General features: G+C 62.6%; 49 protein-coding genes and 1 tRNA gene (1 of these 50 only partly in view). 21 read left to right on the forward strand and 29 right to left on the reverse strand.

Annotated elements, in window-relative coordinates:
• The 13 genes from SFU85_09765 to SFU85_09825 form a co-directional block, all read right to left on the reverse strand.
• On the reverse strand, nucleotides 1-1,568 hold the 5' portion of the coding sequence (locus tag SFU85_09765) for a type I restriction endonuclease (protein MDX6767066.1). The gene continues 1,471 nt to the left of window position 1, outside the view; the window shows 1,568 of its 3,039 coding nt (coding positions 1-1,568); its start codon is at nucleotides 1,566-1,568; its stop codon lies beyond the left edge, outside the window.
• A gap of 3 nt (nucleotides 1,569-1,571) precedes the next feature.
• Nucleotides 1,572-2,507 carry a phospholipase D family protein gene (locus tag SFU85_09770; GenBank protein ID MDX6767067.1) on the reverse strand — a complete coding sequence of 312 codons (936 nt, stop codon included), beginning with the start codon at nucleotides 2,505-2,507 and terminating at the stop codon, nucleotides 1,572-1,574.
• Complete coding sequence (locus tag SFU85_09775) at nucleotides 2,504-3,454, reverse strand: DUF4268 domain-containing protein (protein MDX6767068.1); 951 nt, start codon at nucleotides 3,452-3,454, stop codon at nucleotides 2,504-2,506. The genes SFU85_09770 and SFU85_09775 overlap by 4 nt, the downstream gene beginning before the upstream one ends.
• Nucleotides 3,451-3,648, reverse strand: a complete 198-nt coding sequence (locus SFU85_09780; GenBank protein ID MDX6767069.1) for a hypothetical protein — start codon at nucleotides 3,646-3,648, stop codon at nucleotides 3,451-3,453. Before SFU85_09780 ends, SFU85_09775 begins: the two co-directional genes overlap by 4 nt.
• Complete coding sequence (locus SFU85_09785; protein ID MDX6767070.1) at nucleotides 3,645-4,430, reverse strand: hypothetical protein; 786 nt, start codon at nucleotides 4,428-4,430, stop codon at nucleotides 3,645-3,647. The genes SFU85_09780 and SFU85_09785 overlap by 4 nt, the downstream gene beginning before the upstream one ends.
• Complete coding sequence (locus SFU85_09790; GenBank protein MDX6767071.1) at nucleotides 4,427-5,830, reverse strand: restriction endonuclease subunit S; 1,404 nt, start codon at nucleotides 5,828-5,830, stop codon at nucleotides 4,427-4,429. The genes SFU85_09785 and SFU85_09790 overlap by 4 nt, the downstream gene beginning before the upstream one ends.
• Nucleotides 5,827-7,626, reverse strand: a complete 1,800-nt coding sequence (locus SFU85_09795) for a DUF262 domain-containing protein (GenBank protein MDX6767072.1) — start codon at nucleotides 7,624-7,626, stop codon at nucleotides 5,827-5,829. The genes SFU85_09790 and SFU85_09795 overlap by 4 nt, the downstream gene beginning before the upstream one ends.
• Nucleotides 7,627-7,629: 3 nt before the next feature.
• Nucleotides 7,630-8,475 (reverse strand): hypothetical protein, encoded by an 846-nt coding sequence (locus tag SFU85_09800; protein MDX6767073.1) that lies wholly within the window; start codon nucleotides 8,473-8,475, stop codon nucleotides 7,630-7,632.
• Nucleotides 8,476-8,523: 48 nt separating this feature from the next.
• Complete coding sequence (locus SFU85_09805) at nucleotides 8,524-9,957, reverse strand: class I SAM-dependent DNA methyltransferase (protein ID MDX6767074.1); 1,434 nt, start codon at nucleotides 9,955-9,957, stop codon at nucleotides 8,524-8,526.
• 492 nt (nucleotides 9,958-10,449) lie between these two features.
• Entirely contained in the window at nucleotides 10,450-11,544 is a 1,095-nt protein-coding gene (gene dnaN, locus SFU85_09810) for a DNA polymerase III subunit beta (GenBank protein ID MDX6767075.1), read from the reverse strand.
• 284 nt (nucleotides 11,545-11,828) lie between these two features.
• Nucleotides 11,829-13,193, reverse strand: coding sequence for a chromosomal replication initiator protein DnaA (dnaA, locus tag SFU85_09815; protein ID MDX6767076.1), 1,365 nt, complete (start codon nucleotides 13,191-13,193; stop codon nucleotides 11,829-11,831).
• A gap of 280 nt (nucleotides 13,194-13,473) precedes the next feature.
• Nucleotides 13,474-14,316, reverse strand: coding sequence for a protein phosphatase 2C domain-containing protein (locus tag SFU85_09820; GenBank protein MDX6767077.1), 843 nt, complete (start codon nucleotides 14,314-14,316; stop codon nucleotides 13,474-13,476).
• A 4-nt stretch (nucleotides 14,317-14,320) separates the two neighbouring features.
• Complete coding sequence (locus SFU85_09825; protein ID MDX6767078.1) at nucleotides 14,321-14,740, reverse strand: hypothetical protein; 420 nt, start codon at nucleotides 14,738-14,740, stop codon at nucleotides 14,321-14,323.
• A gap of 224 nt (nucleotides 14,741-14,964) precedes the next feature.
• On the opposite strand from SFU85_09825, the gene SFU85_09830 reads away from it, so the two are divergent.
• The gene (locus SFU85_09830) at nucleotides 14,965-15,987 is read left to right on the forward strand and encodes a glutamine synthetase beta-grasp domain-containing protein (GenBank protein ID MDX6767079.1); all 1,023 of its coding nucleotides are present in this window, start codon (nucleotides 14,965-14,967) and stop codon (nucleotides 15,985-15,987) included.
• 117 nt (nucleotides 15,988-16,104) lie between these two features.
• Nucleotides 16,105-18,378, forward strand: coding sequence for an SUMF1/EgtB/PvdO family nonheme iron enzyme (locus SFU85_09835; GenBank protein ID MDX6767080.1), 2,274 nt, complete (start codon nucleotides 16,105-16,107; stop codon nucleotides 18,376-18,378).
• Nucleotides 18,379-18,387: 9 nt separating this feature from the next.
• Here SFU85_09835 and SFU85_09840 read toward each other — a convergent pair whose 3' ends face one another.
• From SFU85_09840 to SFU85_09860, 5 genes are all read right to left on the reverse strand, one after another.
• Nucleotides 18,388-18,726, reverse strand: a complete 339-nt coding sequence (locus SFU85_09840; GenBank protein ID MDX6767081.1) for a P-II family nitrogen regulator — start codon at nucleotides 18,724-18,726, stop codon at nucleotides 18,388-18,390.
• Between the two features lie 8 nt (nucleotides 18,727-18,734).
• A complete protein-coding gene (locus tag SFU85_09845; GenBank protein ID MDX6767082.1) occupies nucleotides 18,735-20,552 on the reverse strand; it encodes an ABC transporter ATP-binding protein in 1,818 nt (605 codons plus the stop codon).
• Between the two features lie 156 nt (nucleotides 20,553-20,708).
• Nucleotides 20,709-21,047: a P-II family nitrogen regulator gene (locus tag SFU85_09850; GenBank protein ID MDX6767083.1), complete on the reverse strand. Its 339-nt coding sequence runs from the start codon at nucleotides 21,045-21,047 to the stop codon at nucleotides 20,709-20,711.
• A 69-nt stretch (nucleotides 21,048-21,116) separates the two neighbouring features.
• Nucleotides 21,117-22,568, reverse strand: coding sequence for an ammonium transporter (locus SFU85_09855; protein MDX6767084.1), 1,452 nt, complete (start codon nucleotides 22,566-22,568; stop codon nucleotides 21,117-21,119).
• Nucleotides 22,569-22,594: 26 nt separating this feature from the next.
• Nucleotides 22,595-22,933 carry a P-II family nitrogen regulator gene (locus SFU85_09860; protein ID MDX6767085.1) on the reverse strand — a complete coding sequence of 113 codons (339 nt, stop codon included), beginning with the start codon at nucleotides 22,931-22,933 and terminating at the stop codon, nucleotides 22,595-22,597.
• A gap of 305 nt (nucleotides 22,934-23,238) precedes the next feature.
• Between SFU85_09860 and SFU85_09865 the strand changes: the two genes are divergently transcribed.
• The gene (locus SFU85_09865) at nucleotides 23,239-24,459 is read left to right on the forward strand and encodes an FAD-dependent monooxygenase (protein MDX6767086.1); all 1,221 of its coding nucleotides are present in this window, start codon (nucleotides 23,239-23,241) and stop codon (nucleotides 24,457-24,459) included.
• A gap of 190 nt (nucleotides 24,460-24,649) precedes the next feature.
• Here the strand turns inward: SFU85_09865 and SFU85_09870 are convergent, their stop codons facing one another.
• The 3 genes from SFU85_09870 to SFU85_09880 are packed head-to-tail and all read right to left on the reverse strand — an operon-like array spanning nucleotide 24,650 to nucleotide 26,518.
• Nucleotides 24,650-24,901: a Trm112 family protein gene (locus SFU85_09870; GenBank protein MDX6767087.1), complete on the reverse strand. Its 252-nt coding sequence runs from the start codon at nucleotides 24,899-24,901 to the stop codon at nucleotides 24,650-24,652.
• Nucleotides 24,898-25,563: an LON peptidase substrate-binding domain-containing protein gene (locus SFU85_09875; GenBank protein ID MDX6767088.1), complete on the reverse strand. Its 666-nt coding sequence runs from the start codon at nucleotides 25,561-25,563 to the stop codon at nucleotides 24,898-24,900. Before SFU85_09875 ends, SFU85_09870 begins: the two co-directional genes overlap by 4 nt.
• 10 nt (nucleotides 25,564-25,573) lie before the next feature.
• Nucleotides 25,574-26,518 carry a co-chaperone YbbN gene (locus tag SFU85_09880; GenBank protein MDX6767089.1) on the reverse strand — a complete coding sequence of 315 codons (945 nt, stop codon included), beginning with the start codon at nucleotides 26,516-26,518 and terminating at the stop codon, nucleotides 25,574-25,576.
• 131 nt (nucleotides 26,519-26,649) lie between these two features.
• On the opposite strand from SFU85_09880, the gene SFU85_09885 reads away from it, so the two are divergent.
• From SFU85_09885 to SFU85_09895, 3 genes are all read left to right on the forward strand, one after another.
• Nucleotides 26,650-26,724: transfer RNA gene (locus SFU85_09885), tRNA-Gly, on the forward strand.
• A gap of 212 nt (nucleotides 26,725-26,936) precedes the next feature.
• Nucleotides 26,937-27,800, forward strand: a complete 864-nt coding sequence (gene motA, locus SFU85_09890; GenBank protein ID MDX6767090.1) for a flagellar motor stator protein MotA — start codon at nucleotides 26,937-26,939, stop codon at nucleotides 27,798-27,800.
• A 20-nt stretch (nucleotides 27,801-27,820) separates the two neighbouring features.
• Nucleotides 27,821-28,735 carry a flagellar motor protein MotB gene (locus tag SFU85_09895; GenBank protein MDX6767091.1) on the forward strand — a complete coding sequence of 305 codons (915 nt, stop codon included), beginning with the start codon at nucleotides 27,821-27,823 and terminating at the stop codon, nucleotides 28,733-28,735.
• 84 nt (nucleotides 28,736-28,819) lie between these two features.
• Here SFU85_09895 and SFU85_09900 read toward each other — a convergent pair whose 3' ends face one another.
• Nucleotides 28,820-29,212 carry a hypothetical protein gene (locus SFU85_09900; GenBank protein ID MDX6767092.1) on the reverse strand — a complete coding sequence of 131 codons (393 nt, stop codon included), beginning with the start codon at nucleotides 29,210-29,212 and terminating at the stop codon, nucleotides 28,820-28,822.
• Between the two features lie 209 nt (nucleotides 29,213-29,421).
• Between SFU85_09900 and SFU85_09905 the strand changes: the two genes are divergently transcribed.
• From SFU85_09905 to SFU85_09945, 9 genes are all read left to right on the forward strand, one after another.
• Nucleotides 29,422-30,084: a hypothetical protein gene (locus SFU85_09905; protein MDX6767093.1), complete on the forward strand. Its 663-nt coding sequence runs from the start codon at nucleotides 29,422-29,424 to the stop codon at nucleotides 30,082-30,084.
• The gene (locus SFU85_09910) at nucleotides 30,081-31,481 is read left to right on the forward strand and encodes an O-antigen ligase family protein (protein ID MDX6767094.1); all 1,401 of its coding nucleotides are present in this window, start codon (nucleotides 30,081-30,083) and stop codon (nucleotides 31,479-31,481) included. The genes SFU85_09905 and SFU85_09910 overlap by 4 nt, the downstream gene beginning before the upstream one ends.
• A 3-nt stretch (nucleotides 31,482-31,484) precedes the next feature.
• Complete coding sequence (locus SFU85_09915) at nucleotides 31,485-32,264, forward strand: metallophosphoesterase family protein (GenBank protein ID MDX6767095.1); 780 nt, start codon at nucleotides 31,485-31,487, stop codon at nucleotides 32,262-32,264.
• A 62-nt stretch (nucleotides 32,265-32,326) separates the two neighbouring features.
• Nucleotides 32,327-33,568, forward strand: coding sequence for a WcaI family glycosyltransferase (locus SFU85_09920; protein MDX6767096.1), 1,242 nt, complete (start codon nucleotides 32,327-32,329; stop codon nucleotides 33,566-33,568).
• The gene (locus SFU85_09925; GenBank protein MDX6767097.1) at nucleotides 33,565-34,842 is read left to right on the forward strand and encodes a hypothetical protein; all 1,278 of its coding nucleotides are present in this window, start codon (nucleotides 33,565-33,567) and stop codon (nucleotides 34,840-34,842) included. The genes SFU85_09920 and SFU85_09925 overlap by 4 nt, the downstream gene beginning before the upstream one ends.
• Nucleotides 34,800-36,137, forward strand: coding sequence for a hypothetical protein (locus SFU85_09930; protein MDX6767098.1), 1,338 nt, complete (start codon nucleotides 34,800-34,802; stop codon nucleotides 36,135-36,137). Before SFU85_09925 ends, SFU85_09930 begins: the two co-directional genes overlap by 43 nt.
• A complete protein-coding gene (locus SFU85_09935; GenBank protein ID MDX6767099.1) occupies nucleotides 36,134-36,874 on the forward strand; it encodes a hypothetical protein in 741 nt (246 codons plus the stop codon). The genes SFU85_09930 and SFU85_09935 overlap by 4 nt, the downstream gene beginning before the upstream one ends.
• Nucleotides 36,875-36,901: 27 nt before the next feature.
• A complete protein-coding gene (locus SFU85_09940) occupies nucleotides 36,902-37,627 on the forward strand; it encodes an FkbM family methyltransferase (protein MDX6767100.1) in 726 nt (241 codons plus the stop codon).
• Entirely contained in the window at nucleotides 37,624-38,658 is a 1,035-nt protein-coding gene (locus tag SFU85_09945; GenBank protein ID MDX6767101.1) for a glycosyltransferase family 4 protein, read from the forward strand. The genes SFU85_09940 and SFU85_09945 overlap by 4 nt, the downstream gene beginning before the upstream one ends.
• On the opposite strand, the gene SFU85_09950 is transcribed toward SFU85_09945, so the two are convergent.
• Both SFU85_09950 and SFU85_09955 read right to left on the reverse strand, forming a co-directional pair.
• On the reverse strand, nucleotides 38,655-39,374 hold the full coding sequence (locus SFU85_09950; GenBank protein ID MDX6767102.1) for a sugar transferase: 720 nt from the start codon (nucleotides 39,372-39,374) through the stop codon (nucleotides 38,655-38,657). The genes SFU85_09945 and SFU85_09950 overlap by 4 nt on opposite strands.
• A gap of 116 nt (nucleotides 39,375-39,490) precedes the next feature.
• Complete coding sequence (locus SFU85_09955) at nucleotides 39,491-41,662, reverse strand: Wzz/FepE/Etk N-terminal domain-containing protein (protein ID MDX6767103.1); 2,172 nt, start codon at nucleotides 41,660-41,662, stop codon at nucleotides 39,491-39,493.
• A gap of 236 nt (nucleotides 41,663-41,898) precedes the next feature.
• On the opposite strand from SFU85_09955, the gene SFU85_09960 reads away from it, so the two are divergent.
• Entirely contained in the window at nucleotides 41,899-42,300 is a 402-nt protein-coding gene (locus tag SFU85_09960; GenBank protein MDX6767104.1) for a DUF2934 domain-containing protein, read from the forward strand.
• A gap of 3 nt (nucleotides 42,301-42,303) precedes the next feature.
• Here the strand turns inward: SFU85_09960 and SFU85_09965 are convergent, their stop codons facing one another.
• The gene (locus SFU85_09965; GenBank protein ID MDX6767105.1) at nucleotides 42,304-42,654 is read right to left on the reverse strand and encodes a RidA family protein; all 351 of its coding nucleotides are present in this window, start codon (nucleotides 42,652-42,654) and stop codon (nucleotides 42,304-42,306) included.
• A 195-nt stretch (nucleotides 42,655-42,849) separates the two neighbouring features.
• Here SFU85_09965 and SFU85_09970 point away from each other — a divergent pair, with 195 nt between their 5' ends.
• A complete protein-coding gene (locus SFU85_09970) occupies nucleotides 42,850-44,055 on the forward strand; it encodes a mandelate racemase/muconate lactonizing enzyme family protein (GenBank protein MDX6767106.1) in 1,206 nt (401 codons plus the stop codon).
• Nucleotides 44,056-44,121: 66 nt separating this feature from the next.
• Nucleotides 44,122-44,895, forward strand: a complete 774-nt coding sequence (locus SFU85_09975; protein ID MDX6767107.1) for a hypothetical protein — start codon at nucleotides 44,122-44,124, stop codon at nucleotides 44,893-44,895.
• Between the two features lie 170 nt (nucleotides 44,896-45,065).
• Here the strand turns inward: SFU85_09975 and SFU85_09980 are convergent, their stop codons facing one another.
• The 4 genes from SFU85_09980 to SFU85_09995 all read right to left on the reverse strand — a co-directional run bounded on the left by SFU85_09980 (nucleotide 45,066) and on the right by SFU85_09995 (nucleotide 48,408).
• Entirely contained in the window at nucleotides 45,066-45,821 is a 756-nt protein-coding gene (locus SFU85_09980; GenBank protein ID MDX6767108.1) for an amino acid ABC transporter ATP-binding protein, read from the reverse strand.
• A complete protein-coding gene (locus tag SFU85_09985; GenBank protein ID MDX6767109.1) occupies nucleotides 45,818-46,501 on the reverse strand; it encodes an ABC transporter permease subunit in 684 nt (227 codons plus the stop codon). Before SFU85_09985 ends, SFU85_09980 begins: the two co-directional genes overlap by 4 nt.
• 87 nt (nucleotides 46,502-46,588) lie before the next feature.
• Nucleotides 46,589-47,359: an amino acid ABC transporter substrate-binding protein gene (locus SFU85_09990; GenBank protein MDX6767110.1), complete on the reverse strand. Its 771-nt coding sequence runs from the start codon at nucleotides 47,357-47,359 to the stop codon at nucleotides 46,589-46,591.
• A 296-nt stretch (nucleotides 47,360-47,655) separates the two neighbouring features.
• Nucleotides 47,656-48,408, reverse strand: coding sequence for an SDR family oxidoreductase (locus tag SFU85_09995; GenBank protein ID MDX6767111.1), 753 nt, complete (start codon nucleotides 48,406-48,408; stop codon nucleotides 47,656-47,658).
• 147 nt (nucleotides 48,409-48,555) lie between these two features.
• On the opposite strand from SFU85_09995, the gene SFU85_10000 reads away from it, so the two are divergent.
• From SFU85_10000 to SFU85_10010, 3 genes are all read left to right on the forward strand, one after another.
• Complete coding sequence (locus tag SFU85_10000; protein MDX6767112.1) at nucleotides 48,556-49,575, forward strand: phosphotransferase; 1,020 nt, start codon at nucleotides 48,556-48,558, stop codon at nucleotides 49,573-49,575.
• Nucleotides 49,572-50,843: a phosphopyruvate hydratase gene (eno, locus tag SFU85_10005; protein MDX6767113.1), complete on the forward strand. Its 1,272-nt coding sequence runs from the start codon at nucleotides 49,572-49,574 to the stop codon at nucleotides 50,841-50,843. Before SFU85_10000 ends, eno begins: the two co-directional genes overlap by 4 nt.
• 74 nt (nucleotides 50,844-50,917) lie before the next feature.
• A partial coding sequence (locus SFU85_10010; protein ID MDX6767114.1) for a LacI family DNA-binding transcriptional regulator occupies nucleotides 50,918-51,663 on the forward strand: 746 nt, incomplete at its 3' end.

Below are 51,663 nucleotides of genomic sequence, written 5' to 3' on the forward strand. Positions count from 1 at the left end.
CCGTGGAAGGGGCGGTGCTTGATCTCGCCGCCTTCGGGATACGGGATGCCGAACATTTCCAGCGTCTTATTCTTCGGCGTAGCGGTGAAGGCAAAGTAACTGGCGTTGCGCAAAAGCTTCTTGGACTTGATGCGCTTCTCCAGCTCGGCGTTGATCCAATCTTCGTTGTCCGATTCGATATCGTCCGCAAGCGCCGCGCTAATCGCCGCAGCGGTCCGCCCGCCCTGACTGCTGTGTGCTTCGTCGATGATGATGGCGAACTTCCCGCCGCGATGCTCGCCGCCGATGGCATCGAGCACGAACGGGAAGGTCTGGACGGTGGAAATGATGAGCTTCTTGCCGTCCTTGAGAAATTTGGAAAGCTGCTGGGTCTTTGAAGTGCCCCCGCCATCCGTCACGGCACCGATGATGCTGCTGACTTGGGCGAAGCCCTTGATCGTCTCCCGAATCTGCTTGTCGAGGATACGGCGGTCCGTGACGACGATGACGGAATCGAACGCTTCCTTGCCGTCCTTGCGCGTGCTGATGAGCTGATGCGCCAGCCATGCAATGGAGTTGGACTTGCCACTGCCGGCCGAGTGCTGGATGAGATACTTCTGGCCCGCGCCCTTGGCGCGCACGTCGGCGAGGAGTTTACGCACGACGTCGAGCTGATGGTAGCGCGGGAAAATTTGAACCTTCTTCTTTTTGCCGGTCTTGAGGTTCTCCTCCTCCACGATCTGCGCATAGTTCTCCAGAATCTCCGTTAGCCCTGCCGGCGTGAGGATACGTTTCCAGAGGTAATCCGTCTTCAGGCCATCCGGGTTTGGCTTATTGCCTGCGCCGTCGTTCCAGCCCTGGTCGAATGGCAGAAACCACGAATCCTTGGCTGAGCCTTTGGCGCCCTTGAGGTGGGTGCAGAACGCCACCCGTGCATCATCCACCGCGAAATGCACCACGCAGCGACCGAATTCGAAGAGTGTCTCGCGCGGGTCGCGGTCCCGCTTGTATTGCTCGATGGCGTCTTCGACCGTCTGCTTGGTCAGGCTGTTCTTCAACTCGAACGTCATCACCGGCAGGCCATTGATGAACGCGCACAGGTCCAGCGCCCGTTTGGTTTCCTCGCGGCTGTAGGCCAGCTGGCGGGTGATGCTAAAACGGTTCTGAGCGTGGCGCTCCACCGCTTTCTGGTTCTCCGGCGAGGGCGTGCCGTAGAACAGTTCGAAGCTCAATGCATTGTGTTTGATGCCGTGGCGCAGCACATCAATTGTGCCTCGACGGGAAATCTCTCCTTGCAGGCGGGCGAGAAACTTCTGCCGGGCGATGTTCTTCTTGTCCTTGTAATCACCGATGCCGAGCTTGGCAAACTCATCAGGTTGGGTGGATTGAAGAAAGGTGAAAAGCTGCTCCACATCCACGGCGAACTCGCGGTCATAGGAGGTAGCCTTGCCGGCGAACCAACCGCTGCCGCCCTTGAGCGGCTTGGCTTCTGCCAACACTCCCGACGCTTCTGATGGCAAACCATCCGAGCCAGTCATGTGGCGCATGATCAGCGTTTCAAGGCCTTTTTCGGAGGTGTCAGTTCTCATGGCTTAATCGCTCCAAATTCGCAGCAACGCTTCCCGGAATGTATAGTCCCGAAGCAAACCTTCGGTCAGTAGTTTTTTCTTTGAGCCATGCCCTAGCTTCTTTACCAGTGTTTCAAGCATTCTGCCCTTTTGCGGCGGGGTCTCAAGGTAGATTGCTGTGGCTCTACCCCCTTCCCTGATTGCCGGCATAAGCTTCAAGACCCGCGCTGGCGGCACAAAAAGAACTTTTCCTGATTCATGATGCACCGCTTGGATGATCAAGTCGCCAAAGCGGTAAACGCTCCTTGCATCGTCCATGAACCACTGAAGTCTGCTACTTCGGGGATGCCGCATTTGTTTTTTAACCGCTCTGCGACCTTTCAAAATTGGCTGAAGCTCCTTGTTCGGAAGTGATATTCGTTCCAACTGGGCCAGAAAGCACCGGGAAACACTGCGGCGCAAGGATCGATGTGTCGGAGCTGCAACCTTTTTGCTGCTGAGAAAAGGCGGGCGGTAAAGAGCCTGGAGTTGCCGCAGGTAATCGCGTGACAATGGGTCACTGCAGCTCTGCTGGATAAACTGCTTTGCGGAAGACAACACTTCAGCATCCATAGTGCGGATTACAGCTTCAAAAAGTTGCTGAGCCGAGTGCCTCGACACATTCGCCGAGCCGACATAGACAACCCGGCCCAAAACAAAGACTTTGGCATGCAAGTTGGCCACGCTGTAAACGCGCACACCCCGTTTGCTCATTGCTAACAGGTCTGCCGGGCAGGTCTGTCCCGATTTCACGGCTGATTCACTGGCGTTCACCACGAGAATGCTGCCTTTCGGGAGTGGGAGCAGGCGGCTTGCGCCCTTGCCAAAATAGGCCACAGCCACAGCGCAGCGTTGCTGAGTGGAACGTGCAGCTTTTGTGAGTTGTGGCCACACATCCCCGGCTATGAAATTCGCACTCATCCTTTTAATTTCAGCTGGCTCAAGTATGGACGAAGAGATTTCTCCAGGCGGTCCATTGCCTTGATGATTTCATCTTGCAATGCTGGCCACTTTTCCTCCGCAGTTCGGTAGCCGCCGTCAGATAATCCGATGCGGATGCGGCAGGCGCGCTTGCCATCCAGTCGCTCCCAGCTCAGTTCGCCTCCGAAAGCGTCCTCGATCTCCGATTTGTGCGCAGCAAGTTGGTCAAAGATAAACTTATTCTCGTCCTCGGAATCTTTGCCACGATCAATGTATAGCTCCGCTCCGCGCCAATCCTGCGTCACCACGTAGTTGAGATTCAGACCGCGCAAGCCGGAACTCGCGCCGATCCAGGCATACTCGCCGGGCGTGATATGTGCATGGAGCTTGTTCACCTTGCCGGAGCGTTCGATCAATGTGGACCACCATCGCTTGCGGATGCCGTAGCGTTCCGCGATTTCCTTTTTCGCCTGCCCGACGCTTTGAGTTTCCTCGGACGGGCCGACAATCAGCGTGAACAGGGGCGCTGGCGGCGAATCACCAATGCGCACGGCTTCCACTTTGACCATGTAGAACGCGGCACTGCTGGATTCATTGAGCCAGGTGATGGCGGCCACGTGTTCCGGACGCGGGTCAGAAACAATCCAGATGGCCGCCTTGGCGCTCATGGCCGTGAGGTAGGTGATGAGCTTTCCGAGATGATCGTGATTACTCTTTTCGAGCTGGTTTTCGATGATGACCGTGCCGCCGCCTTCGTCCTCCGCCACAAGGTCAATACTGAATGAGCCGGCGGCCTGCTCACGGTCCACATTCACAAGGTTGAGATCGAGTGCGTCGTTGAGGACGCCGATGTTGTTCTCCAGCCATTGGGTGAAGTTATGCGCCTCATGCTTCCAGACTTCCCGCAAGTCCACACGTTCAAGCTTTCCAATAGGGGTCTTTGTCATGCTTCGATCTCCTCGGGTTCGTCTAGCGGATCTTCACCAGCAGGTTCGGGGGTGGAGGGGGTGAGGTCGGGGAGTTTGGCTGCGGCGGGGCGGACGTCCAGCTTGCCCGTCACCACGTCCGCCGTCAGCCGCGTTCGGTATTCCTGCATCAGCGCGATTTCTCGCTCCGTCCGGGTGACATCAGTCGTTCTCATTTCAGGCTCTCCCGTCGGCGATTCAAGATGCCATTCATGAAGGCGCGGATCGCAAATGCTTCCAACGGCCTTATCGATTGAAGGTCCGGCACTTCATAGGCACTCATTCGGCACACTACTTGGCCTTGGCACACATTTGTCTTTGGCTGCAAACCATCCACGTAGTGCTTGCCCCGTAGCTTTGCCTGCTTCAGCCGCTGCTCAATCTCGGTAAAAAAATCCAATTTTTGCGCCATCCCTACGTATGTAGCTATCCCGCGGGAATCATAGAATACGTAGATGCCATGCTTTCCCGTCAGGAGATCCTGCAACTTTTTGCGCTTCGCAGGGTCTGCGTGAATCCGCCAGGTTGCGCCTGCTGAAACGGGTTTAATGGAAAACATCTCTGTCAAAATCCGGACCTTCAGTCTGGACCGCTGACGCAGAAGTTTGGCGATGTTGTTTTTGGTTGGGAAAGCTGCGCCGCTTTTCCAATTGCTGATGGTAGCCTGCTTGACGCCAGCCGCAGCCGCCAGCTTTGTTTGATTACTCGTGCCTTCGACGAATGATACAGCTCCTATCAGTTTGCCGACCTCCTTCTTCCTGCCTTGCTTGATGCCGAGATTCAGGAAGTAATGAAACGCCCGAATGAAGTTGCTTTCCCTTGGTGTTCCGCCCTTCTTCCAGTTGCTGATGGTTGGCTGAGTAACGCCGAGCGCCTTCGCCTGACTTGTTTGCGTTTGGAGATTACCCACTTGAGCAAAGGCGTCCAAAAACCGCGTTCCAACGTTCTTGGTGCTCATGGTTCGTTTTCTTCCCTTTCGTTTTCGTCTGGCGCTTCGGTGGCGGTTTCGGGGGTCGAATCGGGCAGGTGGGCGGCGGCGGGGCGGACGTCCAGCTTGCCCGTCACCACGTCCGCCGTCAGCCGCGTCCGGTATTCCTGCATCAGCGCGATTTCTCGCTCCGTCCGGGCGATTAGCTCGTTGGGTCTGCTCAACTCCGTATCCAACCAATCGCAGATTTCCGTTTGCTGTGCTGTGGATGGCAGCGCGAACGTGACCCTTCCGACATCGTTCGTGCTCACATTAAATTGCGCCGTTCCTGTGGTGTCCGCCAGCACTTGATCGTAGAAAACGGAGGTTTGGAGCATGAACACAAGAAACCGGACGAGCAGTTCACGCTCTTCTGGTCGAAATCGAGCTACACGCTGATTGAGCTGCGCGGGCATGTCGCCCGCCCGGACGACGGCGAAGTTTCCAAGGCTTCCCGTTTCGCCAATGCTGCCCGACAGCCCATAGAGCACATCGCCTTCCTTGAGTTCAAATCCAGCGACGCAATCTGCCGGCGCGATGCGAACCGCGTCGGCTAGATCGAGACGTCCCCGGCGCAGGTTGCTCATGCGAATGACGGGAACGCCTGCATCTCTGAACGAATCCGTCTTGAACGCATATCCCCCTCGAATGCGGCAGACGTTTTTCAGGCGCTGCGGAGTCCATTCTTGCGGGATGTCGCCGAGCCAGGGGATGCCGGAGGGTTTGAGTGTGGCGTGGGGATCGAGGCCGCGGGTGACGGCGCGGTGGATGATGGCCTGCTTCTGCTCGTTCAGCAGCCCGATCAGCTTCCGCTTCGCCCGGATGAACCCGTCGATCTTCTGGTTCGCATGCTCCAGAAACCGCACAATGGCCGCTTGTTCGTCGGGGGGAGGCTGAACGGAGTATATGACTTTGAAATGCTCCGGTCGGAGACTCCACATGTCGGACGTGATGCCGTAGGACCAACGCTCGGCTTCTTTGGCAAAAGAAGGTGTCCGGTAGAGGTGATGGTAATACCAAGGCGTGCAGTCCTTGCGGGGTCGCATCACAACGTAGGCTGGACTGATGATGCCGCGAAAGCTGGATGCGCCAACCGCTCCCTGCCAAGCGCGCATCTTGTTGTAGGCGATGTCGCCGGGTTGAACGAGTTTGTAAGCGCCCTTGTTGACGTTCGAGCTGTCCTTCTTGGACGTGTCGGTGAGCAGTGCTTTCTGCTGGATGATTCCTCGCGTGATGGTCACGGACAGCATCTCTTCGTTGGGATGATTGCGGTCTTTGACTTCCTCAAACAGCGCACGGTTCGGGAGCAGCGACCAATGGGCCGGAATCCGTCCGAGCCATTTCTGCTCCGACTCGTTGTATTCCGAATACGGCTGGAGTCCCTCGATCATAGCGTGCTGAACCAGGTCTTGAGTTTTTGCGCCATGAGGTGGCGACGGGTTTCGAGGAAGGCGTCGTATTCCGGAATGTCGCCATCCAGGAGGGTCTCGGGCAGGCAATTCTCGCGGAGGTTGGCGCGAAGCTCGGCCTCATCGGTGATCCCGCCGTATTTGACCGTTCCCCCCCGGACCTGCTCCGCCAGTTCGGCAAAGTAGATGTGCGGCGAGGTGTTGCTGATGGCGATGTTGATCTCGCTCTGGGCGAGGACGAAATTGGCGATCTGGTTGTAGCGCCCTTTGGAGAGGTCGTGTTCCCGTTTGAGCCAATCCTTGGGATAGACGTGGTGCACGTCGGTGCGGTTGAGCAGGAGGTCGCGCACAGTGATGTCGCGCGAGAGAAAGCCCTTGTCGCCGAGCTTGGCCTGGGCGGCGCGGAAGGCATGGAAGTAAGGGCTGGTCGAGGAGGAGGTCTCCATCTCCTGGGGCAGGAGGTTTTGCCAATAGCTGTCGCTGAGTTCCGCTTCGATGACGGCGTTGGCGTAGGAGGCGAGGCCGCGCGCCTCGATCTGGCGGATGTCGAAGTCGAAATTCGACTCGGGGTTGCCCGCGTAGCGTCCGGTCAGAACACTCATGACATACCAGCGGCGGACGAGCCGCTCAAGATCGGCGGCGGGCATGCCCTCGGCGCGACCGCGGAGGTAGATAATATAGGCGAAGTTCACGCCGTTCTGGCCCCCGATGAGGCTGCTGTTCACGAAGCCGGCGGAGCGGAGCGTCATGACAAGACGGTCGTAGTGCGTCTTGCTCATGAAATTGAGGATGCCGGTCTTGAGCTTGGCGAAGGATTGCTCGGCGATGGCGTCTTCGTATTGCTTGGTCTCGAAATTACGGCCGGAGAGGAGGGCGACGAGGTCCTGGAGCTTGCCCCGGCCGAATTCTGAGGTGAAGGCGACCCGAAGCATGTCGGTGTAGGCCGGGTCGTAGAGGTCGTCGTTCACCTCGGCCAGCCACGCGAGCTTTGGGTAAAACTCGGAGGCGGCGAAGGCGGCATCGCCATTTTTGATGCGGGCATGAAACTCGGGCGCGACGGCAAGATGGCAGAAGTAGTCGATAGCTTTGCGCAGGAGGTTGCCGCCGTAGGTTTCGTTCGCGGCGATCTTGGACATAGCGAAGTCGGCCTGGCTGAGAGACGCCCCGGCGGAGTTCACCCGGATGAAAATCTCGGTCACGGTCTCGATGTCGAGATCCTCGGCGAGATCGATGATGCCGACGTGGTTGTTGATGATCTTGCGCAGCTTTTCGAGAGTGGAGAACAGAACGTCGGCATCCACACCGGGGTTGGCCTCGCAGTATCTTTTGGTGAGTTGGAGAAGTTTGACCTCCGGAGAGAAAAGCTCGGCCACATCGGGAATCCACGCGGCGTTCTTGCTGATGGCGGGGTTGTTGACCTCGAACTTCTCCTCGACGGGATGGAAGGCGATGCGGATGCGGACGGTCTCATAGTCCTTCGTCAGCACTTCCTGGCCGAGGAGAGCCGCCATGAGCGCGGTGACTCGCTGCTGTCCGTCGATGAGGATGCGCTTGCCCGCCGAATGGCTGCCGTCCTTGAGCTTCACCGTCGGGTTGCGCCACGCAATGAGGTAGCCCACGGGATAGCCCTGGTAGAGCGAATCGAGGAGGTTACGGACCTTGGTCGGCTCCCAGACGAAGGGGCGCTGGATCTCGGGAATGGCAATCTCGCGGGATTTGACCCATGTGAGCAGCGTTTCGATGGGATGCGGGGTGACGGAGTAGCGCTGGGTGGACATGGCTTAGGCTTGCACTCCTTTCGTGATTTCGCTGAGCAGGCCCTCGGTTTCCTGTTCGAGCTTGAGGATATCGGCGCTGATCTCGGCAAGGGTGCGGAGTTGCGGCGGCTGGTAGAAGTGGCGGGTGAAGCTGACTTCGTAGCCGATCTTGGTGTCGGCCTCGACGATCCAGGCATCGGGCGTGTAGGGCAGGACTTCGCGGCGGATGAAGGCTTCGATGCCGCCTTCCTCCAGCAGCGGGATTTGTTCGAAGTCGCGCAGTTCGCTGTCGGGCTCGTATTCGACGAGGGCAGCCTTGCCCGCGACCTTGGCTTCATACAGGCCGCGCAGCGGATCGGGCTGGGCTTTGCCGGGTTTGTGGACTTTCTTGATGACGGGCGGGGCGGCTTCGTCGCGCCAGCTCACGGCGTTGATGATGGGCTTGAGGTCGGAGGCGGAGATTTTCATGCCGAGCTTCTTTAGGGCGGCATCCACCTGTTCGAGGAAGACGTTGTGGTCCTGGAAGAGTCCGTCGCCCAGCGCGGCGCGGAGTTTCTCCGCTGTCTCGACGAGCGCGGCGTCGCGTTTCCAAGTGTCGGGATCGAGGAGCTTCTTCTTGGTCTTCTCGGGCAGGCCTTTCTTGCCGCCGCCTTCGCCGTTTTCCTCGTCGTCGCCGGCGTCGTCCTGACCCCAGTTGTCCACGAGCTTGGCGAGTTCATCGCGGACGGCGGCCGGTTTCTCGAAGAGATCGTCGCCGAGCTGTTCGTAGAGCGCGGCGCGGATTTCCTCGTCGCCGGAGGCGAAGCGGAGGGCCTCGATGCGCTGGCGGGTGAGCTGGCTGCGGAGGCGGAGCGGGCGCTCGACCTTCACCTTCCAATAGCCGAAGGCGGCGTTGGGGAAGATTTTCGACTGCGGGGTTTACTGGAACGCGAGGAAGGTGTCGCAGATTTGCTGGATGTGTTCGGGGGCGAGTTCGCAGTTCTTCTTGCCCATGTTTTTGCGCAGCGGGCGAAACCATGGGGTGGCGTCGATGAGCTGGACCCGGCCGCGGCGGTGCTCGGGCTTACGGTTGGAGAGCACCCAGACATAGGTGGCGATGCCGGTGTTGTAGAAGAGGTTCAGCGGGAGGGCGACGATCGCTTCCAGCCAGTCGCTCTCGATGATCCAGCGGCGGATGTTGCTCTCGCCCTGGCCGGCGTCGCCGGTGAAGAGTGACGAGCCGTTGTGGACCTCGGCGATGCGGCTGCCGAGCGGGGTGTCGTGCTTCATCTTCGCCAGCATGTTGGCGAGGAAGAGCATCTGGCCGTCGCTGCTACGGGTGAGGAGGGAGTAGTCGGACTCGCCGGCGTGCTGGATGACGAAGCGCGGGTCTTTGAGGTCCTTCTTGCCACCCATGCGTTCGAGGTCGGCCTTCCAGCTTTTGCCATAGGGCGGATTGGCGAGCATGAAGTCGAACTCGCGTCCGCGGAAGGCGTCGTTGGACAGGGTGCTGTGCTCCGAGCCGCCGACGATGTTGTCCGCCGCGTCGCCGTCGCCCTTGAGGAGCATGTCGGCCTTGCAGATGGCGTAGGTCTCGTCGCTGATTTCCTGACCGTAGAGGTGGGTAGCGATCTGCTTGCCGCGCGACTTGGCGATCTGCTGGAGGGTTTCCTCGGCGACAGTCAACATGCCGCCCGTGCCGCAGGCGCAGTCGTAGAGGAGATACGTGCCGCTCTCGATACGGTCGGCCACGGGCAGGAACATGAGGTTGGCCATGAGCCGGACGGCGTCGCGGGGCGTCCAGTGTTCGCCTGCTTCCTCGTTGTTCTCCTCGTTGAAGCGGCGGACGAGTTCCTCAAACATCGTGCCCATGCTGTGGTTGTCGAGGCCAGGCATCTCGCCGACGGGGTGCGGGCTGAGGTTGATGTCCTTATCGAGGAACTTCTCGATGAGCATGCCGAGGGCGTCGGCCTTGGAGAGCTTCGGGATCTGGTTGCGGAAGGAGAAGTTGTTCAGGATGTCCTGCACGTTCGGCGAAAAGCCGTCGAGGTAGGCCTCGAAGTCGTCCTTGAGCTTCTGCTGGGTGGCGCGGGACTTGAGGTCGCGCAGGAGGAAGGGCGAGGTGTTGTAGAAGGCTTGGCCCGAGGCGGAGCGCAAGGCGTCGTCCTGGTTGGTGACGCCTTCCTTGTCGAGGGCAGCCTTCATTTCGAGCACGGCGGCCTTGGTCGGCTCCAGCACTGCATCGAGGCGACGCAGGACGGTCATGGGCAGGATGACGTCGCGGTATTTGCCGCGGACGTAAACGTCGCGGAGGACATCGTCGGCGATGTTCCAGATGAAGTTGGTGAGCCAGTTGAGTTGGGCGGAGTCCATGTGCTGTTTTCCTAGTAGAAAGCGGGTGAGTGAAGAAGTAGGCCGGAAATACTGGCAAGAAACGTCGCGCAGGGGCCGTGACTGCGACTGGGGCGAAAAGGAAAGCTTTCGGAAACAGTAATCGGCATGGGAAGAACTTAGTGAAACGGTAGGGACAGGGATGGACCCTGGCTAGTCTCCGTTTGGACCATCGACGCGGTTGATCCCGCTAGGAATGGCTCGCTTCTGCCCCGAATGGGGTCGCGCCGCTTGAACGGATGCGATCCGGCCTGTTTGGGATGTCCGGGGCAGGTTTCCGGAGCCCTCATGGACTTCGGTTGAGTCTGGATTTTCGGGAATTCTTCCTATCCCACTCGCCAGTAGTTACTTATAGAAAGTCCGGGGAAAAGCTGTCCTGCCATTCAACCAAATACTGTCACACCTGTATTTTCAACCAAATACGGTCCCTTGGGGACTGTATTTCTTGAGATGTGCAACGCGCCCGCCGGGGCCTCAGGCGGTGCGCATGGGCATGATGACGTAGAGGAAGGGCTTGTCGTGGCGGATGACGCCGGGACTGAGCTCGTCCGTGAAGTCAAAGTGCACTAGGTCGCTGTCCAGATTGCGGAGCGGATCACCGAGGTATTCCGGATTGAAAGCAATGCTGAACTCTTTTCCCTTGTAAGGAACGGAGATGGATTCACGGGCCTCGCCCACGTCGGGGGTGTTGGCGGTGATCTCGATGCCGTTCTTGGAGAAGTTGAGTTTGACCGAGTTTGACTTCTCACTGGAGAGCAGGGCCACGCGCTTGATCGAGGTCAGGAACAGTTCGCGCTCGAGGGTGATGCGTTCCTTGGTCTCGCTGGGGATGACCTGCTTGTAGTTCGGGTAATTGCCCTCGATCAGTTTCGAGATGAGGTAGGTGTTGCCGATGGAAAAGGCGATCTGGTTCTCGGCGATGGCGATTTCCACATCGCCCTCGGCACCGAGCGTGCGCAGGAGTTCGTTGACGGCCTTGGTCGGGAGGATGACGTCGATCTCATTCGCCTTGGGGAATTCCATTTCCTGTTCGACGAGGGCGAGGCGGCGTCCATCGGTGGCGACGACGATGAGCTTGCGGTCCTTGAGGCTGAGAAGAGCGCCATTGAGGACATAGCGGGATTCGTCCGTGGACATGGCGTAGTTGGTCTTGCGGAGCATTTCCCGGAAATCCTTCTGGGCCAATTTGAAGAGGCGGGCCCCTTCGGTTTTGGGGAAGGGGGGGAAGTCTTCCTCGGGGAGACCCATGATTTTGAAGAAGCTGGAACCGGCCTTGATGCTGGCGGCGTTCTTGTTGTCGATATCGAGGGTGATTTCCGTGGCGGGAAGTTCGCGGATGATGCTGAGGAGGCGGCGCGCCGGGAGCGTGGCGGCACCGGCTTTTTCCACTTCGGCTTCGACGCTGGTGCGGATGCCGGTGTCGAGATCGGTGGTGGAGAGCGTGAGGGTTCCGTTTTCGGCGCGGAGGAGGACGTTGCTGAGGACGGGAAGGGTGGTGCGGGAACTGACCACGCTCTGGACGATTTGCAGGCCTTCAAGGAACTTGTCGCGATGGATAACGATCTTCATGGGATACACTGTATTAAGTAATTAAGAGAGAAAGAAAATCAGTAGTAATAAGTGGGTAAATAATCCATGTGTCCAGCCGCAAGTCAAATGCTATCAATAGGTTGACCCGGAAAAAACCTTGTGAATGACCCTGCAGGTATCGGCACTTGTCGGCTCGTGGACAAAAGGGAGGGGAGATATCGGCGGATCTGCCCAAGTTATTGGCAGGATACTGGGCACAGGAAAAGTGCGGAAGCAGGAGGGGGCTTGGAAAGCCCGTGGCCAGAAGAAGATAGAAAACGCGGTCAAACCGGGTTGGATTCCAGCTTTTGGATGAGGAATTGCACCTGTTGTTTGAGGTGGGCGTCTTTTTCCATGCGGGCCTCGATGGTGCGGCAGGCATGGAGGACGGTGCCGTGGTCCCGACCACCGAAGCATTCGCCGATTTCCTGCAGGGATTTGCCGGTTTTTTTGCGGGCCAGATACATGGCGACCATGCGGGGGATGGCGATGTTGTTCGGGCGCCGCTTGCTGGTCATGTCATTCATGCGCAGATCGAAGTTTTCGGCCACGCGGCGCTGGATGAGCTCGATGGTGATCTGCTGGCGGGTTTCCTGTTGGATGAAGTCTTTGAGCAGGTCCTCGACCTGGGCTTGGGTGATCTTGCGTTCGTTCAGGGCGGCCCAGGCGGCCACGCGGTTGAGGGCGCCCTCCAGGCGGCGGATGTTGGCCTTGATGTTTTCGGCAATGAAAAGAAGGATGCTATCCCCGAGTTTGACTTCCAGCTTGGCGGCTTTGGAGCGGAGGATGGCCAGGCGGGTCTCGATGTCCGGGGGTTGGAGTTCGGCCGTCAGCCCCCATTCGAAACGCGAGACCAGGCGCTGCTCGAGGTTCTTGATATCGGAAGGCGGGGCATCGCTGGAAAGCACGATCTGCTTGTTGCCATCGAACAGGGCGTTGAAGGTGTGGAAGAACTCCTCCTGGGAGCGTTCCTTGCCGCCGAAGAATTGGATGTCGTCGATGAAGAGAACATCGGCCTGGCGGAAGCGGCGCCGGAATTTGACCAGTTCCCCGTGCTGGATGGCGGAAACAAACTCGTTGGTGAACTGCTCGGAAGTGACGTAGACGACGCGGGCCTTGGCGTTTTTTTCCAGAATGCGGTGGCCGATGGCGTGCATGAGGTGGGTCTTGCCCAGACCGACGGCGCCATGGATGAGGAGGGGGTTGTAGGTTCGGGCCGGGGACTCGGCCACGGCCGAAGCCGCGGCGCGGGCAAACTGGTTGCCGGCTCCTTCGACGAAAGAGGAAAAAAGATAACGCGGGATCAGTTCCGTGCGGACCGGAGCCTTGGTGGTGGGTTCATCCACTTCCTCGGTGGCCACCGGGGCGGTCGTCCGGCCCGGGGTGCCGACCAGTTCGAAGGCGACGCGGGTCTCGCGGCCGGTGATCAGGTGGAGGCAGTCCCGGAGTTGCGGGAGGTAGTTTTCCTCGATCCAGTATTGGTAAATGGTGTTCTCCACGCCCAAAGAAAGCAGGCCGGGCTCATAGTTGAGGGGGCGGACGGGCTGGAACCAGCGGCGGCAGGCGTCAGGCGAGATCAACTTCTGGAGTTCGGCAAACACCTTCTCCCAGAGGGCGGAGGGTTCATGGGTGCCGAGGTGTTCTTGCATAACGTGGGAGGTCAATTAGAGGCCAAGGAAAAAAGACGACAAGAGAAAAAAGACCCGCCCATGCATTCTTGTTTCAACGCGCTTGACGCTCGGGCCTTCTTCGCAATCTGCCCTGAAACCGCATGAATGCTGCTTCCACAAGGAGGGTGATTAGATTAAATAACAAGTTAGGTGAGACCCAAGGCACACCGGGAACGGAAAAATATTTATTTATTCGAGTGGAACCCTTTTTCCGGTCTCCCCCTTGATCGTGAAAGGAGGACGGGCCCATTTTCTTTGATCATCCGGCCGTGGCTTCGATGACCAGGGCGGTGATGTTGTCGCGGCCGGAATTGTCGAGGGCCCGTTGCTGAAGGCGGAGCGCCGGGGGAAGGAGGCGTTCCTGTTCATCGGGTTCGCGCAAAAGCCGTTCAATCTGGCGGTCCCAGAGTCCGTCGATCAATCCATCGGTGCAGAGCAGGAAGAGATCGCCCGCCTTCCAATCCAACGCGCCGGTCTGGGGTTCGATGAACTGGTGTCCGGCGCCGAGGGCCTTTTGGAGGGAGTTTTTCCCCGGGTGGGAGCGGGCCTCGCGCTCGGTGATTTTGTCGTTGCGGCGTTGCCAGCCGATGTGGGTGTGGTCGTGGGTGATCTGCTGGATACCCCCCTCCGCCGGCAGGAAGTAGATCCGGCTGTCTCCCAGGTGGCTGAAACGCATCCGCCTGGGCGAAAACCAGGCCAGGCTCAGGGTCGCCCCCATGCCGCGACATTCCTCGTATTGCGAACCCAGGTAATCCAACGCACGGTGGATCTCGCCGAACAATTCCTGGTAAAGGTCGGTGAAACCCACTTCCTGTCCGGCGGCGGCGGCGCGGAAGCCGCGGGGGAGGAGTCTGGTGACTTTTTCCACCGTGATGCGGCTGGCGAATTCCCCGGCACGGGCGCCCCCCATGCCATCACTCACGGCGAAGACATAATCCCTCAGGCCGAAGTTTCCTTGTCCCTCTTTTCCCAAGTAGGCCACGCCCTCAGCGTCCAGGGCCAGGCCAAGAAAGGAGTCCTCGTTGTTGGAACGGACTTTTCCCGTATGGGTGATGGCGGACCAAGTCAGGGAAAGGGGGGTTTCGGAGGCGCTGGGGTTCATCGTCTTAGGTCGGCATTGCCGGCATCGGTTTGGGGGAAACATGGGTAGGATCGTCGAGAATGGTCGCGAATTCGAAATCAATCAGGCAGAAGCGCCCGTCACTTTGGCGGTAGGTGACATTGCGGGTCTCCGGATCCTCATGGCGAACGCCGTAGGTCTCCAGTTCGGCAAAGAGCGCCGCCCGCTTGGTCTCGCTCAGGTGTTCGACCCGGCGGCCGCAATTGGTGGTGACCAGGAAAAGCTGGGCCGGATCGGAATCCAGGATACGAGGAACGAAGCCGCATCCACGGGATTCCAAGTGGCGGAGGACCCGGACTTCGTTGGCAAAGCGCTCGGCCGCCTGGTGGCCGCGGAAAGTTTTGCAGACCCGGCCATCGTAACCAATGCGCACCAGCGCGCGCCGGGTATCCTTGACCTGTTCCATTCCCCCATGCTCTTCAAGGAAGTGCCCTGCGGCAATCAAAAGTCCACCTGCCGGTAAACGGCGGGCCGGTGGGGAAGGAGACGACGCACAAATCGGCGGATAATGGCACCAGACCTGCTTCATTTGACGTCCAAGGGCGGGCGTGGTAACCCATGAGCCGCCAACGGGTGGGGGCGTGTGCACACGCCACCGTCCCAAACAATCCAACAACCCAACAAAGAAATATGGCCAAATACAAACTCGAATATGTCTGGCTGGACGGATACACGCCGGTCGCCAACTTGCGCAGCAAGACCCAAATCAAAGAATTCAGCAGCTTCCCCAAACTGGAAGAGCTCCCGATGTGGGGCTTCGATGGAAGCTCGACCCGCCAGGCCGAAGGCCGCAGCTCCGACTGCATGCTCAAGCCCGTGGCCGTCTTCCCTGACACCACCCGCAAGAACGGCGTGCTCGTCATGTGCGAAGTCATGATGCCCGATGGCAAGACCCCCCACCCGTCCAACACCCGCGCCGGCATTCTCGATGATCCCGATGCCTGGTTCGGTTTCGAGCAGGAATACTTCCTCTATGAAGATGGCGCCCCCCTCGGCTTCCCGGCCGGTGGTTACCCCGGCCCCCAAGGTCCCTATTACACCGGCGTTGGCTACAAGAACGTCGGCAGCATCGCCCGCCAGATCGTCGAGGAACACCTGGACCTCTGTCTGGACGCCGGCATCAACCACGAAGGCATCAACGCCGAAGTGGCCAAAGGCCAGTGGGAATTCCAGATCTTCGGCAAAGGTTCCAAGACCGCGGCCGACCAAGTCTGGATGGCCCGTTACCTCCTCCTCCGTCTTTGCGAAAAATACGGCATCGACATCGAATGGCATTGCAAACCCCTCGGCAAGGATCTCGACTGGAACGGTTCCGGCATGCACTCCAACTTCTCGACCAAATTCATGCGCGAAGTCGGCGGCAAGGAATACTTCGAGAAACTCATGGCCCAGTTTGCCAAGAACATGGATGAGCACGTCGCGGTTTACGGACCGGACAACCACCTGCGCCTGACCGGCCTCCACGAAACCCAATCCATCGACAAATTCACCTACGGCATCGCCGACCGTGGATCTTCGATCCGGGTGCCCCACAGCTTCGTCAACAACGGCTACAAGGGCTATCTGGAAGACCGCCGCCCGAATTCCCAGGGCGATCCCTACGCCATCGCCAGCCGGATTCTCAAGACGATCTCGGAAGTTCCGACCAAGTAAACATCCGCACAAGTCTGCATTCAGGGCGGCGTCCCCACCGGGACGCCGCTTTTTTTTCATCGTCCGCAAAAAGGCCTGTCTTGTCATTTCCCGGAAATTCGGGCATCGAGTGGGGCAATGGATCACAGCACCGGCTCTGAGTCGCCGGTCCCGCGGCTCTCCCTGAGAAACAAGATCGGCCCGGGCTTCCAGCCCGGCATGGTGCTTGTCGACCATATCGAGCTCAAGGAAGCACGGGGAAGCGCCGGGTATTGTGAACTCTGGTCGGCCTATGACCGGACCCGGCACCGTGCCGTGCTGCTGAAGGTATTGCCCAAGGCCCTGACCGCGCAGCCGGCATCCGATGCCCGCATTCATGCCGAAGTGCGGCGCACGATTCCCCTCCGCCACCGACACATCGTGGAAACGTTCGACGTCCACCACGACAACACCTGGACGGCGGTCGCCACGGAAGACGTGGAAGGGGAACCGCTATCCATCCGCTTGATCAAACAGGCCGCGGGCTATTTTGAGGTCGACCGCATCCGGCCGTGGGTCGGCCAATGCTGCGAGGCCCTGATTTACGCCCATGAGGCGGTGGGGGTGGTCCATGGAGACCTCAAGCTGCAGAATATCCTGATCGATGAGGAAAAGGGGGTCAAGGTCATCGACTTTCTCCTCGACCGCTCCCTGGCACTCTGGGCGGAAAAGGAACAGCAGACCATGGGGGCGAAGGACACCGATGCCTACCGCAGTCCGCAGATACTATCCGGACAGGTTCCCGGAGTGGCTGACGATGTTTATGCCTTCGGAGCCTGTTTGTATGCCCTCCTGACCGGCCATCCCCCCTTTTACCTCGGGGATATCCGCCAGCAGGTGAGGGAGAAGGTTCCGCCGTCACCCGGCCAAAGGCGCACGGAACTGGGCCGTCAGGGCAAGCCCATCCCGGCGGAATGGGAAGAAGTCATCACCGCCTGCCTGCAGAAAGATCCCGCCAAACGGCCCGAAAGCATGCGACGGGTCGCCCTCCGGCTGGGTTTCAAACCAGGTGCCACCAAGGTGAAAGGAAAACGCGGCCCGGGCATCGGGCGTTGGTTGACCCGTGATTTTCTCATCAACGCCATCATTGTTTTGGCGGTGTGCCTGCCGGTGGCCGGCGTCGGCTGGTGGTACACACAGTCCTATCTGCCGGCCGAAAAGGCACGCAAAGAGGCGGCGGTGCGGGCGGTGGAAGAAGCCCGCTTGAAGAAGGAAGAAGAAGCCCGGCTGAAAAAAGAAGCCGAGCAGGCCCTGGCGGCCGAGGCCGAGGCACGCAAGGCCCGTGAGGCCGAAGCCGAAGCGGCGGCACAACTTGCCCGCCAACGGGAAGCCGAAGAAGCGGACCGGAAGGCCCGGGCCCGGGGTTCCGTGCAAATCACCACGCAACCGGCCGGGGCCGAAATCACCCTCGGTTCGCTCCCCACCCTGAAAAGCCCGGCGGAGTTTCCGGCCGTTCCGGTGGGTGCGACCACGGCCCAGATCCGCCTCAAGGGTTACGACCCGGTCGATCTCGATCTGGAGGTGCGCGAAGGAGAACGAAGCGCACCCCCCACGGTTGTTCTGGTGCGGCAGTTGGGGAATGTGCAGATCACCAGCAAGCCAGACAAGGCCAAGGTCTACTCCGGAGGCAAGTCCATCGGGATCACCCCACTGGCCCTGACGGGTCTTCCCACCGGCCCGGTCACTTTCCGCATCGGATTCAAGGGATATGACACCGCGGAAGTCAGCGGCCAGATCCAGAAAGGGCGCGAGACGACCTTCAGCGTGACGCTTACCCCCTCACCCGGCCCCCCTTTTGGATCCGACTACGACAATTCCATCGGCATGAAGATGGTCTGGGTGCCTCCTTTGCAGGGCTGGGTCTCGCGCTATGAGACCACCCAGGACGATTTTCTCCGGGTCATGCGCGCGGACCCCAGCCAGTTCAAGGGACCCCGCAAGCCGGTGGAAAATGTCAGTTGGAAAGACGCCCAGGAGTTTTGCCGCCGTTTGACCACCGCGGAGGCCCGCTCGGGCCAGTTGCCGGCCACCCTCCGATACCGGCTGCCGACCGAGAAGGAGTGGGAGGCTTATGCCGCCAACACCGGGCTGGCCGATGCGGTCTCTGTCTTCAACGATCCCCAGACGCGTTCCCCGAGAGAAGTGGGAGCCGGTATGCCGAATGCCTTCGGCCTATACGATGTCCGGGGCAACGTCGCCGAATGGTGCCAGGATCTTTACGCCGGAAAAGCCGACCTTCGCGTGCTCCGGGGAGGCTCGTGGGTCAGCTCGCTCAAGGAAAGCCTGGCTTTGGACGCGCAGGACTACTCCGGGCTCAATGAGCGCAGCAACAGCCGGGGTTTCCGCTGTGTTTTGCTCTACGACGAACCCTGACGGGAATCGTCAGATCGCCTTGGCGCCGCGCTCTTCCGTGCGGATGCGGATCGCGTCATCAATCGGGATGATGAAGATTTTTCCGTCACCGATCTTGCCTGTTTTGGCCGAACGGATGATGGCCGCCGTGGCGGCTTCCAACAAAGCGTCATCCACCACCACTTCGATCTTCACCTTGGGAAGGAAGTCGACGGTGTATTCGGAGCCGCGGTAAATTTCGGTGTGCCCTTTCTGGCGCCCGAAGCCCTTGACCTCGGTCACGGTCAACCCTTCCACGCCCGTTTCGCTGAGGGCTTCTTTAACGTCTTCGAGCTTGAAAGGCTTGATGATGGCTTCGATTTTTTTCATAGGCACTTTCAGTAAAGCGGTTTTGGGTTGTCAGACAAGGAGGAAGTGGTGCCGGTTTGGCCGGGCACCAGTGTGCCGAGGCTCTGCAGGGCGTGAAGCCGGTGGAAGTAGCCCTGTTGATTCGCCAGCAGATTCCCCAATTTGCCGTCCTCCACGATGGTTCCGTCACGGAACACCAGAACCCGGTCCACCCAGCGCAGGGTGGACAGCCGGTGGGCCACAATCAGCGTGGTTCGGTTGTGGCAGAGGATAAGGAGGTCCTCCTGCAACCGTGCTTCCGTCTCCACATCAAGGGCACTGGTGGGCTCGTCGAGGATGACAATCGCGGGATTGCGGAGGAAAACACGGGCCAGGGCGATGCGTTGCCTTTGACCACCGGACAGTCGACCTCCGCGCTCGCCACAGCGGGTATCGTAGCCGTTTTCCAACCGGCGGATGAAGGCGTCAGCCTGGGCCTGCCGGGCTGCGGCCTCGACCTCCGCATCCGTGGCATTGGAACGTCCGAAGCGGATGTTCTCCCGAATGGAGTCATTCCACAGAAAGGCCTCCTGGCCCAGGATGGCGGTAGCCCTTCTCAGCGGAAGACAACCGATTTCTTCAAGGGAGGACCCGTCCCACAGAATTCTTCCGGATGTGGGGACATAGAAGCCCATGATCAAATCGACAAAAGTGGATTTTCCCGCACCAGTCTCCCCGACCAGACCGACGGTTTGGCCCGGGGGAATGACCAGATCAATACCATGCAGGGCAGGTTGTTTATTGCCGGGGTAACAAAACGTAACCGATTCCAAATGAATGCCGCCGCGCAGGAGGAGCGGGCGCCGAGGTTTGAGAAACGCCTCCACTTCCTTGGAATCTAGAATTTCGAACAGGGCCTCCATGCCGGGTTTGGTCGGGAGCCATTGTTCAAATGCACCGATGACAGCATTGATGCCGCTTTGGAGGAAGCTAAGCAGGGCGGTGAAGGCGACCAACTCACCCATGGTTGCCTGGCCCTGAAGGTAAAACCACCCCCCGGCGCACCAGACCAGGACGGGTATGATGCTGGTGGCCATTTGCAGCCACATCAACATCCAACGGATGGCCAGGCTGGCATCGTAGCCGGCCGCACGCAGGTTCTCAATCGTTTGGGCCAGCCGGCTCGACATCATTTCCTCGTTCCCGAAACTCTTCGTCAACCGCATGCCGGCAATAAATTCCACCATCCGTTCGGAGAAGTTTTCCCCCTCGATTTGCACGCGCTGGTTGAGGGATTTGAGGCGGTGGTGGAGCAGCCTGACCATGATTATCTGGACGGGGATCAGGGAGACGGCCAGCAATGTTAGCCGCGGGTTCAACCAGGACAGGTAAAAAAAGGTCCCAATACTGATGACTGTTTCCACCCAGATGCGGTTGCAGGTCGCGGAAAGAAACCCCTCCAGACGCGCAAGATCCACCGTGACCTTGTTCGACAAGGCCCCGGCACCGTGCCGGGTGAAAAAACTCATGGACATGCGCTGCAGGTGGTCGACGGTAAGGCGCCGCATTTTGGCGATGATTTGGCGCAGAATGACCTGGGAGCAGGCAAAGGCCTTGACGGTAAACCAGGCATGAACGGGCCACCACAAAATATTGGCGATAAAATATGCCGCGATCCAATGCCAGGATTTTCCCGCCAGCAAAACGTGATCCACAAACCAACCCACCCCAGCGGTGAAGGGAATATAAGAAAGCGCCTGGAAAGTTTGGAACAGCGCCATCTTGGCCAGCACCTTCGGATCGTCCAGTGCCAGAGAAAGCACGCGCCACAGGGCGGGCGGCGGTTTTTTTTCAACGGGAGGATTCATCTGGGGTCCGGGGCCCCCAACCGTTGGCAGGAAGGATGCACAGCAAGCATCAAGTCGGGACACGATGGGATCTATCGATCACCGGATCAAGTGTAAAAAGAAGCAGGAGATTCCGGCTAGTCCGGAATCTCCTGCGGCAGAGAACGGTCTGGGAAGTTAGACGGCCTTCTCGCCCTTTTCTTCCGTGCGGATGCGGACGGCTTCTTCAACCGGGAGGATGAAGATCTTGCCATCGCCGATCTTGCCGGTTTTGGCGGCCTTGACGATGGTTTCAACCGCCTTGTCGATGAGGGCATCACCGAGGACGATTTCGATCTTCACCTTGGGGAGGAAGTCGACGGTGTATTCGGAACCGCGGTAGATTTCGGTGTGGCCTTTCTGGCGGCCGAAACCCTTGACTTCGGAGACCGTGAGGCCTTCGACGCCGATTTCTGTGAGGGCTTCCTTCACTTCTTCAAGTTTGAAGGGTTTGATGACTGCTTCGATTTTTTTCATTGGATAAATTCCTTGGTTGGGCTTCCGGGGGTGCGGGGGGAGAGGCCCCCCGCTTTCCGGAAACATGGTTCAGTTGGCGACGTAGCCCTCTTCGCCGTGTTCGTTGATGTCGAGGCCGGAGGCTTCAACTTCTTCGCTCGGGCGGAGACCGATGGTGAATTTGATCAGCAAGCCGATGATGACCGTGGCCACGACCGAGAGGATGATGGTGAGGCCGCAGGCCTTGAGCTGGGCGACCACGAGGCCGCCTTCGGTGACCAGTTTGGCCAGGCCGTTCGGAACGGCGTAGACCTCGCTCACGAGGTTGGCGTTGACATCCTTGGTGGCCAGCAGGCCGGTGAGGATGGCCCCGAGGGTTCCACCGACGCCGTGGACGCCGAAGGTGTCGAGGGCGTCATCGACTTTGAGGATGGGCTTGAGGAAGACCACGGCGGCATAGGGGACCAATCCGGCGAGCACGCCGATGATCATGGCTCCCTTGGCGGTGACAAAGCCGCAAGCCGGGGTGATGACAACCAGACCGGCGACGATGCCGGAGCAGAAGCCGAGGACCGAGGCCTTGCCCTTGTGGAAGGATTCAGCCAGTGCCCAAACGAATCCGCCCACGGCGGCCGCGAGGGTGGTGGTCATGAAGGCCTGGGAGGCGATGCCATCAGCGGCCAGCGCGGAACCGGCATTGAAGCCATACCAGCCGACCCAGAGCATACCCGTGCCGACCATGCACAAAACCATGGAGTGGGGGGCCATTTTTTCAGTGCCATGGCCTTTGCGTTTGCCGAGCATGATGGCCAGGACCAGGGCGCTCCATCCGGAGGACATGTGAACCACGGTGCCACCGGCAAAGTCAATCGCGGGAATAGCGGCCGCGCTGTTCCAGACGCCGTTCATGAGGCCGTCAAAACCCCACACCATGTGGGCCAGGGGGAAGTAAACCAGGAACATCCAGAAGCCGACAAAGGTCAGCACGGCGGCGAACTTCATGCGCTCGGCAATGGCGCCGATGATGAGGGCGGGGGTGATGGCTGCGAAGGTCAGCTGGAAGATCACGAAGGTCAGCTCGGGGATCTCGACGCCGGCCGAGAAGGTGGCGGACGTGGTCGAGGGCGTGACACCCGAGAGGAAGAGCTTGCTGAAATCACCGATAAAGGCCGAAAGGCCGCCTTCGGTCGGGCCGTTGAAGGCCAGCGAGTAGCCGTAGATCACCCAGAGCAGGGCAATCATCGAGAAGCCGGCGAGGACCTGCATCAGGACCGAGAGCATGTTCTTGGCGCGGACGAGACCGCCGTAGAACAGGGCGAGGCCCGGAATGGTCATGGCGATCACGAGGATCGTCGAGATGAGCATCCAGGTGGTGTCACCCTTGTCGACGGTGGCGGCGGCCACTTCGGCAACGGCTTCGGTGGCGGCAGCGGCCGCATCGGCGGCGGGAGCCGCGGCATCCTGGGCAAAGGCTGGCAGAGCCAGTGCGAGCGAGGCGAGGGCCACCGCTCCAAGGATTTTTGACGTCTTAAGTGCTGTCATTGTGGTTTCCCCAAGAGAAAGCGGCATCAGAGCGCGGCCGCGCCGGTTTCACCGGTGCGGATGCGCGTCACTGCCAGGAGATCGAGGACGAAGATCTTGCCGTCGCCGATGCGACCGGTCTGCGCGCTCTCGCGGATGGCCGAGACGATGGCGTCCGACTGGGCGTCGTCCACGGCGATCTCGATCTTGAGCTTGGGCAGGAAGTGCACGGCATATTCGGTGCCGCGATAGATTTCCGAGTGCCCCTTCTGGCGGCCGTAACCTTTCACTTCGGTCACGGTCATGCCGTGGACGTCGAGCGAGTTGAGGGCCTGTCGGACCTCTTCAAGGCGCGACGGTTTGATGATTGCCACCACCAGTTTCATGGATGCCCCTTTCGATAGCTGTTGGACGGTCTCCAATGGTCCAAACAGACTCAAGCGGCGTGCCAAAGTTTCGCCACGGTCGTCAACGTTATGATTCTGTTAGAGATTTCGATATGCTAGGCGATATGCAGCGCCCAAAGACGCGCCAGATGCTGGGGATGATGCACAATTCGTGTGCAGCCTAACTCTGAATGATGCTCTTTTAGGCAACTTGGCCCTGCGGCAGCACAGCGCTTGCAGGCCGGGGGCAGAGAGCCGAAATTGAGTCGACAGAAGCGCTTAGCGCCCGACCTTCAGGTGAGCCGATGCAGGACGAGAAATTCGATGTCGTCATCGTGGGCGGTGGCCCGGCCGGACTCGCCATGGCGCTGGCGCTCACCCGGTTCCTCGACGGCGTGAGGGTGGCGCTGCTCGACCGGCGGCCGTTCACCGTGCCGAACGACCAGCGCGCTTTCGCCATCGCGGCAGGCGTCCGGCGGGTGTTCGAGTCGCTCGGTGTCTGGGATGCCATGGCGCCGGCAGCCTCGCCGGTCAAAGCCATGAAGCTCACCGATTCGGGCCGTGGCGACATTTCCCGGCCGCTGTTTTTGACCTTCGATGGCGATGTGGCACCGGGCGAACCCTTTGCGCATCTGGTTCCCAACACCGCCATGCAGGCGGCCTTGCTGAAGGCGGTCGAGGGCAAGGTGAGCTTTCTGACGCCGGTGGAGATCACCGGCCTCGCGCCGGGGAAACTCAGCCTCAAGGACGGCCGGACGATTTCGGCGCCGCTGATCGTAGCGTCGGACGGCGCCAATTCGACGCTCCGCAGCATGGCGGGGATCGAGGTTTTTACCCACGACTACCGCCAGTCGGGCATCGTCACCACCATCCGGCACGAACTCGACCATGAGGGCGTGGCCTATGAGCATTTCCGCCCCAATGGTCCGTTCGCCAGCCTGCCGCTGCTCGATGCGGCCGGCAAAGGCACGCGCTCGTCGCTGGTCTGGACCGAAACCACCGCCGAAGCGGCACGCATAAAGGAGCTGCCACTCGAGGTGATTGCCGCCGAGATCGAGGCCGTGATGGGTTCGACGCTGGGCGCCGTCACCGTCGAAGAGCGGCCGCAGGCCTTTCCGCTCGGGCTGAAACTGGCCAAATCCTTCATCGGGCCGCGGCTGGCGCTCATCGGCGACGCTGCACACGTTGTTCACCCAATTGCCGGGCAGGGGCTCAATCTGGGTTTGAAGGACGTGGCGGCGCTGGCCGAAGTGGTGGTCGAAGCCATGCGCATGGGGCTCGACCACGGCGCCGCCGACCGGCTCGAGCGCTACCAGCGCTGGCGCCGGCTCGACACCTCGGTGATGGCCTTCGTCACCGACGGCATGAATCGGCTCTTTTCCAACGACGTCGCTCCCGTGCGGGCACTGCGCGATTTCGGGCTCGGCGTGGTGGATCGGATGCCGGCGGTCAAAGGCGCACTGATTTCGCAGGCGGCCGGCATCGATCGCGGCGGGCCGCGGCTGTTGAGCGGGTTGGCGATTTAAGGCCGCTAGGCGCCGGCTTGGGTGTCTCCTCCCCCCTTTCGGGGGAGGGTCAGGGTGGGGGGAAGGAGAGCCCGGGAATGTGCCCGAGATATCCGGACCATCCCCAACGTCACTGGCCCATCACCCCCCACCCCTGTCCCCTCCCCTTGCGGGGGAGGGAGACCTGACTGAGGGGCCGCCGCCCGCTCCGCTACCCGATCCCCAGCCGGCGCTTTTCAACCATGTCGTCAGGGTCGAATTCGCGAGCCTCATCGAGGCTCAGCATGGGGACGCCGTCGCGGATGGGGAAGGCAAGGTGGGCGGCGACCGAGATCAGTTCGGTGCTATCGGCCGACAAGGTGAGCCGCGTCTTGGTCAGCGGGCAGACCAGCATTTCGAGGGTGCGCGGGTCGACCACATAGCGCGGGTTCACCGCCGGCGGGCGCGAACCGAACTCGCTCAATTGAGCGGCGCGGCGGCCTTGCCGCCCTTGGCCATCTCGAATTCGGCCAGTGCGATCAGCGTTTCGGCACGGGCTTCGAGCGTGCCGGCTTCGAGCAGCACCTGCTTTTCGGCGGCCCCGTAGGGCGAGACCATGCAGCAGAAGTTCACGAGGTCGGCCGTGCCGGTCTTCTTGATCTCGTCCCAGTTGAGCTCGAAATTGGCGAACTCGGCATAGTCCTTCATCATCTTGAGGAAGCGCGTGCGGTCCACGGCCTCCTCGCCATGCAGGCGGTCGAAATCGAGCGCGAAGCGTTCGGCCGAAATGCGGAACTGCCGGTAGGGCGTCCGCATCGTGACCTCTTGCAGCACCTCGAAGCGGCTGAGGCCTTCGAGAATGATGAAATAGCGGCCTTCGCCATTCTCTTCGAAGTGGGTGAGGCGGCCGAGGCAGCCGATCTTTTGCAGCGGGGCCTGTCCCCGCGGGCTTTCCTCGCTGGTGTCCTCGGGCTGGATCAGCCCGATCAGCCGGTTGCCCGACAGCGCATGGTCGACCATGTCGACATAGCGCGGCTCGAAGATGTTGAGCGGCCGATGCGCGAAGGGCAGCAGCAAAGCGCCCGACAGCGGGAAGACCGGCACCATCTCGGGCAGTTCAGCGGGTGAGGCGGGGCGCTTGAGCATTCTGTCTATCTTACGAGAAAAGCACGGCCGAGAGGAGTCGGCGTCCCTTTATGGTTGCGGGATCCTTGGGGCCCCAGGCCTCGAAGAGCTCGAGCAGCTTCTTGCGGGCGCCGTCCTCGTTCCAGGTGCGGTCGCGCTTCATCAGCGCCACCAGCGCTTCGGCGGCTTCGACGCGCTTGCCTTCGGCATTGCGCACCACGGCGAGATCGAAGCAGGTCTGGTGGTCGTCGGGATTGGCGGCGAGTTTGGCTTCCAGCTCATCGGCTTCCGACAGGTCGCCGGCTTCGAGCAGCAGTTTCAGCGCCGAGGTGGCGGACGCATAGGCTTCGCCCTTGCGCTCGGCTTCGGGCACCATGTCGAGGGTCGCCTGCGCCTGTTCGGTATCGCCGACCTCAAGGAAGATCTTGGTCATGCCGAGGAGAGCCTCGACGTTTTCGGGCTGGTTCTGCAGCACCATGCCAAAAATCTGCGCGGCCTGGTTGAGGTCGCCCATGGTGGCGGCTTGCTTGGCGGCGTCGAGCGCAGTCCTGATCTGCTCTTCGATCGAGCCCGCCTTGGGCTGGCCGGGACCGGCCGAAGCGATGACCTTGTCGGCAAAGCGGCGCACTTCGCTCTCGGGCACGGCGCCCATGAAGGCATCGACCGGGCGGCCGCCCGCAAACGCGAACACGGCCGGAATCGACTGGATGCCGAGCTGGCCGGCAATGGCAGGGTTCTCGTCGATATTGATCTTCACGAGGCGGATCTTGCCGTTCTTCTCGTTGATGACCTTTTCGAGGTTGGGGGTCAGCTGGCGGCACGGGCCGCACCAGGGTGCCCAGAAATCAACGAGCACCGGCGCCTCGAGCGAGGCATCGATGACGTCGGCCTTGAAGGCACGATCCGTCGACTCCTTGATCAGCGCTGCAACGGGGGCAGCTGCCGCCGGGCTGCCACTCGCCAGATTGATATCCATTCCGGTCCGATCCTCACCTGGATTTGGGGCTTCGCAAAACCGTCAAAACTTAGGGTTGCAAAGCCGCTTTCGATTAGGCATATAGGCGCCCGTCGACGCGGTGCCAAGTCATCGTGAGTTGACGATGGAGTGCGGGTGTAGCTCAGGGGTAGAGCATAACCTTGCCAAGGTTAGGGTCGAGGGTTCGAATCCCTTCGCCCGCTCCAAACTTCCCGACCCAGGGAAACAAAGGCGCCTTCGGGCGCCTTTTTGTTTGCGCTGCGAAACGATCGGTCGCAGCGCAAAGTGCTGCGGCCACGACAGTTTGGCCCGCGCCGATACCCCCGAATACACTCGCCGTTAATCAAAACCGCTGAGAATGCAGGGCGTTTCAGGGCTTCGGTCCGGGGCGATTTTTTCAGCGTGAGTTTCGAGCCGCATGCGCCTCATTATCGGTATTTTGACGGTTATCGGCTCTGTTCTCGGCGGTTACGCCGCGATGGGCGGCAAGCTCTATGTGCTGTTCCAGCCCTTTGAATTCGTCATCATTCTGGGTGCCGCCATCGGCGCTTTCGTCATCGGCAATACCGGGCCGGTGCTCAAGCAGACGCTCGGCGTGTTCGGCACGCTGTTCCGCGGACCGCGCTACAACAAGGCCGCCTATGTGGAACTGCTCGGGCTGCAGTTCAGCCTGTTCAAGCTGGTGCAGGCCAAGGGCTTGCTGGCGCTCGAGCCGCACATCGAAAATCCGGAAGGCTCGTCGATCTTCCAGCGCTTCCCGACCTTTGCCAAGAACCACCACGCGGTGGAGTTCCTCTGCGACTACCTGCGCATGGTCACACTCGGCACCAATGTGGTGCACGAGATGGAAGCGCTCATGGACGAGGAACTGGAAACTCACCACCAGGAGCAGGAGCGCCTCGTGGCGGCGATCCAGTCGCTGGCCGACGGTACCCCGGCGCTCGGTATCGTGGCTGCCGTGCTCGGCGTGATCAAGACCATGGGCGCCATTTCCGAGCCGCCCGAAGTGCTCGGACACCTGATCGGCGGCGCGCTGGTGGGTACGTTCTTCGGCGTGTTCGTGGCCTATGGGTTCTTCGGACCGATGGCCCAGTCGCTCAAGAACATCTTCGAAAACGAGTCCAAGTACTTTCTCTCGATCAAGGTTGGCCTTCTTGCCCACATGTCCGGCTACGCTCCGGCCATTGCCATTGAGTTCGCCCGCAAGGCGCTGATGAGCGAAGTGCGGCCGACCTTTGCCGAGGTGGATGAAGCGACCGCCAACCTCCCCGCCCTCACCTAAGCCGGGCGGGATAGAGGCCGATGCGCAACGACCAGCCGTTCATCATCAAGAAGATCAAGAAGGCCGGCCATGCCCATCATGGCGGCGCCTGGAAGATTGCCTACGCGGACTTCGTGACCGCCATGATGGCCTTCTTCCTGCTGCTCTGGCTCATCTCGATGACCACGCCCGAACAGAAGCAGGGCCTTGCCGATTATTTCGCCCCGCCCAGCATCAGCCCCTCGACCAGCGGTGCCGGCGGCGTGATGGGCGGTACGGCGCTCGATTCGACCGGCGAGAAGATGGCCGGTTCATCGAGCGACGTCGCCAAGGCGGTCACCGCCTCGCCGGACAACCAGACCGGCGAAGAGGAAGCCGCGATCGGCGGCCGTGCCGGCCAGGCCGGTACCGAGATGGATGCCAGCGAATCCTCGCGCACCAATCTCTCGTCCAGCGAAGACCAGGTGTTCCACAGCGCCGCGGCCAGCATCCGCCAGGCCTGGCAGGCCATGCCCGACATCACTGAGATCGCCGATAACCTGGTGATCGAGGAGACCAAGGAAGGGCTCAACATCCAGCTCATCGACCAGGAGGGGCGGCCGATGTTCCCCGAAGGGTCGAAATATCCGTTCGAGGCGACCCGCAAGGCCATCGCCGCCATCGCTCCGGTGCTGCAGCAACTGCCCAACCAGATCTCGATCTCGGGGCATACGGCGGCCGGCAGCCGTTATGACAATCCGCGCTATGGCGCCTGGGAGCTCTCGAGCGACCGCGCCAATGTCACGCGCGCCATCCTCTCCGAATTCGGGCTGCGAGATGACCGGATCGACGCGGTGACCGGCAAGGCAACGGCTGAGCCGTTCTTCCCGAACGACCCATACCTGGCCGCCAACGAACGCATCAAGATCGTGGTGCTTTACCAGGCGCCGCCAGTGCCGGCGGGCATGAAGCCGTAAGGCTCGGGACGCGCATGCCGTCACGGACAACAAAAAGCCCCGGCATCGCTGCCGGGGCTTTCGATTTCTGCGCTCTGCTGCCGATCAGGTCGGGCTGGCGAGGGTCTGGACGACCTGTTCGTCGAGCGGATCGCCGACTTCCACGGCCTGCGCGATCAGGACCGCGGTGTTGGCGCGGCTGGTGTCGTTGAACTGGACCGCAACGTTCTGGATCGCCTGAGCGATCACCGGGTTGCTGACGCCGGCGGTCGAGCTCGCCAGCACCACCACGAGGTTGGCGAGCAGCGCATCGGCCTGATTGGGCGGCAGGGCCTTGGCGGCCTGCACATAGAGCGCAACGGCGGCATTGCAGCTGTTGACGTCGACATTGGGACCGCTGCAGGCGGCCAGCACGGCGCTGGCATCGGCGGTCTGGGCGGCTGCCGGCAGAGCAGCAAATCCGGTGAGCGCAACGGTGAGCGCTGCAACGGCCATCATTGTCCGCATTGCGAATCTCCTTGGGACCTTTGGCGGGCAGTATGCGGTCATAGCTCTTACCTAAACTTTACTTTTCATTCGGAAATACCCGTGAGCGACCGTTTTCGGCGCCCTCGCTTGCGCCAGCGCCAGACGTGCGGCACAAGTCGAATCACCCGTCCGGCCGGTGATTTGCATGGCGGCGGGCAGGTACGGATCCGAGAGGCGGCATGAAGCTGGGTCTGATTGCGGTGCTGACCGGCGCGGCCATGCTGACCGCGGCCGGCGCAGTGACCGCATACCAGGAACTGGACGCATTCTCCGCCGGTGGCTTTGGCCCGGCCGACCGTTTCGCTGCCCTGCAATCGCAGAGCTATCATGCAGCGCCTTCGCTGCTCGGCAAGCGGCTGGTGCTCGATGCCTGCGTGGAGGCGATCGGCGGACTCTATGGGCGCATGCAGGCGGCAACAGACCGGCAGGCCGTGTTCGAGCATTGCCGCAGCGAGGCCGATGCCATCGCCCGCGACGTGCCGAGCTATTCATACGCCTATTATGTCGGCGCGCGGGCCGCTGCCCTCCTCGGCGACGCCGGCGGGTTTAACCGCCGCATCCTCTTTTCGCAGATGACCGGGCCGACGGAGCAATGGGTGGCGGAGCTGCGCGCTGCGCTGGTCGAAGACAATATCGGCTCGATCACCCCGGAGGTGGCCCAGCGCCACCTCGCCGATCTGCGGCTCCTCGTTGGCAGCCAGCGCGGCATTGCCAGCATTTCGAGCCGCTATATCAAGGAGCCGGCGTTCCGCGAGCGGATCACCGCGATCGTCGAAACCATGCCGGAAGCCGACCAGGCGCGCTTCGTCGCCAATGTGCGCTATGCCGCGGGGGCCTCATGAGCAGCCTGCCGCAGGGCATCACCATCGAACGGCACATGGCCGCCGCAGGCCCCAGCGAGCATCACTCGCGGCGCAGCGGGCGGCTCAACACCGTGCTCGCCTGGTTCCTCGTTGCAGCAGTTGGGATCGCGCCGATCCCGCTGGCCAGCAACCGGCCCTTCTTCTGGGCCATGTGGGCAGGGCTGATCGGCTTCGGCGGCATCATTTATCTCGGGGCCCTCTGGCTGCGTGGCGAAGACCTGCGCGTGCCGCTCCGCCAGCTGTGGCTGCCGGCGCTGGCCTGGCTCGCCGTACTCGGCTATCTCGGCCTGCAGATGCTGCCGGTGCCGTCGAGCTTCGTCACCGTGGCAGGCGACGTGGTCGCCAGTCCGGCGCTCAGCCTCGCGCCCGGCGCGACGCTGCTCATGCTGCTGCAGCTCGCGACCTACGGGCTCTTCTTTCTCCTCATGCTGCAGGTGGCGGCCAATCGCAGCCGGGCCCGCAACGTGGGCGTGGCGCTGCTCCTGGTCATCGCCGCGCATGCGCTTTATGGCCTCGTGGCGCTGATCATCCTCGATGACTCGCTGCTGTTTTTTTCCAAATGGTCCTATGTGGGCTTTGCCACGGGTACCTTCGTCAATCGCAATTCCTTCGCCACATTCCTTGCTTCGGGCGTGGTGCTCGGCGTGCTGCTGGCGCTGCGCGAGTTTCGGTCTGGCCGGGCGCATGCCGGCATGGCGCCGATTTATCTGGCTGCTACCGCGATGATCTTTGCGACGCTCCTCGCGACAGGGTCGCGCATGGGGCTTCTCGCCGGCCTCGTGGGCACCGGCCTTGCGGCACTGCTCGCCGCCGGCAAGGGTGACGCCGCCAAGGGCAGGCGCGGCCGCCTGCTGCTCGCCGCCATTCCGGTTGTGGCCGGCATCGCCCTGCTGCTGCTTTATGGCGCCAGCACGTTCGACCGGCTGGGTTCACTCGAAAACGATGCCAATGTACGCGGCGATCTCTACATGCAGGTCTTCGGCATGATCGCGGCGCGACCGTGGCTCGGCTACGGGGGCGGCACGTTCGAGGTCGCCTATCCGCTGTTTCACCAGTTGCCGGTCAGCCCGGATCTCGTCTGGGACAAGGCGCATTCGACCTATCTCAGCCTCTGGGCCGAACTCGGCCTCGTTTTCGGCTCGCTCCCCATTCTGGTTGTCGCAGGCTTTGCCGCCCTGGCGCTGCGCTTCTACCTGGCGCGCCGCGGCGACTGGACGGCGCCGGCCGCGGCCTTCTGCGTCACGGTGGTTGTGGCGCTGCACTCGATCGTCGATTTCAGCCTCGAAATGCAGGCCAATGTCTTTCTCTTCCTTGCCATTCTCGCCATCGGGGTCGCCAGCCGCCCCGATATTCGCGCCGACGACGCGGAGGCCTAGGCGATGAACGCGCTCAAGGCCTGGCTCAGTGGGCTCATCGCCGGCAAGGATCCCGGCCCCGCCGCACCGCGCCTCCATGCCGCGCAGCGGCCGCCGCTGCTCTACGCCATCGGCGACGTGCATGGCTGCCTCACCGAGCTCAAGGCGCTCGAAGCCCGCATCGTTGCCGACGCCGCCAGCGAGCCGGGCGAAAAGTGGCTGGTGATGCTGGGCGACTATGTCGATCGCGGGCCGCATTCGGCGCAGGTCATCGACCACCTGCTGGCCCCGCCGCCCAAGGGCTTCAAGCGCATCTGCCTGCGCGGCAACCACGAGGCCGCCATGCTGGGGGCGCTCGATGGCGCCGGGCTCGAAACCTGGCTCGGCTGGGGCGTCGAGTCGACGCTGGCCTCGTACGGGCTGGGCGCTGCACAGATCGCCCTGCTGTCGGGCCCGGGGCGGCTCTCGGCCAAGCAGCAGACGCTCGCCGCCTATATTCCGGACGAGCACGCCACCTTCCTCCGCGAGCTGCCCACCATGCTCACCGTGCCCGGCTACATCTTCGTCCATGCCGGCCTCCGCCCCGGCGTCCCCCTCGCCGCCCAGCGCGACAACGATCTCCTCTGGATCCGCGGTGATTTCCTCGACACCGACCACGATTTCGGCGCCGTCATCGTCCACGGCCACACCCCCGCCGACGAGCCGTTCCTGTCGGCTTATCGGATCGGGCTGGACACGGGCTGCTTCGCCAGCGGCCGGCTCACGGGGCTCAGGGTGGACGGGGACGGGGCGTGGGTGGTGTGATGTTGCGTGGCTCGGGGGTCGGTGCGACCATCGAGCCGCCGAATCAGCATGTTGGGGCTCGATTGAGGATACTGATTATTGGCCTCAACTACGCGCCCGAGGCGATCGGGATTGCCGTCTATACGTCCGGCCTCGCCGAGGCGCTAACCGGCCCAGGCAACCGCATCGAGGTAATCGCCGGCCGTCCCTACTACCCAGACTGGCGCTCGTGGAGCGGGTATTCCAGGTGGTGGTATTCCTCCAGGATGGAGAAAGGCGTGAAGGTCATACGCTGTCCGCACTACGTGCCAGCAAAGCCCAGTGGCCCTCGTCGCATCCTCCATCATGCGAGCTTTGCGCTGACCAGTCTGTTCCCATCGTTGTGGTGCGCGCTACGGTCGCGGCCGCAGCTCGTACTTGTTGTAGCCCCTTCGCTGATCGCTGCTCCCATTGGGGCTCTTGCCGCACTGGTGGCTGGTGCCAAATCCTGGCTGCATGTGCAAGATCTCGAGGTAGATGCCGCTCTGGCGACTGGCCTGGTGGGACCAGGGGCGGGTGGGCGTTTCGCGCACGCCTTCGAGCGATGGGTGCTCAGGCTTTTCGGGCGCGTCAGTTCCATCTCCGAGCAGATGTGTTCGCGGATAGCTGCGAAGGGTGTGCCGGTGGACAGGGTCTCGGAGCTCCGCAACTGGGCCGATGTGGACGAGATCAGGCCAATTGCGGGCGAGTCCCGTTATCGCGCCGAGTGGGAAATCAAACGTCCTCACGTTGCGCTGTATGCCGGGAATATCGCCAACAAGCAGGGAATCGAAATTGTCATCGAGGCCGCACGCCGCCTCGCTGCACGTTCCGACTTGATATTCGTCATTTGTGGGCAGGGTCCCAATCGCAGCAAGCTCGAGCAGCAGGCAAGCGACCTCGATAACGTCCTGTTCAGGGATTTGCAGCCGCGAGATCGTCTCGCGGACCTGCTGGGTCTGGCGACCGTCCACCTGCTGCCACAGTTGGCTTCAGCCGCCGATCTGGTCTTGCCGTCCAAGCTGGGGAACATGCTGGCATCGGGTCGACCCGTCGTTGCGACCGCCGGCACTGGTACCGGCCTGGAGCGAGCCGTCAAGGACTGCGGATTTATCACCGAACCAGAAAACGGCCGAACCTTCGCAGACGCGATCGAGAGGCTTGTGGATGACGAGCCGCTCCGCGCCCAACTCGGACGGAACGCGCGGCTGCGCGCGGAGAGCAGCTTATCTCGTGGGGCGATTGTCGGAGCCTTTGCGTCGGACCTCGCCCGCTACTGTTCTCCGTCCCGCGGGGGTAAATCTTGACGGGGCCGCAGGCCGCATCAGACGTATCGCCGTTCGGGCGGGCGGCCAATTTCCTGATGCTCTGCATCGGGCTAGGGGCCGGGCAGGGCGCGCTGTTTCTCGCCAATACCTACCTCGTCGCCGACGGACGGCTGACGCGCCTGGCCGACTTTGGCTTGGCCTTCAACTTCGTAACGCTTTTCCTGATCGCGGTTGACGCTGGGTCGATTACCACGCTGTCGCGGGAAACGGCCCTTGCCCGCTCGCGCGAGGACTTCCCCGAAAGCCTCTCGTCCGCATACTCGGCTACCACAGTCGTGCGAGTACTGCTCGCGGGTGCCATCTGCCTTGCCGCTCTCCTCTACGTGAGCGTGGCGGGTGGCGAATTTGTCACGGGCTACGCCTGGGCAGGCTGGCTCGGCCCCGTTGTGTGGTCCTTCAATTTCTCTGGCGTGCTCGACGGCCTCCGCCGGAGTGGCATGGCCGGGATGTCGTCGATTTCGATATACCTGTTCTCGGCGGTCGGGGTTATGCTAAGCGGCGACCTGCCGGATCGCGAAGCAGGGTTCCTGCTGGGGTTCTTTCTCAGTCTCGGCGTGGTGACTGCTGTCGTGGCGCAGTACGTTGCACTCCGAACGAGCGGTGTTCACCTGCGCTTTAGACGGCCGTCGGCACATTCACTGCGGTCCGCTGCGTCATCGGGGTTCCTGATGCTGCTTTACACAACGCCGGGGCAGGTCTTCGTCCGCTTCCAAATCGCCATCGCTGCGGCGGTCCTTGGGCCGGCGCAGACGGCGCTCTATTTCTACGCCAAGCAGATTGCCAGCGGATTGCAGCAATTCATTCATTTCGCGAGAAGGGATGAGTTTCCGTCCCTTACCGCCGCTCACCAGGCCACAGGGCGCCTGTCGGTTGCCGATGCGTACCGGATGCAAAGGGGTAGCCTCGTTGTCGCCGTCGCGGCGGCATTCGCCACCGGTTTTGGGTTCCTCATCGTCGCGCAGGTCATTGATGGGCTAAAGGGCGCGTCCACGGCGGTGCTGCTGGTGCTGCCCCTCGTGATCACGGCCACCATCGTGGCAACCCTGTCTTTCGCACACCTCGCGTCCGGCCAGTATGCCCGCACGGCTTGGCCTTCGATTGCCGGCGTTCTCGCCGCCGTCCCGCTAAGTTACTGGGCCACGTCCACCTGGGGGTTGACCGGCCTCGTGCTGGCCGAGGGTCTGTCGCACCTCCTGACTTTCGCGCTGCTATGGTGGCTGCTGGCGAGCAAACCAACCGGGGCAAAGCCGTGAGTTGGCTCTACATCGCGATGGAGCTGGTGCTGCTGGCGCTCAGCGTCAGGCGCATTGGCATCCTTCCGGTTCCCACGGCCTTTTTCGCCTACCTGATACTGGGCCATCTGGTGCTGATCGGCGCCAATCTGGATCTCATAAACTATCCGTTCCTCTTCACCTGGACGACTTACGCTTACCAGCAATTCGCCGAGGAAGTTCATCTCTCGCTGTTCGTCATTTTTGTGCTGACTTTCCTGGCCACTCTCGGCCTCAGGGCCGACGCAAACCGGGCCATGCTGACGGTCATGCCACAGGGTGCAACGGTCGAGCGTCTAGCTTACGCCATTCTGTTCCTCTTATGGCTGCGCACCCTGATTGTGCTCCCGTACCTGCGGTGGGACTACGTCATGTCCAACAGCAGCTACCTGCTGCTCGGCGGCCCGGGCGTTCTGACCAGCCCTGGTGGATTGGCCGGCTTGATGCATTCCATCGGCAAGATATCCGGCCTGGTCTGCGCTGTTCTCTTTGGCTTCGCCATAGCGCGCCGACGGTTCGGCATGATGGTGGTGACCATGCCGCTCTTTGCTTGGCACTTCGTCTACGAGCTTGCCAGTTACTCGCGCTATGCATTCGTCTATGCCGTCGCCGTCACCATCGTTGTGTTCTTCTCAACTAGTGGCCTCCGTCGGGTGGTCAGCACGGGAACAGCGGCATTTCTGGCCCTTCTAAGTCTCGTTGTCGCGCTCGACGGCCGTGGAGAGGGTCAGTATGGGCTCGCCACACTTCCCAGCATGCTTGAGTTCGATAACCTCGTTTCCACCTTACGAGCCTCCATTGGCAATCTTTTCGAAGGCGTCTTCGTGCTATCGGAGCATTTCCGCGCCACGATCGACTACGACGAGTCCTACAAGCTGCTGTCGCTCTCCGTCCTACCGAGTTTCCTTGATGGTTTCTCTTCGATCCAGGTGTCGGGAGAGCGTCGCATCCATTTCTACGTCCCACGCGGTGCAATCGACGAGGCTCTGCAGTTCGGCCTGCTCTATGTGGTCATTTATGCCGCTGTGTGCATGGCGGCCGTCAGGGCATCGATCAAGCTGCTTCTGTCACGACGGCAGCCGATCATCGCAATGGTGCTCAACATCGTGCTGCTCCTCGGACTCCAGTTGCAGTTCACCTACTCGGTTCGCACCATCTTCCGGGTGTTCGTGGCAGTCTGGCTGCTCTCCTGGCTCCTGTCCAAACTGAGGCGTCCAGCGACGCGAGCTGCGGAGGATTCGCCCCGAGCTGCCCCCATGCATCTGGGTGCACGATGAGCGTACGTTGGGCGCAGCTGCGGCGGATCATCAGGGCGCGCGTGTCGACCTCGCCTGCGATCTACCTGCCGCTGCGGCAGCTGTTCACGTCGGCCATCGGTGTCGTCCACGAAGATACAGAGCTGCTCATCGAGGGCTATCCTCGCTCCGGCAATTCTTTCGCCGAGGCGGCCTTTCGTCTCGCGCAACCTGAACCGGTCGGACTTGCTCACCACACTCATGCCGCCGCTCAGGTGCTGGCCGCCGCAAAGTGGAACGTGCCCACACTGCTGCTCATTCGCGAGCCGCTCGATGCGGCCCGGTCGCTGATGATGCACCATCCAGCCTTGTTCACGCCGGCGAAATGCCTCAAGGAATACATCGTGTTCCATGAGGCCATCCTGCCGATCCGGAGTAAGTACCTGCTGGCGCGGTTCGAAACCGTGACCCGCGATTTCGGTCAGGTCATGGTGGCGCTGAACGCGACATTCGGTACGCAGTTCGAGATCTTCGAGCACTCAAAGGAAAACGAGAAAGCTGCTTTCGCGCTGCTCAACCAGTTAAGCCGTGAGCGCGGGACGGTCACCGATGAGGGGGAACCCTATTCGCCCGATCGCGATGACGCGTTCCGGACGTCGCGGGAGCGGGAAAAGCAGCGGGTCCGGGCCGCATTCGAACACCCGAAACTGGATCAGCTTCGACGTCGGGCCGAGGCTAGCTACCGCCGGATGCTGGAGAGTTCGGGTGCGATTGTCTAGCCAGTGCTGCACCGCCATGGATCACAGATGGGCCGGCTGAAAAAACTGCTGCAGCTCGCCGGGCGGCCAGGATCATGGGCTGCGCTGGGCAAGACACGGACGGCGGCTGCCGTTGAGCACCTCCCGCTGCTGCAGTGGGTTCGTCCCGATACGCTCATCGACGTCGGAGCCAACAAGGGCCAGTTCACGCTGGCGGCGCAACTGGCGGTGCCTAACGTCAAGGTCATAGCCTTCGAACCCTTGCCGTCGGAGGCTGCGATGTTCCGGCGCAACTTCGACGGCGATACCCGCGTCAGGCTGCTGCCCCTGGCGCTGGCGGCCACGCAGGGCCGGGTGACCCTCCATGTCACCGACCGGCCGGACAGTTCGTCGCTTCTGGCCCTGGGGTCCGCAGCGCGGGAGGCCTATGGGCTCAAGCCCCAACAGGCCATCGAGGTCGAGCAGCAGCGCCTCGATGCCGTCATCAGCGCCGAGGATCTGGTGGGAACATCACTTCTCAAGATCGACGTACAGGGCGCCGAGGCCATGGTGATCGATGGCGCCGCGGGGCTTCTGCCGAGCATCGATTTTGTCTATGTCGAACTCTCCTTCGTGCCGCTCTACGCCAACCAGCCGCTTGCCGGTGACATCATTGCGCAGCTGACGAAGGCCGGTTTCGTGCTTCGCGGCGTACAGAACCTTTCGGCGACCCGGGCTTTCGGGCCGACCCAGGCCGATTTTCTTTTCGAGAATGCCCGTCGAGGACGAGGATGATGGCGATCTTCGCCGGCCCGTTCCCGCCGCCGGTGCATGGCAAGGCTCTGGCGACCGTTGCGCTCCGTGATGCTCTCCTTGCCGAAGGCGTGGAGCTCCGCACCATCGACATTTCGGAGGGAGCGCGGCGCGGCGTCGCCAAGGCGGTGCACAAGCTTGCCAGTCATCTGGCGGCCATCATCGAGGCTGCCCGCCACGCCGGCCCGGTCTATATCTCGGTCAATTCCGGCGGTGGCATGTGGCTGACGACACTGTTGGCAGGATGTGCCCGCCTGCTCGGCCGGCCGCTGATCCTCCACCACCACTCGTACGACTATGTGGGGGAGCGCCGGTCGCGCATGGTGGTGCTGGCGCGCGCCGCCGGACCCCAGGCGGTTCACCTCGTGCTGGGGCAGGCCATGGCGTCGGACCTCGCCTCGTCCACGCCGGAGGTCGGGCGTACGGCAGTCCTGGGCAATGCCGGCCTGATCGACCCCGCCCTCATGGAGCTGCCAAAGTCCAAATCGGGGCTGGTGCTGGGGCACCTGAGCAACCTTTCGGCCGAAAAGGGCATCGCCGAAGTGGTCGAAACGGCGATTGCCCTGCAGTCCAAGGGACGACCGGTTCGCCTGGTGATTGCGGGCCCCGATGGGGACGACGCTGCGCGCTCGGCCATTGATCACGGCCGGCAACAGCTGGGCGACGCGCTGGACTATCGAGGCCCGGTCAGCGGCGCGGCCAAGCGGCGTTTCTTTGCCGACATCAGCCACTTTCTCTTTCCCACCCGCTATCGCAACGAGGCTTCTCCCCTCGTCCTGCTCGAGGCCGTGGCGGCAGGCGTGCCTTGTATCGCCTTTGCTCGCGGCTGTATCGCCGAGGATCTCGGGACGACGGGGGGTGTCACTGTCGCGATCGAAGAAGATTTCGTTGCGGAGGCCGTGTCCTGGCTATCGCAGGAGTGGCCCCAGTTGCGGCCGCGAGACCGTTACCTGGAACTTTTGGGTGCTTATCGTCGCCAGCTGGACGGCGTCGTCAGGTTGATGGCGGACTAGCTGGCGTTGCGGCCGAAGATCCAGGCGGCGGGAGTGGAGAGGAGGACGACGATGTCTCGGCTGAAGTCCCAGCCCGCGACAAATTCCACATCCGCCTCGACCCGCCGCAGCGCGTCGTCACGCCGCCGCGTCGGCCCGCGCAGGCCGCGCACCTGCGCCAGGCCCGTCATGCCCGGGCGCATGTCCAAGCGCCGTCTGGCCCAGGGGTATTTGGCGAAGATTTCTTCTTCCATCACCAAGGCGTGCGGGCGCGGGCCGACCAGGGACATGTGGCCGACGAGGACGTTGAGGAGCTGGGGGAGTTCGTCGAGGCTGGTGCGGCGGAGGAAGGCGCCGAGCCGGGTGACGCGGGCGTCGCCTGGCACTGCCTGGGTGAAGGCGCGGCCGGTTTCGGCCACCGTCATGGTGCGGAACTTCAGAATCGTGAACGGCACGGCGTTGCGGCCGTAGCGGCGCTGCAGATAGAGCACCGGCATGCGGTCGATGATGAGGATGGCGGCGGCAATCAGCAGCAGCAGCGGGGCAAACAGGACGATCAGCCCGAGCGAAGCGCCGATATCCACGCCACGCTTGAGGGCGAGCTGCAGGCGCAGCCCGAACCTCCGGCGTGGGGCAGCTGCGGCAATGGCGCGGGGCTCGTCCCAGGCAGCAGCGGCCGGCGCCCCGAGGGCGGCCGGGTCGGCTACATGCTGGAGGCCCTCGGCGTCATACAACATCGACAGGTCGGTCTCTCCGTGGCGAGCCGGCCAAAACGCGGCCAGATCACTCGCCAGTCCTCGGCCCTTTTCAGGGCCATGGCGGTAAGACTTTCCCGATTTCCGTTAAGATCGGCCTAATAGGCCTCGTTATAGTAGCCGGCATATTTGTTGCGGTAGCTCGCCGCGCTGCCTTCCTGCTGGTTGAGGATGACAAGCGTAGGCACGCCGGGCCGCTTGGCCGGCTCGAGGCTATGGGCTGCGTCGCGGGCATCGCGCTGGCTGGTCGAGGCCCAGCGAACCACGAAGGCAATGGCATCGGCGAACTTGGCCAGATAGAGCCCATCCACCACTGGTCCGACCGGCGGGGTGTCGATCACCACCATTTCGAAATGCGTGCGTGCCAGGTGGATCAGGTCGTCGAAGGCCTTGCTGGCGATCACCTGGTCGGTGGGGATGTCGGACCGGCGGGCGCCCACGAGAGCCAGGAGGCCGGTCTCGCTTTCGGTGAACAGAATATCCGAGAGGCCCTCGTCGTTGGCGGGCTTCATCAGGTGTTCGAGCAGGCCGGTCGAGGCTTCGACACCCATCTGGCGGTGGATCGAGGGCTTTCTGAGGTCGGCGTCGATCAGCAGCACGCTGCGGCCCGAGATCGCATAGGCGCGGGCAATCGAGAGCGCCATGGTGGTCTTGCCCTCGCCGGGTGCGGCCGAGGACACCATCAGCACCTTGCCGGGGGCCTTCTGGCCGGGGAGCGGCGGCGTACCGGCCTCCTCGCTGCGGCGCAGGGCTTGGTCGATCTCGGCGCGAACACGGCGCACGGTTTCGGCATAGACCGAGAGCGGCGCCGTGATCAGCGTATTGGCGGCGGAATCGCCGGCTTCGGTGCCGGTGGGGGCGTTCTTGCCGCTCCGGTGCTTGGGGATCACGGCGGCCACCGGCAGGCGCAGCACGGCACTCACCTGGCCCTCGGTGGTAAAGCCGCCAATATAGTTTTCGTAGAGGAAGGCGAGGCCGACACCGAGCGCAATCGCCGAGAGCAGCGCCAGCGTCAGGAACAGCGGCGGGTTGGGGAAGCTCGGGTTGGTGGGCGCCAGGGCCGGCGACACCACGCGGCTATCGGCCACCTGCAGGCTCGCCTGCTGCTCGACATCGGACACGCGGGCCAAGAGCGTCTGGTACTGGTTGCGGGCGATCTCGGAATTCTGCTGCATCTGGTAGATGCCGGTCAGCACGTCGGCCGGCAGGTTGCTGGTCAGGATGGTCGAACGCAGTTCCTGGCGCAGATTGTCGGCCAGCTCCTTGCTGGCCGAGATCTGGTTGCGGAAGGCGCTCGATTCCTGCCGGGCGGTGTCGGCAAGGCCGGATTCGATGCGGGTCAGTTCGGCGCGGAGGTCGACTTCCTGCTGGCTGCCCTGGGCGGCCGCGGCAAGGCTCGAGGCCACCTGCTGGCGCTGCCGTTCGAGTTCGGCGAGAGCGGTGGATTGCAGCGTCGTGGCGACGGTCGCCCAGCTCTGGCTGGCAATGCCGGCTTCCACGGTGTTCACCGTGCCGGCGGCGCGGTCATAATCGGCATTGGCGGCCTGCAGGCGCGAGCGCAGTTCGAGCACGCCCTGGTTGCCGCTATCGGCGCCGATGCGGTCGATATTGTTGTCGATGAAGGTGTCGAAGGCCTCTTCGGACTGCACGATCGCCTGGCTGGCGTCGGACATGCGCCCCTGCAGGATGTCGCGGGCGGCCAGCGCCGAGTCGATCTTGGCGCGCACCTGGGCGTCGATATAGGCGCGGGCCACCTCATTGGCGAGCAGGGCCGCCTTTTCCTGGTCGCGCGAGGTCGCCTGGATGGAGACGAGGTAGGTGAGGCCGCGGCGCTGCACGGCTACGGCGCGCGAGAGTTTCTGCAGCACCGATTGCAGGGCTTCGTTGCCGGTCGGCGCGGCGTCGTCGCGGAGCCTGAGGAATGCCAGCACCGATTGCAGCATGCCCAGCCGCACGCCGAATTCGGCATCGGCGATGAGGTTATTGGCGCGCACCACTTCGAGCATCACCGCATCGGAGCGGAGGATTTCCACCTCGCTGTCGACGCGGGCGTTCTCCGACGAGGCGCCCATCATCTCGGCGGTGGGGTCGAGGAGGTTCTTGTTGCTGGGGTCGACCAGCACCAGCGTCGAGGCGGTGTAAGTGGGGGTCAGCGAGAAAACCACGATCGCGGCCAACACCACGATCACTGCGATAGTCCCGGCAATGAGCCGCAATTGGCGCCGCAGCAAACCGACTATGCCGCGGAGGTCGATCCCGGACTCATCCATTCGTATTCTTTGATCCAGCAGGGAGAATCACTGCCATGGACCATAAAGGAGTTCGCCACAGTCCCAAAGCCCGCTGGCCTTTGGGCTGCTATTCTTGCGGGCAGTCTCCGCACATGGCTGATTTGCGTGCAGACCCCTTCCGGCGCAGGGGCGGGGAGGCGTAGATTCCTCTCGTCAACTGCGGGAGTCGCCGCCTGTTGCGTCCGCGGCGATCCCCGAAAACCCGGGGATTTGAAGTGCCCACCAAAGCAAAAGCCAGTTCCGTCCCTCTGAGCGACGACGCAATCCGTCACCGCGCCTACCTCTTGTGGGAGGCCGATGGCCGTCCCGACGGCCAGGCCGAGCACTACTGGATGAAGGCTTCCGAGCCGGCTCCGGATGTGGCGGCCAAGCCCAAGGCAAAGGCCACGGCGAAGAAAACCGCCGAAGCGCTGAAATCCGCCAGGCCCAGGGGCAAGGCGGTGAGCCCGGCCGAGCCGGCGCCGCTCAAGCTCGTGGCCAAGGCCAAGGCCACGCCACCCGCCAAGGTGCCAAAGGTGAAGGCGGCTGCCGCCAAGGTCAGTGCCCCGGCGGTCAAGGCCAAGCCTGCCGCCAAGGCACCGGCGAAAAAGCCCGCGGCCAAGAAGCCGAAGGCCTAAGCCCTAGTCGAGAGCGGCGATCGCCGAAATCTCGACGCGCAGGTTCGGGTCTGCCAGGCGCGCCTCGATGGTGGCGCGGGCGGGCGGGTTCGCCTTGTCGACCCAGGCGTCATAGGACGAGTTCATGGCGGCGAAATCCGCCATGTTCGGCAGGTAGACATTGACCATCAGGATCTTGGACTTGTCGGTGCCGGCACCTGCCAGCAGCGCATCGATCTGGGCGAGCACGTCCTTGGTCTGGTCTTCAATGCTGGCACTGGCATTGTTGGCGACCTGGCCGGCCAGATAAAGCGTGTTGTTGTGCTTGACGGCAGCCGACATGCGCTTGCCCGGCTGGTAACGGGTGATGGTCATTTGTTCCCTCACTGGTTGTGGTGGCAAGGCCAATAGGGTCTCGCCCTTCGGGAGGCAAGAGGGCGTCGCCGCCACCCAGCGCCCGACCCCCGCAACCTAACAAAAGTTTGGTGCCGGGACGCATTCAACTCACTTCCGAAAGCGGCTAAGGGAAACGCAGTCGTTGTGTCGGAAGGGCTTTGAGGAGGGTCCCGGATGAAGATTACTGACCTGAAATGCGCGATCATTGCGAACAGCCCGGTGATCCGCATCACCACCGATGAGGGGATCACCGGCTGGAGCCAGATCGAGACCCCCAAACCCTACGTCAAGCCGCAGGTCCTCGACCTCAAGGACTGGATCGTCGGACAGGATCCGCGCGACGTCGAGCGCGTCATGCGCCGTATCCGGGTGCGCGGCGGCTTCAAGCCGTTCGGTTCGGCCGTCTCGGCCATCGAGCATGCGCTCTGGGACATTGCCGGCAAGGCGCTCAACGCCCCGGTCTACAGGCTTCTCGGCGGCAAGGTGCGAGACCAGGTCCGCACCTACCGCACGCTCTACCAGGGCGAAGTGCCCGGCGGCGCCGAGCACACCCCGGCCGGCTACAAGCGCTGGGCCGAATATGGCAAGTCGCTCAAGGGCGAATTCACCCTGTTCAAGCTGCCCACCGCCTTCCACTCGTCGATGGTGCGCGACTTCCCGAACTATTTCTATGGCGACGTGCAGACCGATGCGCCCTTCCCGTACCCGCACAAGGGCACGATGACCAAGGAAGGCTTCGATCATCTGGTCGCCTGCATCACCTCGGCCCGTGAATCGCTGGGCGCGGGCTACAATACCGCGGTCGATGCTGGTCCGGGCTTCATGCCGCTCGATGCGCTGCGCCTCGCCAAGGCGGTGGAGCATCTGCACCTGATGTGGATCGAGGACACCGTCACCGGTGACTACTCGCCCTACATCAACCCCGACGTCTACAAGGACGTGACCCACCACACCACGACGCCGATCCATACCGGCGAGCAGATTTATCTGCGCCAGCACTACAAGGGGCTGATCGAGAGCCACGCGGTCAACGTCATCGGCCCCGATCCCTGCGATATCGGCGGCCTCGCCGAGATCAAGTGGGTGGCCGAGCATGCGGACCTGCACGGCATTTCCATCGCGCCGCACGGCACCGCCAACGGCATTCTGGGCCTCGCCGCGCTGATCCAGGTCTGCGCCACCATGCCCGACAATCTCATCGCCTTCGAGTACCCGGCCCGCTTCGAGCCCTTCTGGTACGACATCACCGAGGGTTTTGACGGCATGCCGGTCAAGGGCGGCCTCATCGACGTGCCGGATCGCCCCGGCCTCGGCGTCAACCTGATCGCCAGGGAAGCCAAGAAGTACCTCACCGACGGCGACGCCAGCTTCTTCGACTGATGCCTCTTGGGGGCGCCGCCACAAGCGGCGCCCTTTTCACATCACCCTCGAAAACCGGAGACGGCCATGACCAGCCATGCTGCGTCGGCACGCGCGCTTTTGAAGCTGCGCACAGAGTTCACCTTCCAGATTTCGGTCGATACCGACAACCTGCCACAGGCCTATGTCGTGGCCGATGCGGCGCTCGCGGGCGGGGTCGATCTCGTCGAGATGGGCACGCCACTGCTCAAAACCGAGGGCGTGAAACACGTCGTCCCGGCTTTCCGCCAGCGCTACCCCGATAGCCTCATCCTCGCCGATATGAAGAGCATGGATGGCTGCGGGTTCGAGGCGCGCAACATCTACAAGAACGGCGGCAATATCATCGATTTCCTGGCCATGGCCGGGGTGGCGAGCGCCAGAAACGTCGCCGCGGCGCGCGACGAGTTCCGCGCCGAGGGCGACATGGCCCGGCTGGCCTTTGCCGATATCCTGGTGCCGCAGCAGGGCCCGGCCAATGTGGCGGTCGAAGTGGCCCAGCGCATGCGCGATGCCGGCATGGACGGCGTCGGCCTCCACCTCCAGCTCGACGCCCGCCGTGCCGATCCGGGGCTCCATGCCTCGAGCTATCTCAGCGACGTCGCCCGCGCAGTGTTCGCCGCGGTTGGCGACACCTGCTCGGTGCAGGTGGTGGGTGGTTTGACCATCGCGCAGGCCAAGGCGCTGGCGAAAGACGGCCTCCGCGCCTTCGTCATCAGCGGCAATTTCGGCCTCGCCGAATCCCACTCCGGCTACGGTTCCCCAGCCGCCGAACAGACCCGGCTTGTGCAGGAGTTCATCGCGGCGGTTAAGGGGGCGTAATGGGCACGGGCCTCTCCGTCACCTCCCCCCTTGCGGGGGAGGTTGGGAGGGGGGTGGGAGAGCCCGGTAAGGTGCCCGCAGCGCTCCAGCCATCCCCAACGTCACTGGCCCATCCACCCCCTCCCCAAGCCTCCCCCGCAAGGGGGAGGGTGTCTGAGAGGCCAGTGGCCTCACACGCCCGCTTGCCCCGTCAGGCTCGAGACAAACCGCTTGGTGCGCTCCTTCTGCGGGGCGCCGAAGACCTGGGCGGCGGGGCCGGATTCGACCACTTCGCCGCGGTCGAGGAACACCACATTGCTGGCAATGCTGGACGCGAGCCGCAGGTCATGCGTCGCCATCAACATGGTGGTGCCTTCCCGCGCCAGGGCGGCAAGCACTTCCACCACTTCGATTGCGAGTTCTGGGTCGAGCGCCGAGGTCGGCTCGTCGCAGAGCAGCACCTTTGGCGATGGGGCGAGCGCCCGCGCAATCGCGATGCGCTGCTGCTGGCCGCCCGAGAGATTGGCCGGCCAGGCGTCGGCCTTGGCCAGCATGCCCACCTTGTCGAGCAGTTCAAGGGCGCGGCCGCGGGCCTTGTCCCTGGGCCAGCGCAGCACCGTCACCAGCCCCTCCATGACGTTTTCCAAAACCGTCAGATGCGGGAAGAGCTGGAAATTCTGGAACACCATGCCGGTTTTTCGTCGGAGGGTAAGGATGGCGTCGCGGGTGGGTTTTGTGCCGGGGGCAAAGCTGATGCTGGCATCGGCCACGGTGACGCGGCCCGATTGCGGGATTTCGAGGAGGTTCACGCAGCGGAGCAGGGTGCTCTTGCCGCTGCCCGATGGGCCGACCAGCGCCGTTACCGTGCCCTCGGTCACGGCGACGCTGACGCCCTTGAGCACCTGCACGTCGGCGAAACTTTTCACAATGCCGTCGAGGCCGATCATGAGCCGGCCTCCAGATAGCCGCCATAACGGCTCAACCGTTTTTCGAGCCGGCCCTGCAGGGTCGACAGTACCGAGCTGACCACCAGATAGATCAGCGCCACCTCTATATAGAGGATCAGCGGCTCATAGGTGGTGGCGACGATGCGCTGGCCGGCGCGGAACAGTTCCGGCACCGTGATGGCGGCGGCCAGCGAGGTGTCCTTCACCAGCGAAATGAAGGTGTTGGACAGCGGCGGTACTGCCACGCGGCTCGCCTGCGGCAGGATGGCCCGGCGCATTGCCTGCGCCCAGGTCATGCCGATCGAATAGGCCGCTTCCCACTGGCCCTTGGGGACAGAGGCCAGCACCGCGCGGATGATCTCGGACGTATAGGCGCCGATATTGAGGGTGAAGCCGATCAGCGCCGCCGGAAAGGCGTCGAGTACGATGCCGGCGCTCGGCAGGCCGTAAAAGATGAGGAAGAGCTGCACCAGGAGCGGGGTGCCGCGGATGATCCAGACATAAAAGCGGATCACCAGCACCAAGGGCTTGGGCCCGAAGAGCCGGATCAGCGCCGCCCCGAAGCCGACCGCCAGGCCGAAGGCGAACGAGAGCAGCGTCAGCGGCACGGTAAACTGCACGCAGGCCCAGAGCAGCGAGGGCAGCGACTCGAGCATCAGGGTGAGCCAGGTCGGCGGCATGTCACTCCTTGGGCAACAGGAACTGGGGTAAACAAAAACCGGCCGGAAGATCCGGCCGGTTCATTCTAACTATCCGTCGATCCAGCGCTACTGGCTGACGTCGGCGCCGAAATACTTCTGCGAAATGGCCGAATAGGTGCCGTCCGACTTGATTTCGGTGAGCGCGGCGTTGATGGCGTCGAGCAGGTCCTGCTTGCCCTTGCCGATCAGCACGCCCGAAAAATCGGCATTCGCCTGGGTGGCGGCGATCTTCACGTTCGCATCCGGCTGCCGTGTCTTGAAGTCGTAGAACGACAAGCTGTCATTGATGGTGGCGTCGGCGCGGCCCTGGATCACCAGGGCAATCGACTGGTCGAAGCCATCGGTGCCGACCAGCTCGGCGCCGTTCTCCTCGGCGAGCTTGCCAAAGTTGCTGGTGAGGGTCTGGGCCGCCTTCTTGCCGGCGAGATCAGGGAAATCCTTGATGGTGTCGTTGTCGCCCTTGACGATCAGCACGGCCTTTGAGGCAATGTAGGGGTCGGAGAAATCGTACTTCTCCTTGCGGGCTTCGGTAATGCCGACCTGGTTGATGACCACGTCATAGCGGTTGGCATCGACGCCGGCGATCAGGCCATCCCACGGGCCTTCGACGAACTCGGCTTCGACGCCGAGACGCTTAGCGATCTCGCGGCCGATTTCCACGTCGAAACCCACGAGCGTGTTGCTCTCGTCGCGGAAGGTGAAGGGCGCATAGGTGCCCTCGGTGCCGATGCGCAGCGCGCCGGCCGCCTTGAGGTCGGCCAGGGCCGACTGCGCCATGACGGGGCTTGCGAGGGCCACGAGGCCGAGGGCAGCCAGCAACGTCTTTGCGATCTTCATCTTTTTCTCCTTGTTCGGCGGGCGCCGAGCGCCTGCATTGGCGGGAGAAATGCGCCGGAAATCTGCGGGTTTCAACCACTTGGCGCCGACTTGGAAGGATGTTTCCTTTCCCGCCCTGCCTACCAAATAGGCATTCTTACGCGGCTTGAAAGTGGAGTTTTCGATTACCTGGAATCGACTGGCGGCAGTGCAGTCCGAACCTCGTGGATCGACGAGCTCACCATGAGGTTCTCACAGATATCCCAGTAGCCCTCATGGTGAGCCTGTCGAACCACGAGGGCGTGGCGCTCTGAGACCTAAAGCGTAATCCCCCCGTCGGCGATGAAGTTGGCGCCGGTTGCATAGGCGCTTTCGTCGCTGGCGAGGTAGACGGCGAGGTTGGCGATTTCGGCCGGTTGCGCCATGCGGCCCATGGGCTGGCGGGCGATGAAGGTCTTCCACACTTCGTCATGGTCGCCCAGCGCATTGGCGCGTTCATGCAGCGATGGCGAATCCACGCTGCCCGGGCAGATGGCGTTGGCCCGGATGCCGTGCGGCATGTAGTCGAAGGCAATCGATTTGGTCAGCCCGATCACCGCCGCCTTGGTGGACATGTAGCTGATGCGGTTGGGCACGCCCTTCAGCGAGGATGCCACCGAGGCGATGTTGATGATCGAGGCGCCGCCCTGCTTGATGAAGGCGGGCAAGAAAGCCTGGGTGAGCACGAACATCGGCGTCACGTTGATGTCGAAGCTCCGCTGCCAGTCTTCGAGCGCGGTGTTCTCGAGCTTGCCCTGGTGCACCCAGCCGGCGCAGTTGAAGAGCACGTTGACGCCCTTGTGGCGCGCCGCTGCGCCCCTGAGCGCCGCATGATCGGTGACGTTGAGCACATAGGCCTCGTGACCGGGCCCGATCGCATCGAGCTCGGTCTGCAGCCTGTTGATGGCGACCGGGTCGCGGTCGGTGGCGATGACCCTGGCGCCATCGCGGGCAAAGCCCAGCGCCGTGGCGCCGCCGATACCGGCTGCCGAAGCCGTCATGAATGCGATCTTGTTGTCGAGCCGTCCCACGAAAGTCTCCCAATCCCTTTTGCGGTCGAGACAATCACCTCGCGCGCCTGCTTGGCAAGCCGTCGGCAAACTGGCAGCTTAGGCAAATTGAAGGGCGCATGGGCCCGCCGATGGTAACGTTGTCCCCATCCAGTCCATGCGGTAGACATGCCCGAGGGGGGTGGCATGACGGAGGAGAGCTGGGAAGCCGTGCTTCCCGCGATGCTGCGCGCGGCGGGCCTGCCCGACGCCGGGTTCACGGTCGAGCCGCTGACCGGCGGCGTGTCGTCCGACATCGTCCGCATTACACTGGCCGACGGTCGCCTCGCCTGCGCCAAGCGGGCGCTCAAAAAGCTCAAGGTCGCCAGCGACTGGCAGGCGCCGCTCGAACGAAACCACTATGAAGTCGCCTGGCTCCGCCGCGCCGCCGCCATCGTCCCCGGCGCCGCCCCTAATGTGCTGGCCGAAGACCGGTCCCGCGGCATTGCACTGCTCGATTACCTGCCGGCCGACGACTACGTGCTCTGGAAATCCGAGCTCCTCGCCGGCCGGGCCGATCCGAACGTTCCGGTGCGGGTGGCGACGGCGCTCGGCCGCATCCATGTGGCGACGCTGCGCGATCCTGCAGTCACAGCCGAGTTCCCGACGGACCATCTGATCGACGCGCTACGGCTCGACCCCTACCTGCGTTTCACCGCCGGCCGGCATCCGGACGTCGCCGACAAGATACTCGCTGTGCTCAGGACGACGGCCACCACCAAGCTGGCGCTGGTGCATGGCGATGTCAGCCCCAAGAATATTCTCGTCGGCAAACGCGACGGTCATCCGGTGCTGCTCGATGCAGAATGTGCGTGGTTTGGCGATCCGGCCTTCGATGGCGCGTTTTGTCTCAATCATCTGCTGCTGAAAGCCGTTCATGTGCCGGTCATCGGCATGGCGCTTTTGGGGCAGGCGCAGGTTTTCGCCGACGCCTGGCTCGGGCTGTTCCCGGCCGATCTCCGTGCCGATCTCGAACGGCGGACGGCCGCTTTGCTGCCCTGCCTCCTCCTCGCGCGGGTCGATGGCAAGTCGCCGGTCGAGTACCTCAGCGAGCCCAACCGCCAGCGGGTGCGCGATATCGCCATCCCGATGATCCGGCAGGCGCCGGTGACGATTGTCGATGTAATTCAAGGAGTTTGCCGCGGATGACGGCCATCGGTTCAGTGCGTGGCCGGCAGGTCTGGGATTCGCGCGGACGCCCCACGGTCGAGGTGGAAATCACGCTCGCCGATGGCAGCATCGGCCGTTCCATCGCCCCCTCCGGCGCCTCCATGGGCCGGCGCGAGGCCCTCGACAAACGCGACGGCGGCAAGCGCCTCGGCGGCTTCGGCGTCAACGCCGCCCTTGCCGCGGTCAATGGCGAAATCGCCAGCACTCTCAAGGGGATGGACGCGGCCGACCAGTCCGCCATCGACGCCGCTCTGGTCCATCTCGACGGCACGCCACAGAAGGAGCGGTTGGGCGGCAATGCCATCGTCGCCACCTCGCAGGCCGTCGCCTGGGCCGCCGCCGCATCAAGGAAAGTGCCGCTCTGGCAGCATCTTAGGGGCCTCGCCGGCGTTGCCGACGCACCGATCCCGGCGCCGATGATCCAGATTTTCGGTGGCGGCCGCCATGCCGGCAACCGCATCGACATCCAGGACTTCCTGATCCTCTCGCTCGGCGCCAAAAGCTTCGCTGAGGCCGCCGAGTGGACTGCCGAGGTCTATCTCGCGGCTGCGTCGGCGATGAAGAAAGCCGGCAAGCTCAATGGCGTAGCGGACGAGGGCGGGGTCTGGCCGGATTTCACCGCCAACGAGGACGGGCTCGATCTTCTCACCCGCGCCATCCAGGATGCCGGGTTCAAGCCCGGCGTCGATATCGGCATCGCGCTCGACGTTGCCGCCAGCTCGTTCTTCGCCGATGGTGCCTATGTGCTTGCGCTGGACGGCAAAAAGCTCGACACCGCCGGCATGATCGACCTCCTCGCCGGCTGGGTCGAGACATACCCGATCGTCTCGCTCGAAGATCCGCTGGCCGAGGACGACGATGCCGGGTTCACCGCCATCACGGCAAAGCTCGGCAAGCGCATCCAGATCATCGGCGACGACTATCTCACCACCAGCGCCGAGCGCATCGCCCACGCGGCCTCGATCAAGGCCTGCAACTCCGTGCTGCTCAAGGCCAACCAGTGCGGCACGATTTCCGAGCTGATCGCGGCCTCGAACGCGGCACGGACGCTGGGCTGGAACACCATTCAGTCGGGTCGCTCGGGGGAGAGCGAAGACGTGACATTGAGCCATCTCGCCGTCGGCCTGGGGTCGGACCAGATCAAGGTGGGCTCGATGGCGCGGTCGGAGCGGACGGCCAAGTGGAATGAAGTGATCCGCATCGAAGAGGGGATGCCAACGGGCCGGTATTGGCGGTTTTCCGTTTAGTAAAACCTTGCTAATCTGGCCCACAAGTCGGGGGGCTGGAGTTGGTAGACATTAGCAGGAAACCCGCGCACCGCATGGTGCGTGTGGAAGACGTTGCGCGTGAAGCGGGCGTCTCGCCGATCACCGTATCGCGCGCCCTCAGTAATCCCGAAAAGGTCAAGGAAGAGACCCGCAAGAAGGTCGAGGCCGCCGTCGCCAAGACCGGCTATGTGGTCAACCGCTTTGCCTCCAGCCTGCGCTCGGGCCGATCGACCATCATTTCGGCCTTTGTCTCCAATCTCGCCAATCCGCATTTTGCGCTCGCCATCCAGGGCTGCGCGGCGGCGCTCGAGGGCAGCCGCTATCACATGCTGATGGCGCAGACTGGCTACTCGGAAGAGACGCAGGAGGACATGCTGGCCGAGGTGCTGCCGTTCCGGCCGGCCGCCATGATGTTCACCGGGCTGGTTCAGTCGGATGCGGCGCGCGACCAGTTGATGGCGATGGACATGCCGGTGATGGAAATGTGGGACTACCGGCCCGATCCCATCGACATGCTGGTGGGCTTTTCCAATTCAGAGGGCGGACGGCTCCTCGGCGAGCACTTCAGGGAGCGCGGCTACAGGACAGTGGTCTATGCCGGCCGCACCCAGGGTCGCGGCACGCAGCGGATCGGCGGTTTCGTCGAGGGCCTCGGGCGCCAGCCCGACATGACGGTCTCGGTCGAGGGCAACCAGTCGATCAATGACGGCATGGCGGCGCTCGAAAAGATCATGACCGAGCTGCCCGAAACCGACGCCATCATGTTCGGCAGCGACGTGCTGGCGGTCGGCGCGCTGCT

The sequence above is a fragment of the Candidatus Methylacidiphilales bacterium genome, from assembly GCA_033875315.1.
Classification (GTDB): Bacteria; Verrucomicrobiota; Verrucomicrobiia; order Methylacidiphilales; family CAZTYG01; genus JANRJG01.

Bases quoted from the DNA above. Each gene is read 5' to 3' on its own strand.
- SFU85_09770 (MDX6767067.1), bottom strand. From the start codon at position 2,507: ATGAGTGCGAATTTCATAGCCGGGGATGTGTGGCCACAACTCACAAAA.
- SFU85_09775 (MDX6767068.1), bottom strand. From the start codon at position 3,454: ATGACAAAGACCCCTATTGGAAAGCTTGAACGTGTGGACTTGCGGGAA.
- SFU85_09780 (MDX6767069.1), bottom strand. From the start codon at position 3,648: ATGAGAACGACTGATGTCACCCGGACGGAGCGAGAAATCGCGCTGATG.
- SFU85_09785 (MDX6767070.1), bottom strand. From the start codon at position 4,430: ATGAGCACCAAGAACGTTGGAACGCGGTTTTTGGACGCCTTTGCTCAA.
- SFU85_09790 (MDX6767071.1), bottom strand. From the start codon at position 5,830: ATGATCGAGGGACTCCAGCCGTATTCGGAATACAACGAGTCGGAGCAG.
- SFU85_09795 (MDX6767072.1), bottom strand. From the start codon at position 7,626: ATGTCCACCCAGCGCTACTCCGTCACCCCGCATCCCATCGAAACGCTG.
- SFU85_09805 (MDX6767074.1), bottom strand. From the start codon at position 9,957: ATGGACTCCGCCCAACTCAACTGGCTCACCAACTTCATCTGGAACATC.
- dnaN (MDX6767075.1), bottom strand. From the start codon at position 11,544: ATGAAGATCGTTATCCATCGCGACAAGTTCCTTGAAGGCCTGCAAATC.
- dnaA (MDX6767076.1), bottom strand. From the start codon at position 13,193: ATGCAAGAACACCTCGGCACCCATGAACCCTCCGCCCTCTGGGAGAAG.
- SFU85_09820 (MDX6767077.1), bottom strand. From the start codon at position 14,316: ATGAACCCCAGCGCCTCCGAAACCCCCCTTTCCCTGACTTGGTCCGCC.
- SFU85_09825 (MDX6767078.1), bottom strand. From the start codon at position 14,740: ATGGAACAGGTCAAGGATACCCGGCGCGCGCTGGTGCGCATTGGTTAC.
- SFU85_09830 (MDX6767079.1), top strand. From the start codon at position 14,965: ATGGCCAAATACAAACTCGAATATGTCTGGCTGGACGGATACACGCCG.
- SFU85_09835 (MDX6767080.1), top strand. From the start codon at position 16,105: ATGGATCACAGCACCGGCTCTGAGTCGCCGGTCCCGCGGCTCTCCCTG.
- SFU85_09840 (MDX6767081.1), bottom strand. From the start codon at position 18,726: ATGAAAAAAATCGAAGCCATCATCAAGCCTTTCAAGCTCGAAGACGTT.
- SFU85_09845 (MDX6767082.1), bottom strand. From the start codon at position 20,552: ATGAATCCTCCCGTTGAAAAAAAACCGCCGCCCGCCCTGTGGCGCGTG.
- SFU85_09850 (MDX6767083.1), bottom strand. From the start codon at position 21,047: ATGAAAAAAATCGAAGCAGTCATCAAACCCTTCAAACTTGAAGAAGTG.
- SFU85_09855 (MDX6767084.1), bottom strand. From the start codon at position 22,568: ATGACAGCACTTAAGACGTCAAAAATCCTTGGAGCGGTGGCCCTCGCC.
- SFU85_09860 (MDX6767085.1), bottom strand. From the start codon at position 22,933: ATGAAACTGGTGGTGGCAATCATCAAACCGTCGCGCCTTGAAGAGGTC.
- SFU85_09865 (MDX6767086.1), top strand. From the start codon at position 23,239: ATGCAGGACGAGAAATTCGATGTCGTCATCGTGGGCGGTGGCCCGGCC.
- SFU85_09875 (MDX6767088.1), bottom strand. From the start codon at position 25,563: ATGCTCAAGCGCCCCGCCTCACCCGCTGAACTGCCCGAGATGGTGCCG.
- SFU85_09880 (MDX6767089.1), bottom strand. From the start codon at position 26,518: ATGGATATCAATCTGGCGAGTGGCAGCCCGGCGGCAGCTGCCCCCGTT.
- motA (MDX6767090.1), top strand. From the start codon at position 26,937: ATGCGCCTCATTATCGGTATTTTGACGGTTATCGGCTCTGTTCTCGGC.
- SFU85_09895 (MDX6767091.1), top strand. From the start codon at position 27,821: ATGCGCAACGACCAGCCGTTCATCATCAAGAAGATCAAGAAGGCCGGC.
- SFU85_09900 (MDX6767092.1), bottom strand. From the start codon at position 29,212: ATGATGGCCGTTGCAGCGCTCACCGTTGCGCTCACCGGATTTGCTGCT.
- SFU85_09905 (MDX6767093.1), top strand. From the start codon at position 29,422: ATGAAGCTGGGTCTGATTGCGGTGCTGACCGGCGCGGCCATGCTGACC.
- SFU85_09910 (MDX6767094.1), top strand. From the start codon at position 30,081: ATGAGCAGCCTGCCGCAGGGCATCACCATCGAACGGCACATGGCCGCC.
- SFU85_09915 (MDX6767095.1), top strand. From the start codon at position 31,485: ATGAACGCGCTCAAGGCCTGGCTCAGTGGGCTCATCGCCGGCAAGGAT.
- SFU85_09930 (MDX6767098.1), top strand. From the start codon at position 34,800: ATGGTGGCTGCTGGCGAGCAAACCAACCGGGGCAAAGCCGTGAGTTGG.
- SFU85_09935 (MDX6767099.1), top strand. From the start codon at position 36,134: ATGAGCGTACGTTGGGCGCAGCTGCGGCGGATCATCAGGGCGCGCGTG.
- SFU85_09940 (MDX6767100.1), top strand. From the start codon at position 36,902: ATGGGCCGGCTGAAAAAACTGCTGCAGCTCGCCGGGCGGCCAGGATCA.
- SFU85_09945 (MDX6767101.1), top strand. From the start codon at position 37,624: ATGATGGCGATCTTCGCCGGCCCGTTCCCGCCGCCGGTGCATGGCAAG.
- SFU85_09950 (MDX6767102.1), bottom strand. From the start codon at position 39,374: ATGTTGTATGACGCCGAGGGCCTCCAGCATGTAGCCGACCCGGCCGCC.
- SFU85_09955 (MDX6767103.1), bottom strand. From the start codon at position 41,662: ATGGATGAGTCCGGGATCGACCTCCGCGGCATAGTCGGTTTGCTGCGG.
- SFU85_09965 (MDX6767105.1), bottom strand. From the start codon at position 42,654: ATGACCATCACCCGTTACCAGCCGGGCAAGCGCATGTCGGCTGCCGTC.
- SFU85_09970 (MDX6767106.1), top strand. From the start codon at position 42,850: ATGAAGATTACTGACCTGAAATGCGCGATCATTGCGAACAGCCCGGTG.
- SFU85_09975 (MDX6767107.1), top strand. From the start codon at position 44,122: ATGACCAGCCATGCTGCGTCGGCACGCGCGCTTTTGAAGCTGCGCACA.
- SFU85_09980 (MDX6767108.1), bottom strand. From the start codon at position 45,821: ATGATCGGCCTCGACGGCATTGTGAAAAGTTTCGCCGACGTGCAGGTG.
- SFU85_09985 (MDX6767109.1), bottom strand. From the start codon at position 46,501: ATGCCGCCGACCTGGCTCACCCTGATGCTCGAGTCGCTGCCCTCGCTG.
- SFU85_09990 (MDX6767110.1), bottom strand. From the start codon at position 47,359: ATGAAGATCGCAAAGACGTTGCTGGCTGCCCTCGGCCTCGTGGCCCTC.
- SFU85_10000 (MDX6767112.1), top strand. From the start codon at position 48,556: ATGCCCGAGGGGGGTGGCATGACGGAGGAGAGCTGGGAAGCCGTGCTT.
- eno (MDX6767113.1), top strand. From the start codon at position 49,572: ATGACGGCCATCGGTTCAGTGCGTGGCCGGCAGGTCTGGGATTCGCGC.